Raw genomic sequence first — 56,826 nt, 5'->3', positions numbered from 1 at the left:
GGCCTGGAGGGCCTCCTTGATCTCGTCGAGGCGGTGGGGCTTGACGACGGCGGTGATGAGCTTCATGCGTCCACCTTCTTGCTCTGCGTGGCGGCCAGGGCGGAGGCGGCGAGGGAGCCGATGACTCCGCCGCCCGCGCCGCTGAAGTCGTACGCGGTCTCGGCGTGCTCGGCCTGGTCGATGCCGGAGATCTCCTCGTCCTCGGTGACGCGCATCCCGATCGTGCGGTCCAGCAGGAAGGCGAGGACCGCGGAGACGACCAGGGAGTAGGCGAGGACGGCGAAGACGCCGGCGCACTGCTTCCAGAACTGGTCCAGGCCGCCGCCGTAGAAGAGGCCCTTGACGTCGGACTGGCCCTTGCCGCTGGCGAAGAAGCCGATCAGCAGGGAGCCGAGGACACCGCCGACCATGTGGACGCCGACCACGTCGAGGGAGTCGTCGAAGCCGAAGCGGTACTTCAGGCCGACCGCCATGGCGCACAGGACACCGGCGATGGCGCCGACCGCGATGGCGCCGAGCGGGGAGACCGCGCCGCCGGAGGGGGTGATGGCGACCAGTCCGGCGACCGCGCCGGAGGCCGCGCCCAGCGTGGTGAACGCGCCGTGGCGGATCTTCTCGTAGGCGAGCCAGGCGAGCATGGCGGCGCCGGTGGCGACCTGGGTGTTGACGAACATCAGCGGGCCGACGCCGTCGTCGTTGCCGAGCCAGGAGCCGGCGTTGAAGCCGAACCAGCCGAACCACAGCAGGCCCGCGCCGAGCATGACCAGCGGGAGGCTGTGCGGGCGCATGGGGTCCTTCTTGAAGCCGACGCGCCTGCCGATGACGAGGATGACACCGAGAGCCGCCGCACCGGCGTTGATGTGGACCGCGGTGCCGCCGGCGAAGTCGATCACCCCGAGCTTGAAGGCCCAGCCGCCGGCGCCCCAGACCCAGTGGGCGACCGGGAAGTACACGATCGTGACCCACAGCACCAGGAACAGCGACCAGGCGCTGAACTTCACGCGGTCGGCGAGCGCGCCGCTGATCAGGGCGGGGGTGATGATCGCGAACATCAGCTGGAAGACGGCGAAGACGAAGACCGGGATGGTGTATCCGGGCCAGAGTTCCGTCTTGCCGATCCCGCTGAAGCCGACGTAGTCGGAGGTCCAGCCGATGATCGAGCCCTTGTCCGAGCCGAAGGCCATCGAGAAGCCGTACAGCACCCACAGGATGGTGACGATCCCGAGGCTGATGAAGCTCATCATCAGCATGTTCAGCGTGCTCTTGACGCGGACCATGCCTCCGTAGAAGAAGGCCAGGCCCGGGGTCATGAGCATCACCAGGGCGGAACAGATGAGCATGAAGCCTGTGTTGGCGGACGACAGCCTGGGTGCGTCCGCCGCAAGCATGATGGCTGGTGCCATCGGCGTCTCCTCGTCGGTTGGTACGGCCCCGTGCGGGCGAAGCCTGAGCGGTCCGGCGGGTGAGGGCTGGGCCGGTTATGCGCCACGAGACTGGCGCAGCGCGGTTTCGGTGGAAGCCCCTCGTTGTTTCGCCGGGGTGACGAAGGCGCCGAGCGTGTTACGCGTGGATGAACTGGGCGCGGGAACGAGGCCGGCCGCGGGCGGCCTTCCGATGACCTGGCATGGGGGAGCCGAGTCGGGCAGTTCGGGAAGGCCGGCCGCGGCCGGGGTTCAGGGAGCCGCGCGCCGGGCGCGGACTGTGGGAGGTCGTGCCTGCTGTCGGTGTCAGACCGCCTCGGCGGTCTCGGGGAGTTCGGCGGCGAGCTGTTCGGTGAGGTCGGCGACCTCGCCGAGGTCGCCGAAGTCGCGTACGGCGCTGTCGACGGTCTTTCGGATACGGGTGTTCACGCGCTCGGAGCGGACCTTCTTGGCCACCTGCATGGCACGCGCGGCGTACCGCGTGCTCTGGCCGGGCTCGCGCTGGAGGAGGTGGACGGTGGCCATGCCGATGAGGTTGAGCGCGTACGACCGCTGGTGCTCCTGGTCCTCGGCGAACAGCCGGACGGCCTTCTCCATCAGCGGTTCGGCGAGCGAGGCGTAGGCGGGGCTGCGGCCGGCGACGTAGGCGAGGTCGCGGAAGGAGTGGCTGTTCTCGCCGTACAGCTCGGCCTCGGAGAAGAAGCGGATCCAGTCGGGGTCGGGCTCGTCCCAGTCGTCGGCGTCGGCGAAGGTGTCCTCGGCCATGCGGACCGCGCGCTTGCACTTGCCGGGCTGGCCCATGTTGGCGTAGGCGCGGGCCTCCATCGCATACAGCATGGACTGGGTGCGCGGGCCGGCGCAGTCGCGGCTGCCGTACTGGGCGAGGTGGATGAGCTCCAGGGCGTCCTCGGGGCGGCCGAGGTGGATCATCTGGCGGCTCATGCTGGACAGCACGTAGGAGCCGAGGGGCTTGTCGCCGGCCTCCTTGGCCGCGTGCAGGGCGAGGACGAAGTACTTCTGGGCGGTGGGCTGGAGCCCGACGTCGTAGCTCATCCAGCCGGCCAGTTCGGCCAGTTCGGCGGCGACCTTGAACAGGCGGCGGGCGGTGGGGGCCGGCTGGGCCTCCTGGAGCAGATCCGTGACCTCGTGGAGCTGGCCGACGACCGCCTTGCGGCGCAGGCCGCCCCCGCACTGGGCGTCCCACTTGCGGAACATGCGGGTGGTGGTCTCCAGCAGCTCCAGCTCGGGCGGGGAGAGCCGGCCCGGGCGGCGGGTGGCCGCGGCCGGCTCGGGCTCCGGGAGCGGGGCGGGGGGCGCGGGCACCAGCCAGCGCTGGAGCGGCTCGATGAGGGACGGGCCCGCGGACAGCACCAGCGAGGTCCCGAGGAAACCGCGCCGCGCCAGCATGAGGTCGCTGCGCGAGAACTCGCTGAGCAGGGCCACCGTCTGCGGGGCCGTCCAGGGCAGGTCGACGCCGGTGGTGGAGGGCGTCGGGCGGGCCGTGCGCAGCCCCAGGTCCTCGACGGAGACGACACAGCCGAAGCGCTCGGAGAACAGCTCCGACAGGATCCTGGGGATCGGCTCGCGCGGGTTCTCCCCGTCCAGCCAGCGGCGCACGCGTGAGGTGTCCGTGGAGATGTGGTTGGCACCGAGCTGGCGGGCGCGGCGGTTGACCTGGCGGGCGAGCTCGCCCTTGGACCAGCCGCTGCGCACGAACCACGACGCGAGCAGTTCGTTCGGGCGCTTGTCCGCGCCGCCCGCGCTCGTCGCGCTCGTCCCGCCACCGCCGTTGCCGCTCACTGGAACGCCCCCATTCCTGAGACCACTTGTCGCTGAGTGCGCCAAGCCCTATCAGCATGCCGGTCAACAGGCCTTCCGTCCGCCGCTTCTCACCCGTCGAACGGAAAGGCGACTTGCCCCCGGCATACCCACGAGCGCATGTGCCCCCAGGACTCGCACACTGACAGTAATCCTACGATCACCCGTCCAGCCATGGGGATCCCTGAAACGCCACCATTCGCCACCCCATCGAATGAACTCTCGGTGGCGTTGGCGCGATTCACTTGACATAGGACAACCGCGAGCGGGCGGAGCGGTGTACGCGACGGCGCGCACCGTCGAGCGCACCACCCGGGGCGCTTCCGGGCGCCGCCTGGATCGGGCGGAGCCGGGGAGGGAGTGGGAACGGAGAGTCACGAGTCGGATCCGCCTCGTAACCATCGGGGCGGCGGACCCGTTGGAGGGGGCATGGGCTTCACGATCGGCGGTATGCGCGAGATCCGCTCCGGCACGCGGCGGCGCGGCCGGTCGTACCGCGCGTCGGAGTGCACGGCGGTGGCCGAGTACACCGGGCTGTGGGGCTGGGACGTGCTGCGGGGCGCGCGGGCCGTCGGCGGCGCCTGCTCCTGCGGCCGCGCCGACTGCCCCGCGCCGGGCGCCCACCCCCTGGACTTCGCGCCCGTCATCCCGGCCGGCGCCACGCTCGACGAGGTGACCCGGGCGTGGACCGAGCTGCCGGGGGCCGCGGTGATGCTGGCCGTGGGGCGCGCCTTCGACGTCATCGAGGTCGCCGAGGCGGCCGGGCGGCGCGCGCTGGCCCGGCTGGAGCGGATGGGCCTCCCTCTCGGCCCCGTGACCGCCACCCCGGACGGCCGCGCCCACTTCTTCGTCGCCCCCGGCGCGGCCGACACGCTGCCCGCCCTGCTCTACCGCATGGGCTGGGACGACCCCGGCTCCCTGGACCTGCGCGGCCTCGGCCCCGGCACCGCGATCACGGCCCCGCCCTCCGACCGCGCCGGCCTCGGCCCGGTCCGCTGGCTCCGCCCCCCGGCCCTGGACCCCACCCGCCCCCCGGAGGCCCGCCTCCTCCTGGGCACCCTGGCTTACGTGGCCCACCGCTCACGGGCGTAGGCAGCACGGGCAGGCACGGGCGGCACGCGAGGGCCCACGGGGCCGGACGCGGGGCCCCCGCGGGGCCGGTCGCGAGTCCTACGGGGGCGGCCGGGCGCGGGCAGCGCGTCCTGAACGCGGGCAGCACAGGCCGGACGCCAGGTCCCACACGGCTGGACGCGGGCAGCACGCTCTGAACGCGGGCAGCACAGGCCCGGACAGAGGTCCCACAAGCCCGGACGCGGGGTCCCACAGGGGCGGCCGGGCGCGGGCCCGAGCAGCGCGCGCCCCCGGCAAGCGCGATGCGCGGCCTCGGCCGGACACCCCCGGACCCGATCCGGAGGCGGGTCCTCCTCAAGCGACGGGCACCGGCGGCACGTACCGGCGTGGCGACGACCGAGCAGCGCCGAGCCATCGGCCGAGCACGCCCGGGCGCGGGCGCCACGAGATCGGCACCGCGCGCGGGCGCCAGGCACGAGTGCGGCGTCGGCCGGGCCGGGTCCGGACCCGGCCCGGAGGTGGGACCTCCCCGAGCGACGGACGTCGGCGCCACGAACACGACCACGCCTTCCGACCGGGTCCGGCCGCGCGGCCCAGGACCGGTCCGCCTCGGAAGGCCGCCCCCTTCGCCGCACCCTCGCCTGCGCACCCCCCGCTCCCGCGCGTAGCCACGCCCCGGCGGCCGAGTACCGCGCGGGCCGAGCACCGCGCGGCCCAAGCACCGCGCCCCGGCAGGCGCGAGCGCGCCCCCGGTCGGTCGGGCTCCAGCCGGGAGGGCGCACACGGATGCGCCGGTCCCGCACCGCTCGCCGGTGCGGGCGCGAGCGGCGTCACTGCCCGGCGTAGGGCCCCGTCCCCCGGCACAACGCCGGAGCCCCGCCCCCACTGGATCAGGGGGCGGGGCTCCGGTGTGGCGTGCGGCCGGCGGTCAGTCGCCGATGAGGGCGTCGACGAAGGCTCCCGGTTCGAAGGGGGCCAGGTCGTCCGCGCCCTCGCCGAGGCCGACCAGCTTGACCGGTACGCCCAGCTCGCGCTGGACCGCGACGACGATGCCGCCCTTGGCGGTGCCGTCCAGCTTGGTCAGCACGATGCCGCTGATGTCGACGACCTCGGCGAACACGCGGGCCTGGACCAGGCCGTTCTGCCCGGTGGTGGCGTCGAGCACGAGCAGCACCTCGTCGAGCGGGGCGTGCTTCTCGACGACGCGCTTGACCTTGCCGAGCTCGTCCATGAGGCCGGTCTTGGTGTGCAGCCGGCCGGCGGTGTCGATGAGCACCACGTCGGCGCCCATCTCCTTGCCCTCCTTCACCGCGTCGAAGGCGACGGAGGCGGGGTCGCCGCCCTCCGGCCCGCGCACGGTGTAGGCGCCGACCCGCTCGCCCCAGGTCTGCAGCTGGTCGGCGGCGGCGGCGCGGAAGGTGTCGGCGGCGCCGAGGACCACGCTGCGGCCGTCGGCCACCAGGACCCGGGCCAGCTTGCCGGTGGTGGTGGTCTTGCCGGTGCCGTTGACGCCGACGACCATGACGATGCCCGGTTTGCTGGTCTCCGGCTCGGTCCTGACCTTGCGGTCGAGGTCGGGGCCGACCAGCGTCAGGAGCTCCTCGCGCAGCAGGCCGCGCAGTTCCTCGGGGGTACGGGTGCCGAGCACGCGGACGCGTTCGCGCAGCCGCTCGACCAGTTCCTGGGTGGGCTGCACGCCGACGTCGGCGGTCAGCAGGATGTCCTCGATCTCCTCCCACGTGTCCTCGTCGAGGTGCTCGCGGGAGAGCAGGGTGAGCAGGCCCTTGCCCAGCGCGTTCTGCGAACGCGACAGGCGGGCGCGCAGCCGGACCAGCCGGCCCTCGGTGGGCTCGGGCACCTCGATCGCGGGCGCCGGGAGCTCCTCGGCGACGGGCGGCTCCTCCACCACGACGGGGGATGAGCCGTCGGGCAGGTCCACCTCCTCGATCGTCCGCCGCGACTCCTCCCGCGGCGTCTCGGCCTCCTCGCCGACGTGCGGCTCGGCCGGGGGGGCGGTGATGTCGGGCGCGGACGGTGGCGGCGGGGGCAGCGGCTTCCTGCGCCGGCTGCCGACGACGAGCCCGCCGAGTGCGCCGAGCACGACCACGGCGATGACTACAGCAAGGATGATGGTTTCCATAACGCGTCCAGTATCGGCCATGGGTTGTGGCGTGGACCCGCTCGCGTCGCGCGGCTAGAGACAAACGCCACATTCGGGCGTTAGTGGGATCAAAGTACGATGGTCGGAGTTCCAGCCACTTCCCCCCACGAACGAGGCACGGACCTTCTTCATGCGCAAGACCGCCGAGACCGAAGGCGCCCTGGAGACCCGCGGCATCGAGCAGGTGCCCGACCACGAGCGCACCGCCCGGACCCGCGAGCTCTTCCCCACCTGGGTCGGCGCCAACATCAGCGTGCTGCTGCTGACGATGGGCGCGAGCCTCGTCGTGGCGTACCACCTCGACCTGTGGCAGGCCCTGATCGTCGCGATCGCGGCGCCCGTCGTGTCGTACGGCCTGGTCGGGCTGATCGGGATCGCCGGCAAGCGCGGCGGCGCCCCGGGCATGGCGCTGTCCCGCGCGGTCTTCGGGCAGCGCGGCAACCTGCTGCCCGGCTCGCTGATCTGGGTCGCCCGCTGGGGCTGGGAGACGATCAACGCGGTGACCGGCGCCTACGCGGTGCTCACCATCCTGAAGGTGCTGTTCGGGGTGCGGGCGGGCGCCGTGCTGGACATGGTGATGCTGCTGGCGTTCGTGGCGGCGACCTTCGCGATCTCCGGGCTCGGCATCAACGCCGTGCAGGAGTGCAACAAGTACGCGACCTTCCTCTTCGGCGCCTTCTCGGTGCTGGTGCTGGGCTACCTGGTCGTGGACACCGACTGGTCCAAGGTGTTCGACCGTCCCGCGGGCACCACGGCCGCGGTGATCACCGGCATCGGCATGATCGCGGCGGGCGGCGTCAGCTGGATCCCGTCGGCGCCCGACTTCACCCGCTACCTGCCGCGTACGGCCTCCTCGAAGGCGATCGTCGGCACGTCCGTCGGCGGCGCCGGCATCGTGGTGCTGCCGATGGTGCTGATGGGCGCGGTGATGGCGGTCGCCACGCCGGACCTCGCCTCCGCCTCCGACCCGGTGTCCTTCCTCGGCGAGATCCTGCCGACCTGGATCGCGGTGCCGTACCTGCTGATCGCCCTGATCGGCATGCTGCTGATCAACGCCATGTCGATGTACTCGGCCGGCTTCACCGCGCAAACCCTGGGCTTCAAGGTGCCGCGCCACTGGGCGGTGTCGGTCAACGCCGTGATCTCGCTGGCCTTCGGCGGTGTGCTGATGCTGGCGGCGACCAGCTTCATGGGCTCGTTCATCGCCTTCCTGTCGCTGCTGGCCGTCGCTTTCTCGGCCTGGGTCGGCGTCTTCGGCGCGGACATGCTGCGGCGCCGGGAGTACGACGGCGCCGCCATGGCCGACACCTCGCGCACCAGCGCCTACTGGTACCGGGGCGGCTTCTCCCCCGCCGCGGTGGCCTCCTGGGCGATCGGCCTCGGCTCGGGCCTGATGTTCACCACGTCCGACTGGTTCACCGGCCCGCTGGCCCGGGGCAACGTCATCGGCGAGTACGGGCTCGGCTGGGTGGCCACCGTGGTGATCTCCGGACTGCTCTACGTGGTGCTGCCCAAGCCGCCGGTGGCGACGCCGGCCCCCGCCCAGGACCCGGCCGGCGCACTGCCCGGACAGCGGAACGCCGCGCCCGAGAGCCTGGCCGTCTGACGCACCGTCAGCTAACGTCCCCCTGCACACCCGCCCGGTGAAGGGGGACGCAGCCATGCCCGTCACGGTCGTCCGTTTCAACCTCGTCGAACCCGGCGCCACCCCGGCCTCGCTGGGCGACCGCTACCGGGCGGCCCTGGAGATGGCCCGCTACGCCGACGACCGCGGCATCACCACCGTGCAGACCGAGGAGCACCACGGCGTGGCCGACGGCTGGCTGCCGTCGCCGTTCGCCTTCGCGGGGGCCGTCCTCGGCGCCACGCGGCACCTCGCGGTCACGGTGTCGGCGGCGATCGGCCCGCTGTACGACCCGCTGCGGCTGGCCGAGGACATCGCCGTACTGGACCTGCTCGGCGGCGGCCGCCTGGTGACCGTGGCCGGGATCGGCTACCGGCCCGAGGAGTACGCCCACTTCGACGTGGAGTGGAAGCGGCGGGGCGCCCTCCAGGACGAGCTGCTGGAGACCCTGCTGAAGGCGTGGACGGGCGAGCCGTTCACGTTCCGGGGCCGTACGGTACGGGTCACCCCGCGCCCGTACTCCCGGCCCCACCCGCTGCTGCTGGTCGGCGGCTCCTCCCGGGCGGCCGCCCGCCGGGCCGCCCGGCTGGGGCTGCCGTTCTTCCCGAGCGCCCACCTGCCCCGGCTGCAGGCGTACTACGAGGAGCGGCTGGCGGAGTACGGCACCGAGGGCTGGACCCTGGTGCCCGCGGCCGAGACCCCGATGCTGCACGTCGCGGAGGACCCCGACCGCGTCTGGGCGCTCCACGGCGAGCACCTGCTGCACGAGGCGCGGACCTACGCCTCCTGGCAGACCGGGGGCATCCGCTCGGCGGTGCGGTCGGCGGCGCACGACGCGGCCGCGCTGCGCGACGAGGGCGTGTACCGCGTCGTCACACCGGACCAGTGCGTGGCGCTGGACCTGGACCACCTGGTGCTGCACCCGCTGGCCGGCGGGATGCCCGTGGAGGAGGGCTGGCGCAGCCTGCACCTGTTCTGCGGACGCGTACTGCCCCGGCTCACGTGAGCCGGGGCAGTACGCGCCTTGCGGGGTTCGAGGAGAGAGACAGCGGGGACTTGGACCCTCTCCTCGGCTCCGGGGGCTTCCGCTTCCCGCGGGTCAGCCCATCTCCTCCAGCGCCTTGCCCTTGGTCTCCCGGACGAACTTCAGGACGAACGGGATGGAGAGCGCGGCGAAGAACGTGTAGATCACGTAGGTGGCGGACAGGTTCCAGTCGGCCAGCGACGGGAAGCTCGCGGTGATCGCCCAGTTGGCGATCCACTGCGCGGCGGCGGCCACGCCCAGGGCGGCGGCGCGGATCTTGTTCGGGAACATCTCGCCGAGCAGGACCCACACGACCACGCCCCAGGACAGGGCGAAGAAGAGGACGAAGAGGTGGGCGGCGATCAGGGCGACCCAGCCCTGCGTGGCGGGCAGCTTGCCGCCGACCAGGTCGTAGGAGAAGGCCCAGGCCTCGAGGGCGAGGCCGACGGCCATGCCGACCGAGCCGATCAGCGCGAGCGGCTTGCGGCCGATGCGGTCGACGAAGATCATCGCGATCACGGTGCCGACGATGTTGATGATCGACGTGGTGAACGAGTAGAGGAACGAGGCCGTCGGGTCGACGCCGACCGACTGCCACAGCGTCGCGGAGTAGTAGAACGCCACGTTGATGCCGACGAACTGCTGGAAGACCGACAGGCCGATGCCGATCCAGACGATCCGCTTGAAGAAGAAGCTGCCGCCGAGCAGGTCGCGGAAGCTGGACTTCTCCTCGCGCTTCATCGCGTGCTCGATCTCGGCGACGCGGGCGTCGAGGTCGGCGTCCTTGTCCTCGACCTCGGCGAGGACCTCGCGGGCGCGGTCGCGACGGCCCACGGAGAGCAGGAAGCGGGGGGACTCGGGGATGGCGAAGGAGAGCAGGCCGTAGAGGACGGCCGGGATCACCATGACGCCGAGCATGACCTGCCAGGCCTCAAGGCCCATCAGCTGTCCGCGCTGATTGCCGCCGGCGGCGTTGAGCAGACCGTAGTTGACCAGCTGCGAGATGGCGATGCCGACGACGATCGCGGCCTGCTGGAAGGAGCCGAGCCGGCCGCGGTAGGCGGGCGGGGCCACCTCGGCGATGTAGGCGGGGCCGATGACCGAGGCCATGCCGATGGCGAAGCCGCCGACGATGCGCCAGAAGGCGAGGTCCCAGAGCGCGAAGGGCAGCGCCGAGCCGACGGCGCTGATGGTGAACAGCACGGCGGCGATCTGCATGCACCGGATGCGGCCGATGCGGTCGGCTATGCGGCCGGCGGTCGCGGCGCCGATGGCGCAGCCGATCAGGGCGATGGCGATGACCTGGGCCAGCGTGGCGGGGCCGATGTCGTAACGGCTGCGGATGGCCTCGACGGCGCCGTTGATCACGGAGCTGTCGTAGCCGAAGAGGAAGCCGCCCATGGCGGCCGCCGCGGCGATGAAGATGACGTGCCCGAGATGATCGGGGTGAGTGGCGGCTCCCGGCCTGGGTGCCTGCGCTGTGCTGGTCACGTGTTCTCCTCGGGCACCCGGCAGCGCTGCCGGGTTGGGGGTCAGCCCTTCCAGGTCGTGGGACCTGAAGGTAAAAGCAACGTTGCAGAGACTATGCCTTCAAGTTTCGAAGTCAATAGCCTCCTTGCTGTGAGCTTTGACCTCAGACGTGGAGGGATTGTGTTCAAGTGTTGTAGTCAATCACTGCACACCCTTCGACTACCCCGAAGCCGCGCGAACACGCGGGCGATGGGAGAACGGGCGGCGGACCGCACGGCGAGGAGGCCGAGGACGGAAAATCGCTGTCCGATCGCCGGAACGCGGTGATAGAGATCCGGGGTGACGACGACACTCGGGTTCCCCGCTCTGCTGCGACTGATCGACGAACGGTCGGCTGCCTTCCGCGCCGCGGTCGCCTCCGCGCCCAGCCTCGACGCGCAGGTGCCGACCTGCCCCGAGTGGACGCTGTTCGATCTGGCGCGGCACATCGGCGAGGGGCGCCGGGACTGGGCCGTGACCGTCGCCGCGGGGCCCGCCGCGGCCAAGTCCGCGGCACAGGGCGCCCCGGCCGCGCCCCGGGAGCGCGAGGCCCTGCTGGCCTGGCTGGCGGAGTCCACGCGGCAACTGGTGGACGCGTTGCGCAAGGCCGGCCCGGATCGCGGCTGCTGGACGTGGTGGGGGACGTCGCAGTCGCCGCAGACCTCCGGTGCCGTGGCCCGGCACCAGCTCCAGCAGCTGGCGGTGCACACGTACGACGCCCAGATCACCGTAGGCGCCCCGCAGCCGCTGCCGGAGGAGGTGGCGCTCGACGGTGTGGAGGAGTTCCTGTTCACCTGCGTCGCGACGACGAGTGCCTGGCCGCACGAGCCCGCTGCCATCGACTTCCACGCCGTCGAGGGCCGCTCCTGGCGCCTGACGCTCTCCGCCGACGGCGCACGGACAGCCCGCCTCCCCGGGCCCGGCACCGCACCGGCCACCGCCGCCGGCCAGGACCCGGACGCGGCCGCCGCCTACGCCTCCGCTCGGGGCACGGCCGGCGAACTGGTCCTCATCCTGTACGACCGCATCCCGTTCGACTCCCTGAGGCTCGACGGCGACCGGCGTCTCTTCGACCGGCTCAGCGCCTGGGACCCGGACGAGTAGGAGGTGACAGTCCCGGCGGACGCCGGTGCCGGGACTCCACCGGCAGGCCCGGCCAGCACCTCCAGGGTCTTTCGTCTGGATCAGGCCGGATCAGGGAGCGGGGTCTGGTGCCGTGCATCGCAAGGCGGAGGAGGGCGTCATGGCGGAGCCATGGCAACCGACGACAACGCCGCGAGGCGCGGTGCCAGGGCCCGCGAGCCCGGCCTGATCCAGACGAGAGACCCTAGCGCAGGCGCTGGCTGATGACCTTGGACACGCCGTCGCCCTGCATGGAGACGCCGTACAGCGCGTCGGCGACCTCCATGGTGCGCTTCTGGTGCGTGATCACGATCAGCTGCGAGGACTCCTGGAGCTCCTGCATGATCCGGATCAGCCGCTGGAGGTTGGTGTCGTCGAGGGCCGCCTCGACCTCGTCCATGACGTAGAAGGGGCTGGGCCGGGCCTTGAAGATCGACACGAGCAGCGCGACGGCCGTCAGCGACCGCTCGCCGCCGGAGAGCAGGGACAGCCGCTTGACCTTCTTGCCCGGCGGGCGCGCCTCGACGTCCACGCCCGTGGTGAGCATGTTGTCCGGGTCGGTCAGGACCAGACGCCCCTCGCCGCCGGGGAAGAGCCGCGAGAAGACGCCCTCGAACTCGCGCGCGGTGTCCCGGTAGGCCTCGGTGAAGACCTGCTCGACGCGCTCGTCGACCTCCTTGACGACCTGGAGCAGGTCGGCTCGGGTCTTCTTGAGGTCCTCCAGCTGCTCGCTGAGGAACTTGTGCCGCTCCTCCAGCGCCGCGAACTCCTCCAGGGCCAGCGGGTTGACCTTGCCGAGCTGCTGGTAGGCGCGCTCGGCGGCCTTGAGCCGCTTTTCCTGCTCGGCGCGCACGAAGGGGCGGGGCAGGTTGCGCGGGTGCTCCGGGTCCTCGGGCAGCTGCTCGCCCTCGGCGGGCAGGGAGGGCGGGACCAGCTGGTGCGGCCCGTACTCCGACACCAGGCCCGCGGGCTCCACGCCGAGCTCCTCCAGCGCCCTGGTCTCCAGCTGTTCGATGCGCAGCCGCTTCTCGGCGCCGAGCACCTCGCCCCGGTGCACCGAGTCGGTCAGCTTGTCGAGCTCGGCCTTGAGGTCGCGGCCGGCGGCACGGGCCGCGGTCAGCTCCTGCTCCCTCTGTGCCTTGGCCGCCTCCGCCGCGGCGCGCTCCCGCTCCGCGCGGCCCAGGGAGACCTCGACGTGGGCGAGCAGCTGGCGCGCGCCGGCGGCGACGGCCCGTGCCACGGCGGCCTCGTGGCGCAGCCGCGCGCGCCGCTGCTCGGCACGCGCGCGTGCCTCGCGTTCGGCGCGGGCGGCCCGGTCGAGCGAGTCGGCGCGGCCGGCCAGTGCCTTGACCCGTTCCTCGTGCGTACGGACCTGGAGGCGGGCCTCCATCTCGGTCTGGCGGGCGTTGGCGCCGTCGGCGGCGAGCCGGTCGCGGGCGTGGGTGTCGGGCTCCTCCTCGACCGGCATCTCCTCGGCGACGGCGAGCCGCTCGGCCAGCTCCTCGACCTCCCCAAGCGCCTTGTCGAGGGCCTCCTGGGCACGGGCGGCGGCCGCGGCGGAGCGCTCGGCCTCCCCGGCGGCGCCCCGCGCCTGCCCGGCGAGCCGGCCGAGCTGCTGGGCCACGGCCGACTTCTCGCGGTCGGCGGCCCGGCGCCGCTCCCCCAGCTCCTCGACCAGCGCGGCGCACTCCCGGCGGCGCTGGCCCGCCCGCTGCTGGGCCTCGGTCAGCTGCTCGCACCGCACGGCGAGCTCCTCGAGCTCGGCCGCGGCCTCGTCCACGGATGCCTGCACTTCGAGCAGGCTCGGCGCACCGGCCGACCCGCCCTGCGCGAGGTGCGCGCCGAGCAGGTCGCCCTCGGCGGTGACCGCGGTGAGGTGGGGGTGCGCGTGGACCAGGTCCTCGGCGTCCTCCAGCGTGCCCACCACGACGATCCCGGCCAGCAGCCGCCGTACGGCGGGCATGAGTTCGGCGGGGCCCTGCACGAGGCCGGCGGCGAAGGGCGGCAGGCCGGGGGCGGGGGCGGCGGCGGGTTCCTCGGGGGCCGAGGCGAGCAGGAGGGTGGCGCGGCCGGCGTCCTGCTTGCGCAGGAGGCGGATGGCGTCGGCGGCCGCGGACGGGGTGGCGGCGGCCAGGGCGTCGGCGGCCGTGCCGAAGGCGGCGGCGAGGGCGGCCTCGTGGCCGGGGGCGACCGTGAGCAGTCCGGCCGCCGGGCCCAGCAGGCCGGTCAGTCGGTCCCGGGCGTCGAGCAGGGCGCCGGTGCCGTCCTTGCGGCGCAGGCCGAGGGCGAGGGTGTCGTGGCGGGCCTGGGTGGCCGCGCGCCTGCGCTCGGTGGCGGTGGCCGCCTCACGGGCGGCGCTCAGGGCGCTCTCCGCCTCGGCGAGGGCCGCCTTGGCCGCCTCGTGCCGCTCGGCGAGTTCGTGGTCGCCGGCGTCGAGGCCGTCCACCTCGGCCTTGAGGGTCTCGTACTCCTCCTGCGCGGCCGCGGCCCGCTCCTGGGCCTCGTCGCGGGCGGCGGCCAGCCGCTCGATCTCGGCCTGGGCGGAGGCGGCGCGGGAACGGGCGGCGCCCACCTGGCCGCTGAGCCGCGCCAGGTGCTCGCGGCGGTCGGCGATGGCGCGCGCGGCGTCCTTCAGGCGGCGCTCCTCGACGGCGAGTTCGCGTTCGAGTTCGGCGCGGTGGGCGACCGTGTCGTCCAGGGCGCGCTGGGCCGCCTCCAGGGCCGCCTCCAGCTCGGCCTCCTGTTCGCGCACGCGCGCGGCCTCGCGTTCGAGGTCCTCCGGGTCGCGGCCGCGGCGCTCGTCGACCGGCACGGAGGTGGCGCTCTGCACGCGCGCGTCGGCGAGCGAGATCGTGCCGCGTACGCGTTCGGCGAGCTGGGACAGCTCGTACCAGGTCTGCTGGGCCCCGGTCAGGCGCGGGGTGAGGCGGCGCACCTCGTCCTCGAGCAGGGCCTCGCGCTGGAGTGCCTTGCGCAGCTCCTCCTCGGCGGCCTCCTTGCGTTCCTTCAGGGCGGCCTCGTCGGCGATCTCGGCCTTCAGCGCGTCCCGCAGGCGTACGAGGTCGTCCGCGAGCAGGCGCAGGCGGGTGTCGCGCAGGTCGGCCTGGATGACGGCCGCCCGGCGTGCCACCGCGGCCTGCCGGCCGAGCGGCTTGAGCTGGCGGCGCAGTTCGTCGGTGAGGTCCTGGACGCGGGCCAGGTTGGCCTGCATGGCGTCCAGTTTCCGAAGCGCCTTCTCCTTGCGCTTGCGGTGCTTGAGGACGCCCGCGGCCTCCTCGATGAAGGCGCGGCGGCCCGTGGGGTCGGCGTGGAGGACGGAGTCGAGCTGGCCCTGGCCGACGATGACGTGCATCTCGCGGCCGATGCCGGAGTCGGACAGCAGTTCCTGGATGTCGAGGAGACGGCAGGTGTCGCCGTTGATCTGGTATTCGCTGCCGCCGTTGCGGAACATGATCCGCGTGATGGTGACCTCGGCGTACTCGATGGGCAGGGCCCCGTCGGAGTTGTCGATGGTCAGGGAGACCTCGGCGCGGCCGAGCGGCGGCCGCCCGGTGGTGCCGGCGAAGATGACGTCCTCCATCTTGCCGCCGCGCAGCGACTTGGCGCCCTGCTCGCCCATGACCCAGCTGAGCGCGTCCACGACGTTGGACTTGCCCGAGCCGTTCGGTCCGACGACGCACGTGATCCCCGGTTCGAACCGGAGCGTGGTCGCCGATGCGAACGACTTGAACCCGCGGAGGGTCAGGGCCTTGAGGTGCACGCCGCCGGACTCTACCCGGCCCCGGCATCTCACTCCATGAACCCTCGAGGCCGTCCGGTTTCACACATGAACATGACGGGCAGACCAAACGTTGAAGAAGGTGAAAGGATGCGCGGGGGAAGGAAAAGGCGGGGCGGAAGGCGCGCGGCCCGGGAATCGGCCGGGAAGGGCCAAGAAAGAAGGGACGCCGAAGCGTCCCTTGCAACTTCTGACAACTGAGCGGTTGATACGGGCTGCCCAACCACTGTGTCGTTGTGCGATGCAGTGATCAGGTGAGCGCAGGCTCCGCCTGGTGTGCGTCGACGCGCTCCATGATCCTGTCGTGAGAAGCGGCAGCCGTCAGCGCGTCGTTCTCGGCCTGGATCCGTCCGAGCTCGGATTCAAGATCCTGGACACGCTGCTGGAGCCGTCGCATCTCGGCGAGGAGTCGAGGGTCGGAGCCACCGACGTAACCGAGAAGCGCCTTTGCCATGATGGATGGTCCTCCACACTGAGTGACCGACCGATGCGGTGTGGGTCGTGAGGGATTCGCACCCGTGGTGCTTGGCACTGTTGAGTTTGTGCTGCCGTTCATCCATGCCAAACAGCTAAGGTGCGCGGGCTTTCAGCGTCTCACCAAAAAGTTTGACGGTCAACACGATCACACCCCGTATCCAGGGTGTCCCGGGGGCGCGCGACCGGGAAACGGTGGCGCTGCGGCTCCAGCGGGCCCCTCGGGGCGTGGCGATCACTCTGCCGTGCGGAGCCTCCCACGACAAGGGGTATCTGGCAATCACCTGCCGCTTTTCCCTCCCGGCGGGGCCCGATGACAGGTTTCGCGGCTTCCGTCCGGGCCGTGCGGCGCGGCCCGATCAGCGGATCGCGAAGCCGTCGTAGCCCCCGCGCGGTGTGTCCCAGATCTCCGTGACACCATCCACGCGTCCGGGCGTGTCGCCGCCCTGGAGCCAGTCGAGCAGCTTCTGGCACGCCTCCCGCCGCCCCTCGGCGACCACTTGTACGCGTCCGTCGCCCAGATTGAGAGCAAAACCACTCAGGCCGCCGATCTCCAGCGCCCTGGCCCGCGTGAACCAGCGGAAACCCACTCCCTGGACCTGTCCGCGCACCCAGGCGACCAGTCGCACATCCTCGCTCATGGGTGCAACCTAACCGGCCAATGTCTCTCCGGGCACTTCCTCCCCTCGCGCCATGCGGTACCGTCCCGACCCAATGAATCTCATATGAAACTCACTCAATCGAGTGATCTTGGTTGACCGCGACGGCTCAGGGCGCGCGTCGGCCGCAGGGATGAGGAAGGCCAGGACATGGGACGCCACCGACGCTCGGACGCCGGCCGCGCCGCCACGGGCCGCGCCACGGGGGTCACACAAGCGCACGGCACGTACGCGCAGGGCCGCGACCCGGGGGACTCGTACGCGGACGACCGCATGGGCATCGCGCCCTACCTGAACCCGGAGATGTACGCCGACGCCTACGCCAAGGCGCAGGAGTACCTCTACGCCACGGACGACGACTACGCCCGGGCGACGGCGGCCGACACCGTGGCCTTCCCGTCCGACGGCTTCAGCCCCTCCGACGGCCCGCGCCGCCCCGGCCGCCGCAAGAAGAAGAAGGCGGCGACGCCGGTGCGCACCGGCCTGCTCGGCGTCTCGGCCGCGGTCGCCCTCGGCACGGTCGCGGTGGCCACGGGTGCGGTGCCGGGCCTGCAGAACTACAAGCTGGGCGGCGGTACGTCGAGCGGCGCGGACAAGGTGCAGGCGGCGGGCTCGCCGACCAACAGCGCGAGCCAGCAGGGCGGCACGTCGGGCAGCGCCGAGGCGGGCGACCGCTCGGGCGGCTCCGGCACCAGCCGTGACTCCGGCCGCCCGGCCGCCCCCGCGCAGTCGGCCTCCGCCTCCGGCTCCTCCTCGCCCACGGCGTCCGCCTCCGCCTCCGAGGCGCCGTCCGCCTCGCCCACGAAGCCGGCCGCCACCGAGCCGACGGCCGCGCCGGCCCCGACGAAGGAGCCGAAGACCACTCCGAGCACGCCGGCCCCCAAGGCGCCCCCGAAGACCGAGGCCCCGGCCACGCTCTCGCAGGAGGCCGCGGCCGAGGCCGAGGTGCTCAAGCTCGTCAACGAGGAGCGGGCGAAGGTCGGCTGCAGCCCGGTCGCGGCCAACAGCGCCCTCACCGGCCTCGCCGAGTCCTTCAGCAAGGCCATGGCCGACGAGAACTTCTTCGACCACACCGACCCGAGCGGCGCCTCGCCGTGGGACCGCGCGGCCAAGCGGGGCATCACCGGCCTGGGCGGCGAGAACATAGCCCGCGGCCAGGCCGACGCGGCGGCCGTGATGGACGCCTGGATGAACAGCCCCGGCCACCGCGCCAACATCCTGAACTGCGACTTCAAGACCCTCGGCGTCGGCGTCCACTTCGGCGCGGGCGGCCCTTGGTGGACGCAGGACTTCGGCTACTGACGTAGCCGCAGGCCGGAGACCGCGACGAGGACCAGCGCCGGCGATCACCGGCAGCCGAGTCGTGGGTGGCCGACGCCGCCGCACTCCGTGCGGTCAGGCCGCCGCGCTCCCCCTGCGGAAGGTGCGGGCGGTCTCGGTGATGCGGCGGCCCAGGTGTTCGGCGGTGGCGATGTCGGCCTTGTGGACGGCCTCGGGGCCCTCGTCGACGTTGGTCTGGGCGGCCGCGCCCGCGAAGAAGCCGAGGCGGTTGAGGTCGTGCTCGGAGGCGGAGCTGCTGTTCCAGCCCGGGTGCAGGCCGAGGTTGACCCAGTGCATGCCGTGCTGCCCGGCGAGGATCTGGAAGAACTGGAGCGTGTGCAGCTTGTCGCCGCTCTTGGAGCCGGAGTTGGTGAAGCCCGCGGCCAGCTTGTCCCGCCAGTCCTGGCCGAACCAGCGCTTGGACGACGCCTCGGCGAAGGCGTGGAAGGCGCCGGAGGCGGTGCCCATGTAGGTCGGCGAGCCGAAGACGATCGCGTCGGAGGCGTCGAGCGCCGCCCACTGCTCGTCGGTGATCTCGTCCACCTTGATCAGGTGCACCTCGGCGCCCGCCTCCACGGCGCCCGCACGGACGGCCTCGGCGAGGACGGCGGTGTGGCCGTGGCCGGAGTGGTAGGCGATGGAGACAACAGGGGTGGTCACGGTCGGCTCTCCTTGTGAGCTCGGCAGAAGACAGCGGGCCGTCGGGCGGAGCGGCGCACGGCAGCTCATCGACGGTGAGGAAAGGAAAGCACTAACCACGAGTTAGTGCAACCTGTCGGGTAGCGCTGAGTTCGCGTACGCTGGAGGCATGAGCATCACGCAGGAGCGCGCGGAGGAGCAGAACCTCCCGTACAACGTGTTCGCCAAGGCCTGCCCCTCGCGCGGCACGCTGGAGCACGTCACGGGGCGCTGGGGCGCGCTGACGCTCGGCGCGCTGCGGGAGGGCTCGCTGCGCTTCAACGAGCTGCGCCGCCGGGTGGACGGCGTGAGCGAGAAGATGCTGTCCCAGACCCTTCAGGCGCTGGAGCGCGACGGACTGGTGCACCGCGAGGCCCAGCCGACCAACCCTCCGCGCGTGGACTACGAGCTCACGCCGCTCGGCCGCCAGGTCGCCGGGCATCTGCTGGCCCTCATCCACTGCGTGGAGGACCGCATGGACGACGTCCTCGCGGCGCGCGAGGAGTACGACAGCCGCCAGGGGGGCTGAGCTCCGTCAGGGCCTGACGGCCCGGGGAGCGGCCGGCGGGCGCTGGCACTTGGGGCAGAAGTAGCTGGAGCGGTTCATCCAGGGGCGGCGGCGCATCGCGGTGGCGCAGCGGCGGCAGGGCAGGCCCTCGCGGCCGTAGGCGTCCAGGGAGCGGTCGAAGTAGCCGGACTCGCCGTTGACGTTGACGTAGAGGCTGTCGAAGCTGGTGCCGCCCACGGCGAGGGCCGCGTTCATCACGTCCCTGACGTGGGTGAGGAGTTCGGCCGTGCGCGGCCGGGTCAGGGTGGCGGTCGGGCGGTCGTAGTGCAGCCGGGCCCGCCACAGCGCCTCGTCCGCGTAGATGTTGCCGACCCCGCTGATCAGCGACTGGTCGAGCAGGGCCCGCTTGATGGTGGTGCGCTTGCGGCGCAGCGCCCGGTGGAAGGCCTCGTCGTCGAACAGCGGGTCGAGGGGGTCGCGGGCGATGTGCGCGATGACGTCGGGCAGCCCGTCCGTGCCGGTCTCGTGCAGCGAGAGGCCGCCGAAGGTGCGCTGGTCGACGAAGCGCAGCTCGGTGCCGAGGGCGTCCGCGAAGCCGACACGGATGCGCAGGTGCTTCTCGGCGGGCGCCTCGTGCGGCTGGACCAGCAGCTGTCCGCTCATGCCCAGGTGGGCGAGGATCGCCTGACCGCTGTCCTCCAGGGGCAGCCACAGGTACTTGCCGCGGCGGCTCGGCGTGCCGACGCGGTGGCCCTTGAGCCGGTGCGCGAAGTCGTCCGCGCCGGCGAGGTGACGGCGTATCGCGCGCGGGTGCAGCACCTCGACGTCGGCGACGCTGCGGTGGGCGACCCACCGCTCCAGGCCCCGCCGTACGACCTCGACCTCGGGCAACTCGGGCATGGCGCTCTCCCCGTATCCTCCGCGGCCCCGGGGGGCCGGTCTCCGGGCCGGCTCGGGCCCGGGTGCGCGGCGGCCTGTCGGGACGGCGGGTCCCGGCGGGCCGCTCGCATGGGCCGAGCGCCCGCCCCGGGCGGGGCGGGCGCTCGGTTCGTGCTGTGCGGGTCAGGCGGAGGCCGAGGCCTCGTCGGCGTTCCCGGCGCCGCCCGCCGCGGCGGCTCCGGCGGCGTCGGAAGCCCCGGCGGCCTCGGCCGCCTGCGCTTCTTCGGCCGCCTTGGCGCGCTCGTCCGACGCGGCGCGGATGGCGCGCCAGGCGGACTCGGCGGCCTGCTGCTCCGCCTCCTTCTTGCTGCGGCCGGTGCCGGTGCCGTACGAGACGCCTCCGACGCGGGCGGCAGCAGTGAAGGTCTTCTCGTGGTCGGGGCCGGTCTCCGTGACCAGGTACTCGGGGACGCCGAGTCCTTCGGTCGCGGTGAGCTCCTGGAGGGACGTCTTCCAGTCCAGGCCGGCTCCGAGGTTGGAGGACTTCTCGATCAGCGGGTCGAACAGGCGGTGCACCAGTTCGGAGGCCGCGTCGAGGCCCTGGTCGAGATAGACCGCGCCGATCACCGCTTCGAGGGTGTCGGCGAGGATGGACGCCTTGTCCCGGCCGCCCGTGCCCTCTTCACCGCGGCCGAGCCGGATGAAGGAACCCAGGTCGAGTCCGCGTCCCACTTCGGCCAGTGCGCGCGAGTTGACCACCGCGGCCCGCAGTTTGGCCAGCTGGCCCTCGGGCAGGTCGGGGTGGGTGCGGTACAGCGTGTCCGTGACGACGAGGCCGAGGACGGAGTCACCGAGGAACTCCAGCCGCTCGTTCGTCGGCAGGCCGCCGTTCTCGTACGCGTAGGAACGGTGGGTCAGCGCACGCACCAGAAGGGCGGACTCGAGCCGGTAGCCGAGCCGCCCTTCCAGAAGCGTGTGGGACGAGGCCGTGTTGTCCGACTTCTTCCTGGCGGACTGTTCCGCCTTGGCGTCAGCCGCCTTCTTGGCAGTGGACACGGTGCCTCTCACCAGCCGCTCAGACCTCGAGGACCTGGCGCTTGTTGTAAGTGCCGCAAGACGGGCACGCGATGTGCTGCTGCTTGGGCTCGTGGCAGCGCTCGCACGCAACCAGGGTGGGGACCGCAGCCTTCCACTGCGACCGGCGGTGGCGCGTGTTGCTGCGCGACATCTTCCGCTTCGGAACAGCCACGGCTACTTCTCCTGCTTCTCGTCGACGCCCGCTTCGGCGCCGCCCATCTCGTCCTTCTCGCCGTCCGACATGGTGCCGGCGAGTCCCTGCAAAGCCGCCCAACGGATGTCGACGGCGTCGTGGTGGTGGTCCGGGTCGTCCGCGAGCCGCGCTCCGCACTCGGAGCACAGACCCGGGCAGTCTTCCTGGCACACCGGCTGCATCGGCAGTGCGAGCACCACCGCGTCGCGCAGCACGGGTTCGAGGCCGATGAGACCGTCCTCGACAAAGAGCCTGTCCTCGTCGTCCTCGGCGTCGTCGCCCGGTTCCGCGATCACGCGGCCCCGGTCGTCGGCGTCAGGGTACGAGAACATCTCCTGGAAGTCCGCTTCGACCTCGAGGCCGAGCGGCTCCAGACACCTTACGCACTCCCCCTCGGCCTGTGCACGGGCGGTGCCTGTGACGAGCACACCTTCCATGACCGACTCGAGCCGGAGGTCGAGTTCGACCGGGGCGCCCTCGGGCACTCCGATCACTCCCTTGATGCCGAAGTCGCGGGGAGCGGGGACCGTGCGGGTCAGGCGCTGCAGCGCGCCCGGACGCCGCCCCAGCTCGTGCGTGTCGAACACGAACGGGTCGCGGTGGTCGAGGCGGGCGTTGTGAGCCATTCCTGCTTTCGGTTTCCGAACTCGTGGGGGACGCTCCCCGGTGGTGTTCCCGGGCAGCGTTGATCGCGGACGTACGCGCGACCGAAGAGCCAGGATACTGGACCTTTCGCTCTCGGCCCAATCCGGCCTCCGGCGCCCGCCGCGCGGCCCGCCTCCGGCGCCGGTCGCTACAGGCCGCGGCCCTGTTCGTACGCCCTGAGCTGCTCGGCGCTGATCATGCCGGTGTCGAAGAGGCTGGTCTCGTCCAGGGCGTGCGCCTGCGGCTGCTGGGCGTAGCCCTGCTGGGCCTGGTGCTGCTGTGCCTCGTGCTGTTGTACCTGGTGCTGCTGGCCCTGCGCCTGCGCCGGGTCGTACGCCTGCTGCTGGGCGTCGTAGCCCTGGTAGGCGTACGGGTCGGCCTGCTGGTAGCCGTACGGGTCCTGGGCGTATCCCTGCTGGTAGCCGCCGTAGGGGTCGGGCTGCGCCGGCTGCTGGGCGTAGCCGTAGGCGGCGGGCTGCGGTTCGTAGGCGGGCTGGGCCGGGGGCTCGGCGGGGGCGGCCTGGGCCGGGACCGAGGGGGTCTCGGCGAGGGCCGCGAGGTCGGCGAGGTAGTCGGCGTCGCTGGAGTGCTGAAGGGTGGTGGTGTCGTCGGCGAGGGCGCCGAGGTCGTCGGTGGCGATCCGGCCGTGCAGCTTCTGGCGGCCGCGGCCCACGGCCTCCAGGGTCTTGGCGAGCACCGCCTCGAAGGCGCCGAGCTTGGCGTCGACGTAGGCGTCGGCGTCGCGGCGCAGGGTCTCCGGGTCGTGGCTGCGCTCGGGGGCGTCCTCGTCCTCGTAGCCCTGCTCGTCCAGGCCGGGTCCGGTGCCGAGCAGTTTCTCGCGGCCGCGGCCGACCGAGCCGAGGGTCTTGGTGAGGACGACCTCGAAGTTGGCGAGCTTGGAGTCGACGTAGTCGTCGGCCTCGGCGCGGACCTCCTCGGCCTCCTGGCGGGCCTCGGCGAGGATCCGGTCGGCCTCGGCCTGGGAGCGGCGGGCGACCTCGGTGTCGGAGATCAGCGAGCCGCGCTCGGCGTGCGCCGCGCCGATGATCCGCTCGGCCTCGCGGCGGGCCTCCTCGACCATCTGCTCGCGGTCGCCGATCAGCTCCTGGGCCTGCGCGAGCGAGCCGGGCAGCGCCTGGCGGACCTCCTCGATCAGCGCGAGCAGCTGGGCGCGGTTGACCACGCAGGAGGCCGACATGGGCATGGACCGGGCGCTGGAGACCGCGGCCACGATCTCGTCGAGCTTCTTCTGCACGTCCACGGTGTGCTCGCCACTCTCTACCGGTGTGTTGGAGACGGACGGGACGACTGTACGACCCTGGTGCGGCCGCCGGACACCGGGTGACGGGTTGTCAGGAGGTCAGTCCTTCTTCAGGCGCCGGGACAGGGCGTCGAAGACCGCCGGCGGCACCAGGTGGGAGACGTCGCCGCCCCAGGTCGCGACCTCCTTGACCAGGGAGGAGGACAGGAAGCTGTTCGTGGGGCTGGTGGGCACGAACAGCGTCTCGACGCCGGTGAGCCCGTTGTTCATGTGGGCCATCTGCAGTTCGTAGTCGAAGTCGCTGACCGCGCGCAGGCCCTTGACGATGGCGGGGATGTCGCGCTGCTTGCAGAAGTCCACGAGGAGGCCGTGGAAGGCCTCGACCCGGACGTTGGCGTAGTCGGCGGTGACCTCGCGGATCAGCTCGATCCGCTCCTCGATCTCGAACAGCCCCTTCTTGGACTGGTTGATCATCACCGCGACGTAGACCTCGTCGTACAGGCGGGAGGCGCGGGCAATGATGTCGAGATGTCCGTTGTGGATTGGGTCGAACGACCCGGGACAGACGGCGCGGCGCACTAGTGATCCCTCGCTCTCCGGTCCGGTCATCGTGCGTCTTCGCACGTAGAGGCGGCGCGACCGTACCAAAACGTTCCCTCGCCGTAGCGGCGGGCCCGGATCGCGTCGAAACCGTGCGGCCACCCGAATGCGCCGCCCCTGGTGCTGCGCTCCACGGTGACGATCGCCCCCGGCGCGAGCCAGCCTCCCGAGCGGAGTGTGAGGAGAATCTCCCGAAGATCGTGATCCGTGACGGCGTACGGGGGGTCGAGGAAGGCGATGTCGTACGGCTCGGCGGGCGCCGGGGTCCGGATGATCTGTTCGGCTTTGCCCGCTCGCACCTCGGCGCCGGGGAGGCCGAGGTTCCTGACGTTCTCCCGGATGACGCGGGCGGCGCGGGCGTCGGCCTCGACGAGGAGGGTGTGGCCGGCGCCGCGGGAGAGGGCCTCCAGGCCGACCGCGCCCGAGCCGGCGTAGAGGTCGAGGACCCGTTCGCCGTCCAGGGGGCCGCCGAGGAGGGACTGCCAGGTGGAGAGGAGGCCCTCGCGTGCGCGGTCGGAGGTGGGACGGGTTCCCGTGCCGGGCGGCACGGCGAGTCGACGTCCGCCGGCCGTGCCGGCGATCACGCGGGTCATCTTCGGTCCTTGGTCGTGGACGGCTTCGGGTTCAGTCTGCCTCACCCCTTTTCCAGGTACTGCTCCCTCTCCTCGTCCAGGAGCGCGTCCAGGGCCGTGCGCAGGCCGGGCAGGTGCTCCAGCTCGGGGTCGGCGGCGACCACGGCGGCGGCCTCCTCGCGGGCCTCGGCGATGATCTCCTCGTCCTCGATGACGGCGAGGACCCGCAGGCTGGAGCGGGCGCCGGACTGGGCCTGGCCGAGGACGTCGCCCTCGCGGCGCTGTTCGAGGTCGATGCGGGAGAGCTCGAAGCCGTCGAGGGTGGCCGCCACCGCGTTCAGCCGGCCGCGGGCCGGGCTCGCCTCGGGCATCTCGGTGACCAGCAGGCACAGGCCGGGCGCGGAGCCGCGGCCCACGCGGCCGCGCAGCTGGTGCAGCTGGGAGACGCCGAAGCGGTCGGCGTCCATGATGACCATGACGGTGGCGTTGGGGACGTTGACGCCGACCTCGATGACCGTGGTGGCGACGAGCACGTCGGCGTCGCCGGCGGCGAAGCGGCGCATGACGGCGTCCTTGTCGTCGGGCTGCATGCGGCCGTGCAGCACCTCCACCCGCAGGCCGCTCAGGGGGCCGCGGGCGAGCTGGTCGGCGACCTCCAGGACGGCGAGCGGCGGGCGCCGGTCGGCCTCCTCGCCCGCGCCCGCGCCGCCGGAGGCCTTGCCGCCGGAGGCCTTGCCGGAGGCGCCCTTCCCCGGGTCGTCCTCCTCGTCCCCGATGCGGGGGCAGACGACGTACGCCTGGTGGCCCTTGGCGACCTCCTCGCGCACCCGCTCCCAGGCGCGGGCCAGGAAGTGGGGCTTGTCGGCGGCCGGGACGACATGGCTGGCGATGGGCGAGCGCCCGGCGGGGAGCTGGTCCAGGACGGAGGTCTCCAGGTCGCCGAAGACCGTCATCGCGACCGTGCGCGGAATCGGCGTGGCGGTCATGACGAGCAGGTGCGGGGGCTGCTTGCCCTTGCCGCGCAGGGCGTCGCGCTGCTCGACGCCGAAGCGGTGCTGCTCGTCGACGACGACCAGTCCGAGGTCGTGGAACTGGACCTTGTCCTCGATCAGCGCGTGGGTGCCGATGACGAGGCCGGCCTCGCCGGTGGCCAGGTCGAGCAGGGCCTGGCGGCGGGCGGCGGCGCCCATGGAGCCGGTGAGCAGGACCACCTTGGTGGCGTGCTCCGCCCCGCCGAGCATGCCGCCCTCCCGTCGCCCGCCACCGCCCTTCTGCGGAGGCGCTTCGCGCCACAGCCCCCAACTGGCGAGCTCGCCCATCATCTCGGTGATCGACCGGTGGTGCTGCTGGGCCAGGACCTCGGTGGGCGCGAGCATCGCGGCCTGCCCGCCCGCGTCGACGACGGCGAGCATGGCGCGCAGCGCGACGAGGGTCTTGCCGCTGCCGACCTCGCCCTGGAGCAGCCGGTGCATCGGGTGCTCGGCCGCCAGGTCGTCGAAGATCTCGCGGGACACCTTGCGCTGGCCCTCGGTGAGGGTGAAGGGCAGGCGGTCGTCGAAGTCCGCGAGGAGGCCCCGCGGGCCGGCCTTGCGGGGTACGGCGGGCAGCTGGGCGTCGGCGTGGCGGCGGCGGGCGAGGGCGACCTGGAGGACGAAGGCCTCGTCCCACTTCAGGCGGGCGCGGGCGTCCTCGATGTCGGCCTTGGTCTGCGGGCGGTGGATCTTGAGCAGGGCCTCGGGGAGGGGGACCAGGCCCCGGCCCTCGCGCAGGGCGCCGGGCAGCGGGTCGAGGGCCTCCTGGGCGCTGGGCAGGGCCGTCTGGACCGCCTTGCCGATCTTCCAGGACTCCAGCTTGGCGGTGGCGGGGTAGAGCGGGATGAGGGCGCCGGCCCAGGACTCGACGGTCTCCTCGGTGTCGCCCTTCAGCAACTCGTATGCCGGATGGGCCAGTTGAAGTCTGCGGTTGAAGACGGAGACCTTGCCCGCGAACATCGCGCGGGTGCCCGGCAGGAGTTCCTTGTGGGGCTTGTGCACGCCGTTGCCGAAGAAGACCAGCTGGAGCCGGCCGCTGCCGTCGGTGATCGTCACCTCCAGGCGCTGGCCCTTGCCGCGCGGCGCGCGGGCGGAGGCGAAGGTGTGCAGGCGGGCGTCGGCGACCTGGGCGACCACGGTGACGTGCTCGTCCATGGGCAGGTCGGCGAGGTGGGTGAGCTGGCCGCGCTCCTCGTATCTGCGCGGGTAGTGGTGGAGGAGGTCGCCGACGGTGTGCAGGCCGAGGTGCTCGGCCATCACCTTCGCGGTGGCGGGGCCGAGCACCTTTTTGAGTGGTTCTTCCAGTGCGGGCACGAGATCCATTGCACACCACGCCACCGACAATGCCGTATACGTGCCGGGAAACCCCTGGTCAGCCGGGTCGTCCGGGCTCTAGGATGACGCGCTCCGGCCTCCCTTCCGCGGTCACCGCCCCACCAGGGACCGCCCGACCCCGCGCCGTCACCGGCGGCTTCTGTTCCCTCAGGAGCCTCCTGGTCCCCCCAACGGCGCCGTGACGATGGACTCCCAGACCTCACCGGCATCACCCCAGGCATCCCCGTCCGCCCACACGTTCCAGGTCGACCTGCGCGGTCTGGTGGACCTGCTCTCGCACCACCTGTACTCCAGTCCCCGGGTCTATCTGCGCGAGCTGCTGCAGAACGCCGTGGACGCCATCACCGCCCGCCGCGCCGGCGACCCGGACGCGCCCGCCCGGGTGCGGCTGTCCGCCGACGGCGCCACGCTGCGCGTGGAGGACACCGGCATCGGCCTCACCGAGTCCGACGTACACGAGCTGCTGGCGACCATCGGGCGCAGCTCCAAGCGCGCCGAGGGGCTCCAGGCGGCCCGCTCGGAGTTCCTCGGCCAGTTCGGCATCGGCCTGCTGGCCTGCTTCGTGGTGGCCGAGCGGATCCGCGTGGTCAGCCGCAGCGCCCGTACGCCCGGCGCGCCGCCGGTGGAGTGGACGGCGTGCGACGACGGCTCGTACACCGTGCGTACCCTGCCCGACTCGGCCCGCCCGGAACCCGGCACCACCGTGCACCTGCGGGCGCGGGCCGGGGCGGGCGAGTGGCTGACCGGGGAGCGGGTGCTGGCGCTGGCCCGGGACTTCGGGTCGCTGCTGCCCTACGACGTCCGGGTGGGCGAGGAGGCGGTCACCGACCTGCCCGCGCCCTGGGACCGTGCGTACCCCTCCCCCGCCAACCGCCGGGTCGCGCTCGCCCGGCACTGCCACGAGCTGTTCGGCTTCACCCCGCTGGACACCATCGACCTGGACGTGCCGCTGGCCGGGATCCGCGGTGTGGCGTACGTGCTGCCGTCGGCGGTCAGCCCCGCCCAGCGGGCCGGCCACCGGGTGCACCTGAAGGGCATGCTGCTGACCGAGCGGGCCGAACAGCTGCTGCCCGACTGGGCGTTCTTCGTGCGCTGCGTGCTCGACACCGACAGCCTGCGGCCGACCGCCTCGCGCGAGTCGCTGTACGAGGACGAGACGCTGGCCGGGGTCCGTGAGGCGCTGGGCGAGCGGATCAGGTCCTGGCTGACCTCCCTGGCGGCCGGGGACCCGGAGCGGCTGGCCGCGTTCCTGTCCGTGCACCACCTGGGCGTGAAGTCGCTGGCGCGGCACGACGCGGAGATGCTGCGCACCATGCTGCCGTGGCTGCCGTTCGAGACGACCGACGGGCGGCTGTCCCTGGAGGAGTTCGCGCAGCGGCACCCGGTGGTGCACTTCACGCGGACGGTGGAGGAGTACCGGCAGGTCGCGCCGATCGCCTCGGCGCAGGGCATCGGCGTCGTCAACGGCGGCTACACCTACGACAGCGAGCTGGTCGAGGCGCTGCCGTCGGTGCGGCCGGGCACGGCGGTCGCCGAGTTGGACGCGGACACCGTGACCGCGCACCTGGACTCCGTCGAGCCGGCCGAGGAGCTGGCCCTGTCGGACTTCCTGGCGGCCGCGCGGGCCAGGCTGGACCCGCTGGGCTGCGACGTCGTGCTGCGCGCCTTCCACCCGCTGTCCGTGCCCGCGCTGCACCTGGACGACCGGGCGGCCCGGCACGAGCAGGCGCGCGCCGAGGCCGAGGCGCAGGCCGACGACCTGTGGGCGGGCATCCTCGGCTCGCTGCGCGGCGGCACGCCACGCGCGCGTCTGGTGCTCAACCATCTCAACCCGCTGATCCGCAGGATCAGTTCACTCGGTGACCCGGAGCTGATCGGCACCGCGACCGAGTCGCTGTACGGGCAGGCGCTGCTGATGGCGCAGCGCCCGCTGCGGCCGGCCGACTCGGCGCTGCTGAACCGGGCGTTCATCGGCCTGCTGGAGTGGGCCACTCACGGGGAGGACCGCCGCCGGTGACCGGCATCACGGACTTCGACTCGCTGCGCCGGGCGATCGCCGAGAACGGCGAGCGCCCCGAGGGCCCGGCCCGCAACGCGCGCGCGGAGCAACTGCTCGCCGAGGCCGAGCGGCTGGACATCCCGCTCGCCGTCATCGAGGCGCTCGGGCACCAGCTGAAGGTCTACAACTACAGCTCCGAGAAAGCGAAGATGTTCGTGCCCTTCGCGCGGCTGCTGCGCATGTGGGACGAACACCCCGAGGACTTCGACGAGTACGAGACCCACACGCTCCACTGGGTCTTCAAGTGGATGACGGCCGGGATGCTGGACCAGCCGCACATCCCGCTGGCGTCCATAGAGAAGTGGCTCGGCGAGATGGAGCACCGCTACCGGCTCGCCGGGCACAGTGAACGGGCCGTGCGCAGCGCCGAGTTCAGCGTCGCCGCGCACATCGGGGACGTGGCCCGCGCGGAGCGGGCGTACGCGGCGTGGCTGGCCGCGGACCGCGACCGCATGGCGGACTGCCACGCGTGCGAGCTGCACGGGCAGGGCTGGTGGCAGGCCGAGCGGGGCCGGGACCCGGAGGCGGTCGAACTGTGGCGCCCGGTGCTGGAGGGCGAGTTCGGCTGCGCGCACGAGCCGCACACCGCGCTCGCCTCCTCCCTGCTGCCGCTGCTGCGGCTGGGCCGCGTGGACGAGGCGCGCGCCCACCATCTGCGGGGCTTCCGGCTGGTGCGGCCGATGGAGAGCATGCGCGCCGCCTACGCCGACCACGTGGAGTTCTGCGCGCTGAGCGGCAACGAGGCACGCGCGCTGGAGCTGCTGGCCGAGCGGCCCGCGTACTTCACCGACGACGGGCAGCCGCGCAGCAAGATGGACTTCCTGGCCGTGGTGACGCTGCTGATGGACCGGCTGACCGAACTGGGCCTGGGAACGCGGGTGGTGCCGGGTCCGGCGGGGCGCACCTGGACGGCCGCGGAACTCGCCGTGCACGCGCGCGGGGAGGCCGAGGCGCTGGCCGCGCGGTTCGACGCGCGCAACGGCACCTCCTGGGTCGGTGAGCAGACGCGCGCGCGTATGGCGCGGCGTCCGCTGGTGGACCGGCTGCCGCTCGGGGTGCGCACCGCGCCGGCGGCCGCCGCGCCCGCGGCGCCCCGGGTGCGGCCCGCCGCCGCACCGCAGGAGCCGGAGGCGGCCGGCCTGCCCGCGCTGCTCGCGAGGGCGCGGCGGCTGTCGGACGGGCTCCAGCCGCACGCCGTGGAGGCCTGGGCGGCCGTCGCGCGGGCCGCGGAGGGCGCCGGGCTGGACGCCCGGGACCGGGCCGAGATCGCCGACCACGAGGCCATGGGGCTGGGCCCCGAGGGCGCCGAGCTGTTCGAGCGGGCCGCGGAGCTGTACGCCGAGGCGGGCGATCCCGGGGAGGCGCTGGCGGCACGCGCGCGTGCGGCCTACGTACGGGCGCTGGCGGGAGACGTGGAGGGGGCGCTCACGGCCGTCGGGGAGCCGTACGAACGCGTCCTCGCGCTGTACGCCGAGGAGGGCACCGGCGTGCGGCAGACGGCGTCCGTGGTGATCGCGCGGGCGCGGATCCTGATGCGGCCGGTGCAGGAGGCGCAGGGGCCGGTGCCCGCGCGGGTGCTGTCCGCCGCCGAGGAGGCCGCGCGGGAGGTGCTCGCGCTCGTCGAGGGGCGTACGGACGAGGACGTACGGCTCGCGGCCCGGGACGCCGAGGCGCGGGCCATGCTCGCGCAGGTCGCCGCCCGCGCCGGGGACCTGGAGGCTGCCGAGGAGCTGTTCGGGCGGGCGGTGGACGGGTACGTCGGCGCGGGGCTGCCCTGGTTCGCGGTCGAGTACGGGGCCCGGCTGGCCTCCCTCGCGCACCACCGGGGCGACGCGGCCGCAGCCGAACGGGCGCTGCGGGGCGCCCTGGAGCACGGCGGGGACCACCTGGAGGCGCCCGGGCGGGCCCGGCTGCACCTCCAGCTCGCCGAGGTGCTCGGCGGCCTGGGCCGCGCCGAGGAGGCGGCCGACCACGCCCTGCGGGCGGCGCACTGGGCCGACGAGGCGGGCGAGAGCGCCACCCTCGGCGCCTGGGCGCGGCAGATGCTGGGCGGGCTGCTGCTGCGGCTCGGGAAGTGGGCCGAGGCCGCCGAGGTGCTGGAGTCCGCGCTGCTCGACCTGTCGGCCGAGGGCCACGGCGACGGGGCGGTCGTGCAGGCCAAGTGGTGGCTCGGCGACTGCCTGAGCGAGCTCGGGGAGCACCGGGAGGCCGCCGAACGGCGCCTGGAGGCCGCGGAGATCGCCCGGCACTGGCCGGAGCAGCAGGATCACGCCACGCTCGCGCACCTGGCGGCCGAGTCGCTGAGCCACGCGGGGCTGCTCGCCGAGGCGGACGCCGCCTACGCGCGCGCGGGCGACCTGTGGCGCTCGCTGGACGCCCCGCACGGGCTGGTGCGCTCGCTGCGCGCCCGCGCGTGGCTCGCGCTGCGGTCCGGGGCGGGCGTGGACGGGGCGCGGGAGCTGATGGCGGCCGCGTTGACGGAGTGCCGGGCGGCGCCGACCACGGCGGCCGACGCCGGGACGCGGGCCCGCCTCACCGGTGAACTCGGCGGCACCCACCGCCAGTTCGGCGACCTCCTCGCCCGCGCGGCCGGACGGGACGCGCAGGACACGGCGCTGCTCGAGGAGGCCCTGGCCCAGCTGGACGAGGCGGTGGCCGTCTTCACCCGGCTCGGCCCCGAGGCCCTGCACGAGCGCGCGGACGCCGAACTCGCCGCCGCCTGGCTGGAGACCGACCTCTCCCGCCCCACCGCGGCGGCGACCCGCGCCCACCGTGTCCTGGCGGCCTACGCCGACGCCCCCGAGGCCGACGGAGAGCCCAACCCCCACCGCGAGGAGGCCGAACGCCTCCTACGCCTCACAGAGAAGAACTGACCCGGGCCGGACCCCTGGGGCGCCCCCAGCGCACCGCACGACCATCGCGGAGCGGGGGCGCCACAGGACGGGAGGGCCGCCGGGGGTACCCCCGGCCCGCCGACCACCGCATGGTTCGACCCCCGCAGGGCCGGGGGCACCGCAGGGCGGGGACGCCCGCAGACCGGAGGCCGCCGCTGACCCAGCAACCCGCGGGCCGGGCGACCGCCGCAGGCCTGGCGGCCATCACGGGCCTGGCGACCACCGCAGGGCGGAAAGGCGCACCGCAGGGTGGGGGCGCCGCAGAGAGAAGGCCGCCGCAAGGCAGGGCCCCGCACGATCCGAGGCCGCCATGCCGCCGCTGACCCAGCACCCCACGCGGGCCGGGCGACCGCCGCAGGCCTGGCGACCGCCGCAGGGCGGGGGGCACCCCAGAGCGAGGGACCCCACAGAGCGAGGGACACCGCAAGGCAGGGCCCCGCACGACCCGAGGCCGCCATGCCGCCGCTGACCAGCACCCCACGCGGGCCGGGCGACCGCCGCAGGCCTGGCGACCACCGCGGGCGGAAAGGCACCGCAGAGCCAGGGGTGCCGTGGGTGGGAGGTCCTCGCGGGACGGGGCTTCGTAATGAGGTTTCGTGTTGTGCGGGGTGGGGGTGTGGTCGGGGTGGGGTGTCATTCCACGCCGATGAGGAGGAGGGTGCCCTGGCGGCCGCCCCTGTAGGTGACCGTGTCCACGGCCAGGTAGGACTCGCGGACGCGGGCCTGGAGGCGGTCGGCGACGGAGTCGGGGGCCTCGTCGCCGAGGACCAGGGTGACCAGTTCGCCGCCCGCCGCCAGCATGCGGTCGAGGACGGTCTCGGCGGTGGCCGTGACGTCGGAGCCGATCACGGCCACGTCGCCGTCGATGAGCCCGAGGACGTCACCGGCCTGGCAGATGCCGGCCGTGGTCCACGAGCGGTGCTCGGCGACGGTGACCTCCGCGTGGCGGGTGGCGCCCGCCGCAGAGGTCATCGCGACGACGTCCTCGTCGAAGCGGCGCCCCGGTTCGTGCACGGCGAGCGCGGCGATGCCCTGGACCGCCGAGCGGGTCGGGATGACCGCCACCCGCACCCCCTCACCGCGCGCCTGCTCGGCCGCCGCGGCGGCGGTGTCGCGCAGTTCGGCGTCGTTGGGCAGCAGCACCACCTCGCGCGCGTGGGCCCGCCGTACCGCCTCGACGAGCTCGCCGCTCGCGGGCGGCTCCCCGGGACGGGCGAGCACCGTCGTCGCCCCGGCCGCGCCGCACAGGGCCGCCAGGCCCTCCCCGGGCACGACCGCGACCACGGCGCGCTGGGCCCGCTCCCGGGGCGGCCGGCCGGCACCGCCGGTGTGCACGTCGCCGGCGCCGAAGTGGGTGATCCGGATCCGGTGCGGGCGGCCCGCCTCGACGCCCGCCTCCACGGCGGCGCCGGCGTCGTCGACGTGCACGTGCACGTTCCACAGCCCGTCGCCGCCGACCACCACGAGGGAGTCGCCGAGCGCGTCGAGCCGCTCGCGCAGCCGGTCCACGGCCGCGTCCTGCGCCTCCAGGAGGTAGATCACCTCGTAGGCGGGGCCGGGCTCGGACGGGGCGCAGGCCCCCGGGCCGTCCCTTTCCACGTCCTGGCCCTCGACGTGCGCGGCCGGGGGCACCGCGGCCGGCGCCTGTCCGGTGAAGGTCTCCACCAGGGCGGCGAGCACCGCCACCAGGCCCCTCCCGCCCGCGTCGACCACTCCCGCGCGCTCCAGGACCGCCAGCTGGCCGGGGGTCGCGGCGAGGGCCGCCAGCGCCCCCTCGTGGGCGGCCCGGGCGACCGCCGCGCAGTCGCCCTCCGTGCCGGTGGCCGCGTCGGCGGCGGCCGAGGCGACCGACAGGACCGTGCCCTCGACCGGGTGCGCCACGGCCCGCCGGGCGGAGTCGGCCGCGTGCCGCAGGGCCCGCCGCAGACCGTGACCGTCGGTGTGCGCGCTGTCGCCGCCGGGAGCCAGCACCTCGGCCATGCCGCGCAACAGCTGGGCGAGGATGGTCCCGGAGTTCCCCCGGGCCCCGATGAGCGCGCCGTGCGCCATCGCCCGGGCGGCGTCCCCCAGCGACGGCCCGGCGGCCCCGGCGGGCTCCGCGGGGCCGCCCCCGGCGTCACCGCCGGCACCCCCCACGCCGGGCGCCTCACGCCCCGCCTCGCCCGCCTCGCCGGCCTCGCCCGCTGCCCCGCGCGCCTCACGCCCCGCCCCGCGCGTCTCGTGGGCCGTGAACACGGCCTCCACCGCCGCGACCGCCGACTCCACCGTGAGGTACAGGTTGGTCCCGGTGTCCCCGTCGGCCACGGGATAGACGTTGATCGCGTCGATCTCCTCGCGCGCGCGTCCCAGCGCACGCAGGGCCAGACCGCACCAGGTACGTACCGCCAGCGCGTCGAACGTCTGCGGCACCTGCGCCACCTGCGCCTCCCTGAGCTGCGGCTGCTGGACTGGACGCAGCGTAGACCCAGGGGCGGTCCGGGCCCCGGGAGGGCCCGGGCGGGCCCCGGGTCCGCCATGGTAGTTTCGTTGTACGGACGCAGCCGTTGTATGCTGCTCCGGTTGCCCGATCCGATCGGGCTCTCCCCCTGGCTACGCCACTCAGATGTCAGACACTCACGAGCCTGAGATCCTGATTCCGGCACGCCGGGATCCACCGTAAGTGCATCTGAAGTCTTTGGAGTGACCCGTGGCTGCCAACTGCGACGTCTGCGGCAAGGGGCCGGGCTTCGGCAACAACATCTCGCACTCGCACCGCCGTACGTCCCGCCGCTGGAACCCGAACATCCAGCGTGTGCGTACCGTGGTCGGCGGGACGCCGAAGCGCGTGAACGCCTGCACCTCGTGCATCAAGGCCGGCAAGGTCTCGCGCTGACGCACAGCAACAGCTAAGCGCGCGGCCACCGCTGGTTCGCTGCACTGAGCCGGTCCACCTCGGTGGACCGGCTTTTTGCCGTGCACCCGTACGCCCTCCTCCCACCCCCTCCTCGGGCCGGGGCTACCCGGTGCCCTCGGGGCCGCGCAGGGCCCAGGCGTGGTCCACGGGGCCGATGCCGGCGCCGAGCGCGAAGCCGGCCGCGATCGCCCCGGTGACGTAGCTCTTGGCGGCCGCGGCCGCCTCGGGCACGGACCGGCCCTTGGCGAGCTCCGCGGCGATCGCGGAGGCGAGGGTGCATCCGGTGCCGTGGGTGTGCCGGTTGCCGTGCCGCGGCGCACGCAGCCAGTGCTCCTCGGTGCCGTCGGTCAGCAGATCGACCGCCCGGGCCCGGCCGCCGCGCCCGTCCTCCCCCTCTGGCCCCCCGCCCAGAGGCAGGTGGCCGCCCTTGATCAGCACCCACTTCGGCCCGTACGCCAGCACGGCCCCCGCGGCCTCGCGCATGCCGGCCTCCGACTCGACGCGCACGCCGGTCAGTTGCGCCACCTCGTCCAGGTTCGGGGTGGCGACGGTCGCCGCGGGCAGCAGCCGGGTGCGTACCGAGTCCAGGGCGGAGGCGGCCAGCAGCGGGTCGCCGTGCTTGGAGACGCCGACCGGGTCGACGACCGCCGGCGCGTCGGTCCCGGCGATCAACTCGGCGACCGCCTCGACCAGTTCCGCGGAGGCGAGCATCCCGGTCTTGACCGCCTGGACGCCGATGTCGTCCACGACGCTGCGGTACTGGGCCACCACCGCCGCCACCGGCATCTCCCAGGCGCCCTGGACGCCCAGGGAGTTCTGCGCGGTCACGGCGGTGATCACGCTCATGCCGTGCACGCCGAGCGCGAGCATCGTCTTCAGGTCGGCCTGGACGCCCGCGCCGCCGCCGGAGTCGGAGCCGGCGACCGTGAGGACCCTCGGCGGGATCACGACTCGATGTCCCCGAAGTGCTCCCAGCCGCCCTTGCTGGTCCAGGGCGCCCCGTCGACCGTGACCTGGGGCAGCGCGGAGGGGTTGAGCACCTCGCCGATGACCTTCCAGCGGGCCGGCAGCTTCACGTCCGGCGGGAAGGTCGCCACGATCGCGTGGTCCTCTCCCCCGGTCAGCACCCACTGGAGCGGGTCGACGCCGACGGCCTGCCCGATGTCGTTCATCTGCGAGGGGATGTCTATCGCGCCCGAGCGCACGTCGATGCGGACCTTGCTGGCCTCCGCGATGTGCCCGAGGTCGGCGATCAGCCCGTCGCTGACGTCGCACATCGCGGTGGCGCCGAGCCCGGCGGCCGCGGGGCCCGCGTGGTACGGCGGCTCGGGGCGGCGGTGGGCCTCGACGAAGGCGCGCGGGGAGCGGAAGCCGCGGGAGAGCACCGCGTACCCGGCCGCGGACCAGCCCAGCCAGCCGGTCACCGCGACGAGGTCGCCGGGCCGGGCGCCCGCGCGGGTCACCGGCTCGTGGTTGCGCAGGTCGCCCAGGGCGGTGATCGACACCATGATCGTGTCGCCGCGCACCACGTCGCCGCCGACCACCGAGGCGCCCGCGACCTGGCACTCGTCGCGCAGCCCGTCCATGAGCTCGGTGGGCCAGGTGACCGGCAGTTCGGCGGGGACGACCAGGCCGAGCAGCAGCGCGGTGGGCACCGCGCCCATGGCGGCGATGTCCGCGAGGTTCTGGGCGGCCGCCTTGCGGCCCACGTCGTACGCCGTGGACCAGTCCCGGCGGAAGTGCCGCCCCTCCAGGAGTATGTCGGTGCTCGCCACGACCCTGCGGTCCGGGGCGGCGACCACCGCGGCGTCGTCGCCGGGGCCGACCCGGACCGCCGGGGTGGTGGTGAGACGGGAGGTGAGCTCCCTGATGAGCCCGAACTCCCCGAGCTCACCAACAGTGCCCTTCATTGCCCTTTCGCCCCTTCTGTCCCTGTACGGTCCTGGTGCTCCCGGCCGTTCTCCCGGCCGTGTCGATGATCGAGTTCCTGATCGAGTTTTCGGCCGGGTTCCCGGCCGGATTCCCGGTCGCGCGTCCCCGCGGTCCTCGTTACGGTCGAGGTGGCCGTCAACTTCTGTCCTACCTGCACCCCGGCGCGCGCGTCGCGCCCTTCGCGGGTCTCCCCGCGGCGCGCGGCGACGCGATACCGTGGCGTTCCTTTTCCCCACATGATCCTCGTGGCCGCCCTGGAGGTTCCGTGGTACAGGCGTACATCCTGATCCAGACGGAGGTCGGCAAGGCGTCGACCGTCGCCGAGACGATCAGCAAGATCCCTGGAGTCATCCAGGCCGAGGACGTGACAGGACCGTACGACGTCATCGTGCGGGCCCAGGCCGACACCGTCGACGACCTGGGCCGGATGGTGGTGGCGAAGGTCCAGCAAGTGGACGGCATCACGCGCACCCTGACCTGCCCGGTCGTGCATCTGTAGCCCCCGTCTACCCTTGGCCGGTGAGCTCTTTCCGTCACCGGCTTCTCGGCCTGCCCGTCCTCGTCGCCCTGTGCGCCGCGGCGGGCTGCTCCTCGGGCGACGACAGCGCCACCGCCGCGGTTCCCAGCCCGGACGCGGCGGTGGCGAAACTGTGCCGGAACCTGGACGGGGCGCTGCCGAAGACGGTGGACGGGCTGGGCCGCGAGGACCCCCGGCCCGCCTCGGCGCTGACCGCGGGCTGGGGAAGCCCGGCGATCATACTGCGCTGCGGTGTCGCGCGGCCCGCCGAGATGAACGATCCGGAGGCCGACGGCGCCGAGGTGGACGGGGTCGGCTGGCTGCTGCAGAAGCGGGACGACGGATCGTTCCGCTTCACCACCACCCTGCGGCTGGCCTATGTGGAGGTCACCATCCCCAAGAGCCGCACCGGGCACGGGGTGGCACCGCTGGCCGTCCTGGCCCCCGCCATCAAGAAGGCGATCCCCGAGGGGATCGCCGACTGAGCGCGGAAAGGGGCGCCGAAGGGGTCTTTTACGGACCTCAGCGCAGTCCGGTGGGCCTGCGCAGGGCCGCCTGGATGAGGCGGTCCACCAGCTCGCCGTAGCCGATGCCGCTGGCCTGCCACATCTGCGGGTACATCGAGATGGGCGTGAAGCCGGGCATGGTGTTGATCTCGTTGATCACGAACTCGCCGTCCTCGGTGAGGAAGAAGTCCGCGCGCACCAGGCCCTCGCACGAGGCCGCCTCGAAGGCCCGCACCGCGAGTTCGCGCACCTCGTCGGTCTCCTCGGACGTCAGCGGGGCGGGCACGATGCCGGGGGTGGAGTCGATGTACTTGGCCTCGAAGTCGTAGTACGCGTGCGTCTCGGGCGGCGGGATCTCGGCCGGGACGGAGGCGCGCGGGCCGTCCTCGAACTCCAGCACCCCGCACTCGATCTCGCGGCCGCGCAGCGCGGCCTCCACGATGATCTTCGGGTCGTGGCGCTGGGCCTCCGCGACGGCCTCGTCGAGGCCCGCGAGGTCGTCGACCTTGGTGATGCCGATCGAGGAGCCCGCGCGGGCGGGCTTCACGAACAGCGGCCAGCCGTGCTCGCCGGCGAAGTCGACGATCTTCTTGCGGGCGGTGGACTCGTCCCGCTGCCACTCGCGGGGCCGGATCACCACGTACGGGCCGACCTTGAGCCCGAAGGAGGTGAACACCCGCTTCATGTACTCCTTGTCCTGGCCGACGGCGGAGGCGAGGACGCCCGCGCCGACGTAGGGGACGCCGGAGAGCTCCAGCAGGCCCTGGAGGGTGCCGTCCTCGCCGTAGGGGCCGTGCAGCACCGGGAAGACGACGTCGACCTCGCCGAGCGCCTTGGGCACGGAGCCGGGCTCGGTGTAGACGACCTCGCGGTTGGCGGGGTCGACGGGGAGCACCACGCCGCCCTCGGCCGACTCGGCGAGCTCCTCGACGCTGGGCGTGCGGCGGTCGGTGATGGCCATGCGCTCGGGGGCGTCGGCGGTGAGCGCCCAACGGCCGTCCCGGGTGATGCCGATGGGCAGGACCTCGTACTTGGTCCGGTCGATGGCCCGCAGGACGGCGCCGGCGGTGACCACGGAGATCCCGTGTTCGGAGCTGCGGCCTCCGAACACGACGGCCACGCGCGGCTTGCGGGACGGCTGCTCAGGGCTCTGGGGGAGGTTCTCGGTGCTCATATCGCGATGAGAGTACCCGTTGGTAGTGCCCCGAGACAGCGTCCGCGGGCCTGCGTCGCTCAGCGTCGTTCGGGCTTCGCGCTGCGCGACATGAGCTCCTTGAGGGCGACCACCGGGGGCTTGCCCTCGTGCACGATGCCGACGACGGTCTCCGTGATGGGCATGTCGACGCCGTGCCGGCGGGCCAGATCCAGCACCGACTCACAGGACTTGACGCCCTCCGCGGTCTGCCTGGTGACCGCGATGGTCTCCTGGAGGGTCATGCCCTTGCCGAGGTTGGTGCCGAAGGTGTGGTTGCGCGACAGCGGCGAGGAACAGGTGGCCACCAGGTCCCCGAGGCCGGCGAGTCCGGAGAAGGTCAGCGGGTCGGCGCCGAGCGCCATGCCGAGGCGGGTGGTCTCGGCGAGCCCGCGCGTGATGAGCGAGCCCTTGGCGTTGTCGCCCAGCCCCATGCCGTCCGCGATGCCGACGGCCAGCCCGATCACGTTCTTCACCGCGCCGCCCAGTTCGCAGCCGACGACGTCGGTGTTGGTGTACGGCCGGAAGTACGGGGTGTGGCAGGCGGCCTGGAGCCGCCGGGCGACGGCCTCGTCGGTGCACGCGACCACGGCGGCGGCGGGCATGCGGGCGGCGATCTCGCGGGCGAGGTTGGGCCCGGTGACCACGGCGATGCGGTCGGCTCCGACCTTGGCGACGTCCTCGATCACCTCGCTCATCCGCATCGCGGAGCCGAGTTCGACGCCCTTCATCAGGGAGACGAGGACGGTGTCCGGCGCGAGCAGGGGCAGCCACTCGGCGAGGTTGCCGCGCATGGTCTGCGAGGGGATGGCGAGGACGGTGAAGTCCGCGTCGCGGGCGGCCTCGGCGGGGTCCGCGGTGGCCGTCAGGCCCTCCGGGAGTTCGACGCCGGGCAGGTAGTCGGGGTTGGTCCGGGTGGAGTTGACCGCGTCGGCGAGTTCGGCGCGGCGGGCCCAGAGGGTGACCTCGCAGCCGGCGTCGACGAGGACCATGCCGAAGGCGGTTCCCCACGATCCGGTGCCGAAGACGGCCGCCTTGACCGGCTTGCTCACGTGCCCTGCCCCTCTTCCCTTACGGCAGGCGCGCTCCCGCCCTCTTCCTGTACGGCCGCCGCCAGCCCGCCCTGGTCCTGTGCCGCCGCCGTGCCGCCCTGGGCGCGGGCGCGGTTCTGGGCCTCGGTCCTGCGGCGCTGCTCGATCCGCTCGCGGCGCGGGTCGTAGGGCACGGCGGGCGCCTTCTCGCCGCGGATCTGCTCCAGCTGGCGCGTGATGGCCGCCATGATGACCTCGGTGGCCTCCTTGAGCAGCTCCGGGGTCATCTCCCGGTCGTAGAAGCGGGAGAGGTCCACCGGCGGGCCCGCGAGCACGTGGTGGGTCTTGCGCGGGAAGAGCCTGGGCTTCTTCGCGTACGGCGGCAGCAGCTCGTTGGCGCCCCACTGGGCGACCGGGATCACCGGGCACTTGGTCTGGAGCGCGACCCGCGCGGCGCCCGTCTTGCCGGTCATCGGCCAGCCGTCGGGGTCGCGGGTGAGGGTGCCCTCGGGGTAGAACGCGACGCACTCGCCGCGCTCCACGGCGTCGATGGCGGCGCGGAAGGCGCTCAGCGCGTCCGTGCTCTCCCGGTAGACGGGGATCTGCCCGGTGCCGCGCATCGCGGCGCCCACGAAGCCCTGCTTGAAAAGCCCGCTCTTCGCGAGGAATCGCGGCACGCGGCCGGTGTTGTACTGATAGTGCGCGTATGCGAAGGGGTCGACGTGGGAATTGTGGTTCACCGCGGTGATAAATCCACCGTCGGCCGGAATGTTCTCCATTCCGCGCCAGTCCCGCTTGATCAGAACCACCAGCGGCGGTTTGCAGATCACCGCTGCGAAGCGGTACCAGAAGCCGATTCTGCGGCGGGGCACGCGGACACCTTCCTCTAGGGCTGCCCCCGGGGCCGGGGGCCGCACAAGTGTCGCCCCATGCCGCCGGTCTGTCGAGAACACCGTACGCCCCGACCTCGGCGGCGCCCGATGGGCCGGGGAGAATGTCCGGGACGAGAGAGGGACGGGACGCGCGTGCAGTGGACCTTGGTCATCCCCCTGAAGCCCCTGAGCCGGGCCAAGAGCAGGCTCTCGGACACCGCGGGGGACGGGGTGCGGCCGGCCCTCGCCCTCGCCTTCGCCCAGGACACCGTGGCGGCCGCGCTGGCCTGCCCGGCGGTCGGGGATGTGGCGGTCGTCACCAACGACGCGCTGGCCGGAAAGGAGCTGGCGGCGCTGGGCGCCCGGATCGTCGCGGACGAGCCGCGCGCGGGCCTGAACGCCGCCCTCGCGCACGGCGCCGCGCACGCCGGGGCGTCGCGTCCCGAAAGTCCCGTGGCGACGCTGAACGCCGATCTCCCCGCGCTGCGGTCCGTGGAATTGGCGAGAGTTCTCCGGGCGGCCGCGCAATTCCCGCGCGCTTTTCTCGCGGATGCGGCGGGAACGGGTACGACCCTGCTGGCCGCGGCCGCGGGCGGTGAATTGCGCCCGGCGTTCGGTAGGGGTTCCCGGGCCCGCCACCGGGCCTCGGGCGCGGTGGAACTGCGCCTGGCCGGGGTGGATTCGGTACGCCAGGACGTGGACACCGGGGAGGATCTGCGGGCCGCACTGGCCCTCGGGGTGGGGCCGCGCACGGCGGCCGCGGCCGCTCGGCTGCTGATCCCCGGGCAGTAGGCTGCGTTCATGCAGGCGACCGCGTACACGTACGACCCCGTCAGCCGCAGCGGGCAGGTGCTGCTCGACGACGGCACCCCGGTGCCCTTCGACGCCCCGGCGTTCGACGCGGGCGGTCTGCGGCTGCTGCGGCCCGGGCAGCGGGTGCGGATCGAGACCGAGGGCTCGGGGGACGGCCTGCGGGTCACGCTGGTGACGCTGCAGACCTTCTGAAGCCGGCGGGCGGTCCCTCGAGGCCCCCGGACACACCGCGGGCCGGGCTCCCTGGGGAGTCCGGCCCGGCGCGTGAGTACCCCTGCGTGAGCTCCGCCTACTTGCCGGCGCGCGCGGTGGTCTTCTTGGCGGTGGTCTTGCGGGCGGCCGACTTCTTGGCCGGGGCCTTCTTGGCGGTCGCCTTCTTCGCCGGGGCCTTCTTGGCCGCGGTCTTCTTGGCGGTCGTCTTGGTGGCCGTGGTCTTCTTGGCGGCGGCCGTGGTCTTCTTCGCCGGCGCCGTCTTCTTGGCGGTGGTCTTCCTCGCCGTGGTGGTCTTCTTCGCGGCCGTCTTCTTCGCCGCCGCGGTCGTCTTCTTGGCTGCGGCCTTCTTGCCGACGGCCTTGGCGATCGTGGCGGGCGGGCCGGACAGGCTGCCCTTGGGGGCCTTCTTGACCGCGATGTCGTTCTTGGGGAGCTTCTTCGAGCCGCTCACCAGGTCCTTGAAGCCCTGGCCGGCGCGGAAGCGGGGAACGGAGGTCTTCTTGACCCGCACCCGCTCGCCCGTCTGCGGGTTGCGGGCGTAGCGGGCGGGGCGGTCCACCTTCTCGAAGGACCCGAAGCCGGTGACCGAGACCCGGTCTCCTCCGACGACCGCGCGGACGATGGCGTCCAGGACGGCGTCGACGGCATCGGCGGCCTGCTGGCGGCCGCCCATCTTGTCGGCAATCGCTTCTACGAGCTGCGCCTTGTTCACGTCTTCCCCTTCGGAGACCTCGCCGGAACGAAAGTGTTCAGGCTTTTTCGCACGTTAGGCAGATATATACCGCAAATCAAACACGAAACGGGCTAATCACCCTTGTGCCGCAACGGACTCGACGGTCTCGGGCTGTTCAGCCTTCCTCGCCGGGGATTCGACCCTCGTCGAGGTCTGCCGTGAACCGCTCCAGACGCCTTGTCGCACCGGCGAGATCGTGCTTGGCCGCGGCCGTAATGACCAGCAGCTTCCGGGTCAGCGCCATCCGTACGCCCTCCGGGACTTGCAGTGCGCGCACTCTTGCGTGCGCTTCCTTCAGTTGGGCCGCGACCGCCGTATAGAGCTCGAGTTGGCCGTCGTTGTCCATGCACAGATTGTGCCATCTGGGGCGAGTTGTCGCCTGCGCAGGGGGCAACTGCCGCCGTGGACCGCCTTCCTGAGACATCCGCCGACCGGCGTCCAAGGACGCGTGTGCCCCGGCAACAACCTTCCTAACCTGGGCAGTTGGCCGCGCGCACGGCGGCGCACCCGAGTTTCGGAGCCGAAAAAACGCCGTACCCCCGATCGGGGTGATCGGGGGTACGGCGGCGCTGTCGGGTGGCTGAAACTCGTCTGCCTCAGGCCTGCAGGGTGCGGGGCTTGAAGGAGGGGCGCTCCGCCTCGTACGCGGCGATGTCGGCCTCGTTCTGGAGGGTGATGGAGATGTCGTCCAGGCCGTTCAGCAGCCGCCAGCGGGAGTTCTCGTCCAGCTCGAAGGAGGCGGTGATGCCCTCGGCGCGCACCTCGCGGGCCTCGAGGTCGACGGTCACCTCGGCCTGCGGGTCCCTCTCGGTGAGCTCCCACAGCTCGTCCACGATCTTCTGGTCGAGGACCACCGTGAGCAGGCCGTTCTTCAGCGAGTTGCCCCGGAAGATGTCCGCGAAGCGCGCGGAGATCACGGCCTTGAAGCCGTAGTTCTGCAGCGCCCAGACGGCGTGCTCGCGGGAGGAGCCGGTGCCGAAGTCGGGGCCGGCCACCAGGACCGTGGCGCCCTGCCTCTCCGGGCGGTTGAGCACGAACTCGGGGTCCTTGCGCCAGGCCTCGAACAGCCCGTCCTCGAACCCGTCGCGCGTGACCTTCTTGAGCCAGTGGGCGGGGATGATCTGGTCGGTGTCGACGTTGCTGCGGCGCAGCGGGACGGCCCGGCCGGTGTGGGTGGTGAAGGCTTCCATGATCTCTCAGACTCCAGCGGGCGTGGGGGCGTCGGCGGCGGACAGGTCGGCCGGGGAGGCCAGGTGACCGAGGACCGCCGTGGCGGCGGCGACCTGCGGCGACACCAGGTGGGTGCGGCCGCCCTTGCCCTGCCTGCCCTCGAAGTTGCGGTTGGAGGTGGAGGCGGAGCGCTCGCCGGGGGCCAGCTGGTCGGGGTTCATGCCCAGGCACATCGAGCAGCCCGCGTGCCGCCATTCGGCGCCGGCCTCCTTGAAGACCACGTCCAGGCCCTCGGAGACGGCCTGGAGGCCCACCCGCGCGGAGCCCGGCACGACCAGCATCCGTACGCCGTCGGCGACTTTGCGGCCCCGCAGCAGGTCCGCGGCGGCGCGCAGGTCCTCGATGCGGCCGTTGGTGCAGGAGCCTACGAAGACGGTGTCGACCCGGATGGAGCGCAGCGGCTGGCCGGCCTCCAACCCCATGTACTCCAGGGCCTTTTCGGCGGCGAGGCGCTCCGAAGCGTCTTCGTACGAAGCAGGGTCGGGGACGGACGCCGAAAGCGGCGCGCCCTGGCCGGGGTTGGTGCCCCAGGTGACGAACGGGGCCAGCGCGGCGGCGTCGATGACGACCTCGGCGTCGAACTCGGCGTCGTCGTCGGTACGCAGCGTCCTCCAGTACGCGACCGCCGCGTCCCAGTCCTCGCCCTCGGGGGCGTGCGGGCGGCCCTTGAGGTAGGCGAAGGTGGTCTCGTCGGGGGCGATCATGCCCGCGCGGGCGCCGGCCTCGATCGACATGTTGCAGATGGTCATGCGGGCCTCCATCGAGAGCTTCTCGATGGCGGAGCCGCGGTACTCCAGGACGTAGCCCTGGCCGCCGCCGGTGCCGATCCGGGCGATGATCGCCAGGATGAGGTCCTTGGCGGTGACGCCCTCGGGCAGCTCGCCGTCGACCGTGATCGCCATGGTCTTCGGGCGGCCCATCGGCAGCGTCTGGGTGGCCAGCACGTGCTCGACCTGGGAGGTGCCGATGCCGAACGCCAGCGCGCCGAAGGCGCCGTGCGTGGAGGTGTGCGAGTCGCCGCAGACGACGGTGGTGCCGGGCTGGGTCAGGCCCAGCTGGGGGCCGACCACGTGCACGACGCCCTGCTCGACGTCGCCCAGCGGGTGCAGCCGGACGCCGAAGTCCGCGCAGTTCTTGCGCAGCGTCTCCAGCTGGACGCGGGAGACCGGGTCCGCGATGGGCTTGTCGATGTCGAGGGTCGGGGTGTTGTGATCCTCGGTGGCGATGGTCAGGTCGAGCCGGCGCACACCGCGCCCGCTCTTGCGGAGGCCGTCGAAGGCCTGGGGGCTGGTCACCTCGTGCAGCAGGTGCAGATCGATGAAGAGGAGGTCGGGCTCGCCCTCGGCGCGCCGGACGACGTGGTCGTCCCAGACCTTCTCCGCGAGTGTCCTACCCATCGCTTTCCCTCCGGCCGAACGCGACAGCGCGCCGGCCCAACTAGAGATCTTGAGGAGCGGCGCCCGAACCCCCCAGCCGGGCAGCCACCGCCGGCCCGCCGGTCCACGGGCCGTTGTGTGTTCAAGGGTGGCGCGTTCCACGGAAAATTGAACTTGCGTTTCACAGAGTGAGACGCAAGTATCGTTTCATGGACAACAGTAGCGGCGTCGGCGTCCTGGACAAGGCAGCCCTTGTCCTGAGCGCCCTGGAGTCCGGTCCGGCCACCCTCGCGGGTCTGGTCGCGGCCACCGGACTGGCACGACCCACGGCCCACCGGCTGGCCGTGGCCCTGGAGCACCACCGCATGGTCGCGCGCGACATGCAGGGCCGGTTCATTCTCGGCCCGCGCCTGGCGGAACTGGCCGCGGCCGCGGGCGAGGACCGCCTGCTCGCCACCGCCGGCCCGGTGCTCACCCACCTCCGCGACGTCACGGGCGAGAGCGCGCAGCTCTACCGCCGCCAGGGCGACATGCGCATCTGCGTGGCCGCGGCGGAGCGCCTGTCCGGCCTGCGGGACACGGTCCCGGTGGGCTCCACGCTGACCATGAAGGCGGGCTCCTCGGCCCAGGTCCTGATGGCCTGGGAGGAGCCGGAGCGCCTGCACCGCGGCCTCCAGGGCGCCCGTTTCACGGCGACGGCGCTGTCGGGCGTGCGCCGGCGCGGCTGGGCCCAGTCGATCGGCGAGCGCGAGCCGGGCGTCGCGTCCGTCTCCGCGCCCGTGCGCGGCCCCTCCAACCGCGTGGTGGCCGCCGTCTCCGTCTCCGGCCCCATCGAGCGCCTGACGCGCCACCCCGGCCGGATGCACGCCCAGGCGGTCATCGACGCCGCCGCCCGCCTCTCCGAGGCACTGCGCCGCTCGGGCTGACCGGGCACACGTCACCGGGGAGGGCCCGCCTCAACGCCGCGGCAGACCCTCCCCGCTCCCCCCGGCTCCGGGGTCAGTTGGCTTCCTGCGCCGCCTTCGCCGACCGGTGCGCGAAGCGGTCCCTGGCGGTCCGCCCCCGGCGCTCGACCGGCACCTGTCCGTGGGCCGCCGCGAGACCGAAGGCCGGCATGTCGACGTAGATCGACTCGTACGATCCCTCGGGCACCACGTACGCCTCGTGCCACAGGCCCACGTGGCCGCGCGCCCTGCCCTCCCGCTCCCTGCGGTTGATCAGGGCCCAGACCCGGTGGTGGAACATGTCGGGCGAGGCCGCGTAGGCGTAGAGCTGCTCCTTGGACTCCCAGTACTGGACGACGTAGTACGTCCGTGGCGAGGCCGTCAGCAGGACGTGGCCCAGCAGGCCGCGCCCGCGGTCGCGCGCGAGCTCCCTCAGCATGCGGGGCATCGCCATCATGACCGGCAGCCACCGGTGCACCGCCCAGAAGTGGTTGATCCGCATCCCGATCAGCAGGACCACCACATCGCCCTCGGCGTCGGCGGTCGTACGGCCCCGTACCGGCTTCGCGAACACGACGACCCCCTGGCGGCATGTCGGATAGCGGCGCTATCCATTCGGCTGATGGTTGGATAGTGTCACTTCCCAAGGAGAGGCGCAAGAGATGCGGCTGGCCGAGTTGAGCGAGCGCAGCGGTGTGTCCACCGCGACGATCAAGTACTACCTGCGGGAAGGGCTGTTGGCGCCCGGCAGGCAGGTCAACGCGACCACCGCCGACTACGACGAGGAGCATCTGCGCCGGCTGCGGCTGGTGCGCGCGCTGATCCAGGTGGGGCGGCTGCCGGTGGCGACGGTCCGGGAGGTGCTCGGGCACGTCGACGACGAGTCCCTGGGCCGTACGATCCGGATGGGCGCGGCCCTGTGGGCGCTGCCGCAGATCCGGGAGCCGGACGCGGAGGACGCCTACGTGCGGGCCGCCCGGGACGAGGTGGATCAACTCCTGGACACCCTGGGCTGGTCGAACGCGAAGGCCCTGGTGACCATCTCCCCGGCCTACCGCTCGCTGGTGGTGGCGGTCGCGGCGTTCCGGCGGCTCGGGCACGGCTGGGGCGCCGAACGGATGGAGCCGTACGCGCGGCTGATGCACGAGGCCGCGGTGCTGGACCTGGACTTCGTGGAGACGTACCCCACCGAGGCGGAGCGGGTGGAGATCGCCGTGCTGGGGACGGTGCTGGGCGAGCCGATGCTGCTGGCGCTGCGCCGGCTGGCCCAGGAGGAGGAGTCGGCCCGGCGGTACGGCTTCGAGTGAGCACGCCGAAGGGCCCTCCCTGGGGAAGGCCCTTCGATGTCGTACCCCCGACCGGATTCGAACCGGCGCTACCGCCTTGAGAGGGCGGCGTGCTAGGCCGCTACACAACGGGGGCGAGGACACTGCGTTTCCGCAGGTCCGAGCTGGTCTACCTGGACTCGAACCAAGACTAACTGAACCAGAATCAGTCGTGCTGCCAATTACACCATAGACCAATGATGGTTTAGACCAGTCAGTACCCCCGACCGGATTCGAACCGGCGCTACCGCCTTGAGAGGGCGGCGTGCTAGGCCGCTACACAACGGGGGCCTTGATCCCTGGATCGCTCCTGGAATCCGTACCCCCGACCGGATTCGAACCGGCGCTACTGCCTTGAGAGGGCAGCGTGCTAGGCCGCTACACAACGGGGGCTTGCGGATGTGATCCGCGGTGCAGATGAGCTCTGCGAGCTGGCCTACCTGGACTCGAACCAAGACTAACTGAACCAGAATCAGTCGTGCTGCCAATTACACCATAGGCCACTGGAACGCAAGCCCCTGAGGGGTTCTTGTTCTAGCACTGCGCCTGTCGGGTTTCCGGCCTTCCGGCCCGCTCCCCGGCGGCGCAGGAAGAACATTACCCGAAGGTGGACGGGGCTCCAAAACGGGTATCGGCGCCGAGGAGCGCGGGGAGTTCGGCGAGGGAGGCGATCCGGTGCGGGGCGGCGCCCGCCTCGGGGGCGGTGTGGACGCCGTCGCGGTCGATCCACACCGACAGCAGCCCGGCCTCGGCGGCGCCCCGCCCGTCGATGTCCGGGTGGTCGCCGACGTACGCGACCTGGTGCGGGGGCAGCTCCAGGGCGTCGCAGGCGGCGTGGAACGCCCGCGCCTCGGGCTTGGACACCCCCAGCTCGGCGGCGCACAGCAGCGCCTCGAAGCGGTCCCGCACGCCGAGCGCGCGCAGCTTGCGCTCCTGGACGGTGACGCTGGAGTTGGACAGCACCGCGTGCCGGTGGCTGACGGCCAGGGCGTCCAGCACGGGCAGCACGTCCGGGAAGAGCGCCCAGGCGGCCTCGTAGTGACCGAGATAACGGTCGAACCAGGCGTCGGCCTCGCCGTCGGTCAGCTCCGGCCGGTCCAGGAAGACCCGCACCCGGTCCCGCCGCTGCTCCTCGAAGGTCGCCTCGCCGGCCGAGAACCGCGCCCACTGCGCGTCGGTGATCCGCCGCCAGTGCGCCAGCGCCTCCTCGGCGGTGCCGTACCTGTCCAGCAGCCGCTCGGCCAGCAGATGAGCCCGCATCCCCGCCCGGTCGGCCGAGGTGTAGTCGAACAGCGTGTCGTCGACGTCCCACAGGACGGCCCGGATCCCCATGCCACCGACAGTACCGCCGGACGACCGGCGACGCGGGGCGCCCGCCTGATCGACGAGGCCGACGCGCGGTAAGCAGGACGACAGGGGCGGCCCCGGGGGTTCCGGGGCCACGCCTGTCGTAGGTGCGCGCGGGTCAGGCGGCGAGCCTGGCCAGGGCCGCGTCGATCCTGGCGAGGGTCTTCTCCTTGCCCAGGACTTCCAGGGACTCGAAGAGGGGGAGGCCGACCGTGCGGCCGGTGACGGCCACGCGGACGGGGGCCTGGGCCTTGCCGAGCTTGAGGCCGTGGGCCTCGCCGGCGGCCAGGACGGCCTCCTTGAGGGAGTCCGCGGAGGTCCAGTCGGCCGACTCGAGCTTCTCGCGGGCGGTGCGCAGCAGGGCGTCGCTGCCCTCCTTCATCGCCTTGGTCCAGGACGCCTCGTCGAAGACCGGCTCGGCGAGGAAGAGAAAGTCGACGTTGTCCGTGATCTCGGACAGGACCTTCAGGCGGGTCTGGGCGTACGGGGCGATCGCCTGCCACTTGGACTCGTCGAAGTCCTCCGGCGCCCAGGGCGCGATGGGCGGCTTCAGCCAGGGCGCGCAGCGCTCCGTGAAGTCCTTCACGTCCAGCATCCGGATGTGGTCGGCGTTGATCGCCTCGCACTTCTTCAGGTCGAAGCGGGCCGGGTTGGGGTTCACGTCCCCGATGTCGAAGGCCGCGACCATCTCCTCGACGGAGAAGATGTCCTGGTCGGCCGAGAGCGACCAGCCGAGCAGGGACAGGTAGTTGAGCAGCCCCTCGGGCAGGAATCCGCGCTCGCGGTAGAGGTTCAGCGAGGACTGCGGGTCGCGCTTGGAGAGCTTCTTGTTGCCCTCCCCCATCACGTACGGCAGGTGGCCGAACTCGGGGGTCCGCTTGGCGACGCCCAGTTCGGTCAGCGCCTTGTAGAGGGCGATCTGGCGCGGGGTGGAGGAGAGCAGGTCCTCGCCGCGCAGGACGTGGGTGATCTCCATCAGGGCGTCGTCGACCGGGTTGACCAGCGTGTAGAGCGGGGCTCCGTTGGCGCGGACGATGCCGTAGTCCGGGACGTTTTCCGGGAGGTAGGTGATCTCGCCGCGGACCAGGTCCGTGAAGGTGATCGTCTCGTCGGGCATGCGGAAGCGGACGATCGGGGCGCGGCCCTGGGCCTCGTACTCCTCGACCTGGGCGGCGCTGAGGTCGCGGCAGTGACCGTCGTACCCGGAGGGGCGGCCGGCGGCGCGGGCGGCCTCGCGGCGGCTGTCCAGCTCCTCCTGGGAGCAGTAGCAGTGGTAGGCGTGGCCGGCGTCGAGCAGCTTTCGCGCGACGTCCTTGTAGATGTCCATGCGCTGCGACTGGCGGTACGGCGCGTGCGGGCCGCCGACCTCGGGGCCCTCGTCCCAGTCGAAGCCCAGCCAGCGCATCGCGTCGAGCAGTTGGTTGTAGGACTCCTCGGAGTCTCGGGCCGCGTCGGTGTCCTCGATGCGGAAGACCAGGGTGCCCTGGTGGTGCCGGGCGAACGCCCAGTTGAACAGGGCGGTGCGGACCAGGCCCACGTGGGGGTTACCGGTGGGCGAGGGACAGAAACGGACGCGTACGGAGGAGCCGGATGCGCTAGCCACGCTTGACAACCTTGTTGGTGAGAGTGCCGATGCCTTCGATGGTGACGGCGACCTCGTCGCCGACGTTGAGGGGGCCGACCCCTGCCGGGGTGCCCGTGAGGATCACGTCGCCGGGGAGCAGCGTCATGGCCTCGGAGATGTTGACGATGAGGTCCTCGATGGGGTGGACCATCTCGCTGGTGCGGCCCAGCTGCCGTTGCTCGCCGTTGACGGTGAGCTGGACGGTCAGGTCGGACGCGGCGGCCAGGTCGATGTCCGTCTCCACCCAGGGGCCCAGCGGGCAGGAGGTGTCGAAGCCCTTGGCCCGCGCCCACTGCTTCTCGCGCCGCTGCACGTCCCGGGCGGTGACGTCGTTGGCGCAGGTGTAGCCGAAGACGACGTCCTTGACGCGGTCGCGCGGGACCTCGCGGCACATCCGCCCGATCACCACGGCCAGCTCGGCCTCGTGGTGCAGCTCCTCGGAGAAGGAGGGGTAGCGGATCTCGTCGCCGGGGCCGATCACCGAGGTGGACGGCTTGAAGAAGGCGAAGGGGACGTCGGGCACCTCGTTGCCCAGCTCGCGGGCGTGCTCGGCGTAGTTGCGGCCGAAGGCCACGACCTTGTTGGGGAGCACCGGCGGCAGCAGCCGTACCTTGGCGAGCGGCACCTTGGTGCCGGAGAGCTCGAAGTCCGCGAACGGGATGCCCTTGATGATGTCGAGGACGAGCTCGTCCGGCTTGTCGCCCTCGACCGCGCCGAAGGCTACGTTCCCGTCGATGGAGAACCTGGCGATGCGCACGGGTTGCTTGGCCCCTTGACTGAACTGGCTGGAGTCTGACGCTCCAGGCTAACGCGGCGGGCGCCCGGGACCTCGCGCATTACGGGGTGGACGGCGCGCATCGCCGATCCGGACCGCGCGCGTCGCGGCCCGCGCGACCGCGCGCATCGTCGCCCGCGCGACCGCGCGCACCGCGGCCCGGGCGACGAGAAGGGGCGCCCCGGCCGGCGGGGCGCCCCTTGTCTTCTTCGTCTCTTCTTTCGTTTCTTCGTACGCCTCGTGCCCACTGTGAGCATCCGGCGTCCGGCGTGCGTACTACTCCGCGACGGAGGCCGCGACCGGGGCCTCCATGAGGACGGTGCGCCGGGGGTTGGCGGTCTGGGTGGGGAGGATGACGGAGTGTTCCGGCTGCTGCGGCGTCTGCAGCGCTTCGGCGTCCTCGAGGTGGGCGAGCGTCGTGCGCCGGGGGTTGGCTATGTTGCGGAACATCATCGTCGTCTTCACGGTTGTACGAGACCTCGTCGTGTACGGGCGCCGCGAGGGCCGCTGGAGCCCCGCGCGGGCGCGGGTTGCCGGATTTGCCATCTCTGTAAAGCGTCAGGCTAAACATTCAATTCCCGGCCGAAGGCGTGAAGAGCCCGTGATCTCCGTGTGAGTTTGCTCACGGCCGCATTGACAAAGCGGACATTTATCAGGGGCGTTCCGTGGCGACGAATCAGGACATTAACCCCCTGAAGCCTTCATTCCGCTCCTGATCATGGCGACTGGGACACCCGCGGGACACCTCAGAGGACCCAATGGATCGCAGTCATATGTCCTTTATGGGAGAGATCCCTTTCCACATCCCGTAACCCGTCACTCACGGCGTGTCACGGAGGTCACAGCATGGCCCACATGCCTTGTTGGAGATCCGGCACTGTGCTGGAATGCCACGGACCGCCGCAGGATCGACCCGGCGCGCAGGGGGCGCAACGCAGCGCCGAGTGGCGGCGAGAAGGGGGAGCCAGCGCCGGTCACTCACGACCACCACGGGAAGTGTGTTCAGGACGCTTCCCACGACGCCGACACCGTCCTTCCGCTCGCGCGGAGGGGCGCCTGGTCCAGAGGTTGCGACGCTAGTGCAGGGACGTTTCAAGAGGGATGGCAGCGCTTCGGCGGAGCCGGAGCCGCACGGCGGGACCGACCGCGGTTCCTCGCCCCAGCACGCCCAGAACCAGGGCCCCGGCCCCTCCGGTGACGGCGGTGAGCGCGCCGGCCGCCCCGGCGTGTCCGGCCCGTCCGGTACGCAGGCGTCGCCGAGCCCCGCTCCGGCGGTGAAACCGCCCAAGGCCCAGGGCCCCGCGGGCCCTGGCTCGCGCCTGGCGCTGCGCAACTGGCGCATCTCCACGCGCCTGGTGTCGCTGCTCGCGCTCCCCGTGGTCGCGGCGACCTCGCTCGGCGCGCTGCGCATCAGCCAGAACATGGACGACATCCAGCAGCTCGACAACATGAAGCTGCTGACGGACATGACCAAGCAGGCCACCGAGCTGGCGGCCGCGCTCCAGGAGGAGCGCGACCAGTCGGCCGGCCCGCTGGCGCACCCCTCCAGCGCGAGCGCCATCACCGTCAAGGGCTTCCAGGACAAGACGGACCGCGCGCGGGACAACTTCCTGTCGGCCTCCGAGGAGATCGACAGCGCCAGCAAGAACGGCAACCTCCAGGGTGTCCGCGACACCCTGGTCGGCCTGGCCAGCGAACTCAACGGCCTGAGCAAGATCCGCAAGAACGCGTACCAGGCCAAGGACAACTCGACGCAGACCGTCGAGGCCTACCACCACCTCATCACCGAGTTGCTCGCCCTCTCCCAGGACATGGCCGAGGCGACCAGCAACCCGCAGATGATCCAGCGCACCCGCGCCCTGGCGGCCTTCTCCTCCGCCAAGGAGTACGCGTCCGTGCAGCGCGCCGTGATCGCCGCGGCCCTGCCCGCCAACAACACCGAGCCGGGCCACCTCTCCGACAACGACCGCCTCTACGCGGACTCGGCGCTGGAGAGCCAGACCTCCGAGCTCAGCAGCTTCCGCAACATCTACGGCGACGGCGCCGAGGAGCTCATCAAGCCCATCGAGGAGGGCAACCCGACCATCCTGTCCGCGGACACGTACGCCAAGCGCGTCCTGGACAGCAAGGACGGTCTGGCCTCGCTCGACAAGCGGTCCTACCGCGACTGGGTCGATGACAGCTCGACCAAGATCGAGCAGATGAAGAAGATCGAGCACACGCTGCTCGAGGAGATGGAGCAGAAGGCCCGCGAGCTGCGCAGCGCCACCGAGCGCGACGCCATCATCTCCGGTGCCCTGATCCTCCTCGTCCTCGGCGTGTCGCTGGTCGGCGCCTTCGTCGTGGCCCGCTCCATGATCCGCTCGCTGCGCCGCCTGCAGGAGACCGCCACCAAGGTCGCCCAGGACCGCCTGCCCGAGCTGGTCAAGCAGCTGTCCGAGTCCGACCCGCAGGACGTCGACACGTCCGTGGAGTCGGTCGGTGTGCACTCCCGGGACGAGATCGGCCAGGTGGCCGCGGCCTTCGACGACGTGCACCGCGAGGCGGTCCGCCTCGCCGCCGAGCAGGCCCTGCTGCGGGGCAACGTCAACGCGATGTTCACCAACCTCTCGCGCCGCTCCCAGGGTCTGATCCAGCGCCAGCTGTCGCTGATCTCCGAGCTGGAGTCCCGCGAGGCCGACCCGGACCAGCTGTCCTCGCTGTTCAAGCTGGACCACCTCGCGACCCGTATGCGCCGTAACGGCGAGAACCTCCTCGTCCTCGCCGGTGAGGAGCCCGGCCGCCGGTGGACCCGCCCGGTCCCGCTGGTCGACGTGCTCCGCGCCGCCGCCTCCGAGGTGGAGCAGTACGAGCGCATCGAACTGGCCGCGGTGCCGACCACCGAGGTCGCCGGCCGCGTCGTCAACGACCTCGTGCACCTGCTCGCCGAGCTGCTAGAGAACGCGACCTCCTTCTCCTCCCCGCAGACCAAGGTCAAGGTCACCGGTCACGCGCTGCCCGACGGCCGCGTGCTGATCGAGATCCACGACACCGGCATCGGCCTCTCCCCCGAGGACCTGGCGGCGATCAACGAGCGGCTCGCCTCGCCGCCCACCGTGGACGTCTCCGTCTCCCGCCGCATGGGCCTGTTCGTGGTCGGCCGCCTCTCGCAGCGGCACGGCATCCGCATCCAGCTGCGCCCGTCGGACTCCGGCGGCACCACGGCCCTCGTCATGCTGCCGGTGGACGTCGCCCAGGGCGGCAAGAAGCCGGCCGGCGGCAAGCCCGGCGCCCCCTCCACGGGCGGTCCGGCGGCCGCGCAGGCCGCCGCAGGCGCCGCCGCGGCACGCCGGCAGAGCGGCCAGGCGGGCGGTGGCGCGCTCGGCGCGGGCGCCGCGCAGGGCGGTGCGGGCCGGCTCGGCACCGGTGCCGCTCCGCGCGGGCAGGTCGGCTCGGGCCAGGGCCCGCGGGCCGCGCTGCCCGGCAACGGCGGCCGCCAGAACGGCCCCGGTGCGCGCGGGCTCGGCGGCCAGGCGCCGCAGTCCGGCGGTGCGGGCGCCCCGCAGGGCTTCAACGACGGTCAGCGTCCGGCCCCGCAGCAGAACTTCGGCGACACCCGCCGCCAGGACACCTTCGGCGGCGCCCGCGGCGCCGTGCCCCCGCAGCGCGCGGGCGGCGGCGACCAGGGCCGCCAGCTGCCGCCGCGCGGCGGAGCCCGGGCGGAGCTGCCCGGCGCCAACGGCCCGTCCCGCACCGCGAGCTGGGCCGACGACAACGCCCAGGGCCGTGCCCAGATGGACGCCCCGCGCGGCCACGACGAGCAGGACCCGGCGCAGACCTCGCGCATGCCGCGGATCGACGACCGCCAGGGCCCCGGCGCCACGGCGGAGATGCCGGCGATACCCGGCCCCGGCTACGACGCCCAGCGCGGCGGCGGCCAGAACACCGGCCAGTACCCGGCGCCCGGCGCGCAGAACACCGGTCAGTACCCGGCACCCGGCGCGCAGAACTCGGGCCCGTACGTCCGCTCCGACGTGTTCGGCGCGGCCTCGCAGAACCCGGCGGCCACCGGCCAGTACCCCACCGGTCAGGCGTACGACGCCTCCTCCACCGGCCAGTTCCCCGCGGTGCAGGCCCCGCAGGCCTACGACAACGGCTCCACGGGCCAGTACGCCCAGCCCGGCTACGACCCGAGCTCCACCGGCCGGCACGCCCTGCCGGGCCGTCAGGACCCGTCGTCCACCGGTCAGTTCGAGAGGCCGCAGCCCGGCGGTCCCGCCGACTTCGGTGCCCAGCGGCCGCCGGCCGCGCAGCGCCCGGCCCGTCAGGAGCCCGAGGCGCTTCCCCCGGCCACGGGTCCCGGCGACGGACGGACGCCGCTGTACGACACCCTGGAGACCAATTGGTTCCGCGGCGGTGGCCGTCAGCAGCAGCCGAGCGCCCCGGCCCCCCAGCAGCAGGCTCCTGCTGCCCCGCAGACCCCCACCGGTCCCCAGCGGACCGCCGCCTCCGCCGCGTGGCGCAGCTCGCCGAACGACGACCTCGTCCGGCAGGCCGAGCGCGTACGGCAGCCCGCCGCGGGCGGAGTCACCACCTCCGGCCTGCCGCGCCGGGTGCCCCGGGCGAACCTCGTCCCGGGCACGGCTCAGCAGCAACAGCACCAGAGCGGTCCGCAGGTCTCGCGTGCGCCTGACGACGTACGCGGACGGCTGACCAATCTCCGCAGGGGCATCGCACAGGGCCGTCAGGCCGGCAACGGTCAGACGGGCGGCTTCCCGAGCCCCACTCACCAGCAGGAGCGTTAGTTGAGCCCGATGAGCCAGGCGGCACAGAACCTCAACTGGTTGATCACCAACTTCGTGGACAACACCCCCGGGGTGTCCCACACCGTCGTTGTGTCCGCCGACGGACTCCTTCTGGCGATGTCCGAAGGCTTCCCCCGCGACCGGGCAGACCAGCTCGCGGCCGTCGCGTCCGGCCTCACCTCGCTGACCGCCGGGGCTTCCCGGATCTTCGAGGGCGGCAACGTGGCGCAGACGGTCGTCGAGATGGAGCGCGGTTTTCTCTTCCTCATGTCCGTCTCGGACGGCTCGTCCCTGGCCGTGCTCGCGCACCCGGAGTGCGACATCGGCCTCGTCGGCTACGAGATGGCGCTGCTCGTCGACCGCGCGGGCGCGGTCCTCACGCCCGACCTGCGCGCCGAACTACAGGGCAGTCTGCTCCACTGACAGGCCCCGGTACCACCCGTCTCACCAAATCACCGTCCGGCCGCCACAATCCCCCCACCGGCCCCGTCAGACGGCTAGCCCGAACGACTTGCTGTCCCGCCCGGAGGATTCATGACCCCGCCCACCGCCTCTCATGATCCGTACGCCGAGCCGTACGGGGACGAGGGCGACCAGCCGCTGGTCCGTCCGTACGCGATGACCGGCGGCCGGACCCGGCCGCGCTACCAGCTCGCCATCGAGGCGCTGATCAGCACGACGGCCGACCCGGCAGCGCTGATGGGACTGCTCCCGGAGCACCAGCGGATCTGCCATCTGTGCCGCGAGGTGAAGTCGGTCGCCGAGGTCTCGGCGCTGCTCGCCATGCCGCTCGGTGTGGCGCGGATCCTCGTCGCGGACCTCGCCGAGGCCGGCCTGGTGGCCATCCACCAGCCGGGCGGCGACGAGAACAACGGCGGCGCGCCTGATGTGACGCTGCTCGAAAGGGTGCTCAGTGGACTTCGCAAGCTCTGACGGAAGCCGGGCGACCACTTCCGCGAAGATCGTGGTGGCGGGCGGCTTCGGCGTGGGCAAGACCACGTTCGTC

At 72.7% G+C, this 56,826-nt stretch carries 50 protein-coding genes, 5 tRNA genes and 1 pseudogene (1 of these 56 only partly in view); 19 read left to right on the top strand and 37 right to left on the bottom strand.

Translation table 11 applies throughout. From position 1 onward, the window contains the following. The 3 genes from IE217_RS28590 to nsdA form a co-directional block, all read right to left on the bottom strand. A protein-coding gene (locus IE217_RS28590) for a P-II family nitrogen regulator (RefSeq protein WP_190180844.1) crosses the window boundary here: on the bottom strand, window positions 1–66 show its 5' end (the start). 273 nt of this gene lie to the left of the window's left edge; 66 of the gene's 339 nt are visible here — the first part of the coding sequence; the start codon lies at window positions 64–66; its stop codon lies off the left edge, out of view. Beyond that, window positions 63–1,403, bottom strand: coding sequence for an ammonium transporter (locus IE217_RS28585; protein WP_190180843.1), 1,341 nt, complete (start codon window positions 1,401–1,403; stop codon window positions 63–65). Before IE217_RS28585 ends, IE217_RS28590 begins: the two co-directional genes overlap by 4 nt. A 324-nt stretch (window positions 1,404–1,727) precedes the next feature. Next, window positions 1,728–3,221, bottom strand: a complete 1,494-nt coding sequence (gene nsdA, locus IE217_RS28580) for a transcriptional repressor NsdA (RefSeq protein WP_190180842.1) — start codon at window positions 3,219–3,221, stop codon at window positions 1,728–1,730. Between the two features lie 447 nt (window positions 3,222–3,668). On the opposite strand from nsdA, the gene IE217_RS28575 reads away from it, so the two are divergent. Continuing rightward, a complete protein-coding gene (locus tag IE217_RS28575; protein WP_190180841.1) occupies window positions 3,669–4,331 on the top strand; it encodes a bifunctional DNA primase/polymerase in 663 nt (220 codons plus the stop codon). 907 nt (window positions 4,332–5,238) lie between these two features. On the opposite strand, the gene ftsY is transcribed toward IE217_RS28575, so the two are convergent. Next, a complete protein-coding gene (gene ftsY, locus IE217_RS28570) occupies window positions 5,239–6,450 on the bottom strand; it encodes a signal recognition particle-docking protein FtsY (RefSeq protein ID WP_190180840.1) in 1,212 nt (403 codons plus the stop codon). A 151-nt stretch (window positions 6,451–6,601) separates the two neighbouring features. On the opposite strand from ftsY, the gene IE217_RS28565 reads away from it, so the two are divergent. Next, the gene (locus tag IE217_RS28565; protein ID WP_190180839.1) at window positions 6,602–8,077 is read left to right on the top strand and encodes a cytosine permease; all 1,476 of its coding nucleotides are present in this window, start codon (window positions 6,602–6,604) and stop codon (window positions 8,075–8,077) included. 55 nt (window positions 8,078–8,132) lie between these two features. Continuing rightward, window positions 8,133–9,101, top strand: coding sequence for an LLM class flavin-dependent oxidoreductase (locus IE217_RS28560; RefSeq protein WP_190180838.1), 969 nt, complete (start codon window positions 8,133–8,135; stop codon window positions 9,099–9,101). Between the two features lie 93 nt (window positions 9,102–9,194). Here IE217_RS28560 and IE217_RS28555 read toward each other — a convergent pair whose 3' ends face one another. Further along, entirely contained in the window at window positions 9,195–10,610 is a 1,416-nt protein-coding gene (locus IE217_RS28555) for a sugar porter family MFS transporter (RefSeq protein ID WP_190180837.1), read from the bottom strand. A 318-nt stretch (window positions 10,611–10,928) separates the two neighbouring features. Between IE217_RS28555 and IE217_RS28550 the strand changes: the two genes are divergently transcribed. Then, window positions 10,929–11,732, top strand: coding sequence for a maleylpyruvate isomerase N-terminal domain-containing protein (locus IE217_RS28550; RefSeq protein ID WP_190180836.1), 804 nt, complete (start codon window positions 10,929–10,931; stop codon window positions 11,730–11,732). Window positions 11,733–11,955: 223 nt separating this feature from the next. Here the strand turns inward: IE217_RS28550 and smc are convergent, their stop codons facing one another. The 3 genes from smc to IE217_RS28535 form a co-directional block, all read right to left on the bottom strand. Continuing rightward, a complete protein-coding gene (gene smc, locus IE217_RS28545) occupies window positions 11,956–15,510 on the bottom strand; it encodes a chromosome segregation protein SMC (RefSeq protein ID WP_190180835.1) in 3,555 nt (1,184 codons plus the stop codon). 268 nt (window positions 15,511–15,778) lie between these two features. Beyond that, window positions 15,779–15,982 (bottom strand): hypothetical protein, encoded by a 204-nt coding sequence (locus tag IE217_RS28540; protein WP_190180834.1) that lies wholly within the window; start codon window positions 15,980–15,982, stop codon window positions 15,779–15,781. Window positions 15,983–16,361: 379 nt separating this feature from the next. Next, window positions 16,362–16,643, bottom strand: coding sequence for an acylphosphatase (locus IE217_RS28535; protein WP_190180833.1), 282 nt, complete (start codon window positions 16,641–16,643; stop codon window positions 16,362–16,364). Between the two features lie 168 nt (window positions 16,644–16,811). Here IE217_RS28535 and IE217_RS28530 point away from each other — a divergent pair, with 168 nt between their 5' ends. Further along, complete coding sequence (locus tag IE217_RS28530) at window positions 16,812–17,963, top strand: CAP domain-containing protein (protein WP_190180832.1); 1,152 nt, start codon at window positions 16,812–16,814, stop codon at window positions 17,961–17,963. A gap of 93 nt (window positions 17,964–18,056) precedes the next feature. On the opposite strand, the gene IE217_RS28525 is transcribed toward IE217_RS28530, so the two are convergent. Continuing rightward, window positions 18,057–18,641, bottom strand: a complete 585-nt coding sequence (locus IE217_RS28525; RefSeq protein ID WP_190180831.1) for a flavodoxin family protein — start codon at window positions 18,639–18,641, stop codon at window positions 18,057–18,059. 148 nt (window positions 18,642–18,789) lie between these two features. Between IE217_RS28525 and IE217_RS28520 the strand changes: the two genes are divergently transcribed. Beyond that, window positions 18,790–19,188: a winged helix-turn-helix transcriptional regulator gene (locus IE217_RS28520; protein ID WP_190180830.1), complete on the top strand. Its 399-nt coding sequence runs from the start codon at window positions 18,790–18,792 to the stop codon at window positions 19,186–19,188. Window positions 19,189–19,194: 6 nt separating this feature from the next. Here IE217_RS28520 and mutM read toward each other — a convergent pair whose 3' ends face one another. The 8 genes from mutM to recG form a co-directional block, all read right to left on the bottom strand. Continuing rightward, entirely contained in the window at window positions 19,195–20,067 is an 873-nt protein-coding gene (gene mutM / locus IE217_RS28515; RefSeq protein WP_190180829.1) for a bifunctional DNA-formamidopyrimidine glycosylase/DNA-(apurinic or apyrimidinic site) lyase, read from the bottom strand. Between the two features lie 162 nt (window positions 20,068–20,229). Continuing rightward, the gene (gene rnc, locus IE217_RS28510; RefSeq protein WP_190180828.1) at window positions 20,230–21,114 is read right to left on the bottom strand and encodes a ribonuclease III; all 885 of its coding nucleotides are present in this window, start codon (window positions 21,112–21,114) and stop codon (window positions 20,230–20,232) included. A gap of 7 nt (window positions 21,115–21,121) precedes the next feature. Beyond that, the gene (gene rpmF, locus IE217_RS28505; protein WP_003951102.1) at window positions 21,122–21,295 is read right to left on the bottom strand and encodes a 50S ribosomal protein L32; all 174 of its coding nucleotides are present in this window, start codon (window positions 21,293–21,295) and stop codon (window positions 21,122–21,124) included. 2 nt (window positions 21,296–21,297) lie between these two features. Further along, complete coding sequence (locus IE217_RS28500) at window positions 21,298–21,942, bottom strand: YceD family protein (RefSeq protein WP_190180827.1); 645 nt, start codon at window positions 21,940–21,942, stop codon at window positions 21,298–21,300. A 167-nt stretch (window positions 21,943–22,109) separates the two neighbouring features. Further along, window positions 22,110–23,222 (bottom strand): ATP synthase subunit B family protein, encoded by a 1,113-nt coding sequence (locus IE217_RS28495; protein WP_190180826.1) that lies wholly within the window; start codon window positions 23,220–23,222, stop codon window positions 22,110–22,112. 99 nt (window positions 23,223–23,321) lie between these two features. Then, on the bottom strand, window positions 23,322–23,801 hold the full coding sequence (gene coaD / locus IE217_RS28490) for a pantetheine-phosphate adenylyltransferase (RefSeq protein ID WP_190180825.1): 480 nt from the start codon (window positions 23,799–23,801) through the stop codon (window positions 23,322–23,324). Window positions 23,802–23,827: 26 nt separating this feature from the next. Then, on the bottom strand, window positions 23,828–24,415 hold the full coding sequence (rsmD, locus tag IE217_RS28485; RefSeq protein ID WP_190180824.1) for a 16S rRNA (guanine(966)-N(2))-methyltransferase RsmD: 588 nt from the start codon (window positions 24,413–24,415) through the stop codon (window positions 23,828–23,830). Between the two features lie 41 nt (window positions 24,416–24,456). Next, window positions 24,457–26,748, bottom strand: coding sequence for an ATP-dependent DNA helicase RecG (gene recG, locus IE217_RS28480; RefSeq protein ID WP_190180823.1), 2,292 nt, complete (start codon window positions 26,746–26,748; stop codon window positions 24,457–24,459). A gap of 196 nt (window positions 26,749–26,944) precedes the next feature. Here recG and IE217_RS28475 point away from each other — a divergent pair, with 196 nt between their 5' ends. Both IE217_RS28475 and IE217_RS28470 read left to right on the top strand, forming a co-directional pair. Next, entirely contained in the window at window positions 26,945–28,777 is a 1,833-nt protein-coding gene (locus IE217_RS28475; protein WP_190180822.1) for an HSP90 family protein, read from the top strand. Continuing rightward, the gene (locus IE217_RS28470; RefSeq protein WP_190180821.1) at window positions 28,774–31,692 is read left to right on the top strand and encodes a tetratricopeptide repeat protein; all 2,919 of its coding nucleotides are present in this window, start codon (window positions 28,774–28,776) and stop codon (window positions 31,690–31,692) included. The genes IE217_RS28475 and IE217_RS28470 overlap by 4 nt, the downstream gene beginning before the upstream one ends. A 654-nt stretch (window positions 31,693–32,346) precedes the next feature. On the opposite strand, the gene IE217_RS28465 is transcribed toward IE217_RS28470, so the two are convergent. Further along, window positions 32,347–34,131 (bottom strand): DAK2 domain-containing protein, encoded by a 1,785-nt coding sequence (locus tag IE217_RS28465; RefSeq protein WP_190180820.1) that lies wholly within the window; start codon window positions 34,129–34,131, stop codon window positions 32,347–32,349. A 268-nt stretch (window positions 34,132–34,399) separates the two neighbouring features. Here IE217_RS28465 and rpmB point away from each other — a divergent pair, with 268 nt between their 5' ends. After that, the gene (gene rpmB, locus IE217_RS28460; protein WP_003993230.1) at window positions 34,400–34,585 is read left to right on the top strand and encodes a 50S ribosomal protein L28; all 186 of its coding nucleotides are present in this window, start codon (window positions 34,400–34,402) and stop codon (window positions 34,583–34,585) included. 123 nt (window positions 34,586–34,708) lie between these two features. Here rpmB and thiD read toward each other — a convergent pair whose 3' ends face one another. Together thiD and IE217_RS28450 are read right to left on the bottom strand one after the other, a co-directional pair. Continuing rightward, window positions 34,709–35,554, bottom strand: a complete 846-nt coding sequence (thiD, locus tag IE217_RS28455) for a bifunctional hydroxymethylpyrimidine kinase/phosphomethylpyrimidine kinase (RefSeq protein ID WP_373298150.1) — start codon at window positions 35,552–35,554, stop codon at window positions 34,709–34,711. Then, window positions 35,551–36,516, bottom strand: a complete 966-nt coding sequence (locus IE217_RS28450) for a thiamine-phosphate kinase (RefSeq protein WP_190180819.1) — start codon at window positions 36,514–36,516, stop codon at window positions 35,551–35,553. The genes thiD and IE217_RS28450 overlap by 4 nt, the downstream gene beginning before the upstream one ends. 287 nt (window positions 36,517–36,803) lie before the next feature. Here IE217_RS28450 and IE217_RS28445 point away from each other — a divergent pair, with 287 nt between their 5' ends. Both IE217_RS28445 and IE217_RS28440 read left to right on the top strand, forming a co-directional pair. After that, on the top strand, window positions 36,804–37,037 hold the full coding sequence (locus IE217_RS28445; RefSeq protein ID WP_003997603.1) for an Lrp/AsnC family transcriptional regulator: 234 nt from the start codon (window positions 36,804–36,806) through the stop codon (window positions 37,035–37,037). Between the two features lie 20 nt (window positions 37,038–37,057). Continuing rightward, window positions 37,058–37,540: a DUF3515 domain-containing protein gene (locus IE217_RS28440; RefSeq protein ID WP_190180818.1), complete on the top strand. Its 483-nt coding sequence runs from the start codon at window positions 37,058–37,060 to the stop codon at window positions 37,538–37,540. Between the two features lie 37 nt (window positions 37,541–37,577). Here the strand turns inward: IE217_RS28440 and IE217_RS28435 are convergent, their stop codons facing one another. The 3 genes from IE217_RS28435 to IE217_RS28425 are packed head-to-tail and all read right to left on the bottom strand — an operon-like array spanning window position 37,578 to window position 40,656. Next, window positions 37,578–38,735, bottom strand: coding sequence for a D-alanine--D-alanine ligase family protein (locus IE217_RS28435; RefSeq protein WP_190180817.1), 1,158 nt, complete (start codon window positions 38,733–38,735; stop codon window positions 37,578–37,580). 59 nt (window positions 38,736–38,794) lie between these two features. Further along, window positions 38,795–39,805 carry an NAD(P)H-dependent glycerol-3-phosphate dehydrogenase gene (locus IE217_RS28430; RefSeq protein ID WP_190180816.1) on the bottom strand — a complete coding sequence of 337 codons (1,011 nt, stop codon included), beginning with the start codon at window positions 39,803–39,805 and terminating at the stop codon, window positions 38,795–38,797. Beyond that, on the bottom strand, window positions 39,802–40,656 hold the full coding sequence (locus IE217_RS28425) for a lysophospholipid acyltransferase family protein (RefSeq protein WP_229865663.1): 855 nt from the start codon (window positions 40,654–40,656) through the stop codon (window positions 39,802–39,804). Before IE217_RS28425 ends, IE217_RS28430 begins: the two co-directional genes overlap by 4 nt. A 153-nt stretch (window positions 40,657–40,809) precedes the next feature. Between IE217_RS28425 and cofC the strand changes: the two genes are divergently transcribed. Together cofC and IE217_RS28415 are read left to right on the top strand one after the other, a co-directional pair. Further along, the gene (gene cofC / locus IE217_RS28420) at window positions 40,810–41,448 is read left to right on the top strand and encodes a 2-phospho-L-lactate guanylyltransferase (protein WP_190180815.1); all 639 of its coding nucleotides are present in this window, start codon (window positions 40,810–40,812) and stop codon (window positions 41,446–41,448) included. Between the two features lie 9 nt (window positions 41,449–41,457). Then, entirely contained in the window at window positions 41,458–41,661 is a 204-nt protein-coding gene (locus IE217_RS28415) for a hypothetical protein (protein ID WP_189708994.1), read from the top strand. A gap of 97 nt (window positions 41,662–41,758) precedes the next feature. On the opposite strand, the gene IE217_RS28410 is transcribed toward IE217_RS28415, so the two are convergent. The 4 genes from IE217_RS28410 to leuC form a co-directional block, all read right to left on the bottom strand. Then, complete coding sequence (locus IE217_RS28410; protein WP_190180814.1) at window positions 41,759–42,394, bottom strand: HU family DNA-binding protein; 636 nt, start codon at window positions 42,392–42,394, stop codon at window positions 41,759–41,761. A gap of 136 nt (window positions 42,395–42,530) precedes the next feature. Next, window positions 42,531–42,761: an SCO5555 family protein gene (locus tag IE217_RS28405; protein WP_112469683.1), complete on the bottom strand. Its 231-nt coding sequence runs from the start codon at window positions 42,759–42,761 to the stop codon at window positions 42,531–42,533. A 250-nt stretch (window positions 42,762–43,011) separates the two neighbouring features. Then, the gene (leuD, locus tag IE217_RS28400; protein WP_190180813.1) at window positions 43,012–43,605 is read right to left on the bottom strand and encodes a 3-isopropylmalate dehydratase small subunit; all 594 of its coding nucleotides are present in this window, start codon (window positions 43,603–43,605) and stop codon (window positions 43,012–43,014) included. 6 nt (window positions 43,606–43,611) lie between these two features. After that, window positions 43,612–45,042 (bottom strand): 3-isopropylmalate dehydratase large subunit, encoded by a 1,431-nt coding sequence (leuC, locus tag IE217_RS28395; protein ID WP_190180812.1) that lies wholly within the window; start codon window positions 45,040–45,042, stop codon window positions 43,612–43,614. 188 nt (window positions 45,043–45,230) lie between these two features. Here leuC and ndgR point away from each other — a divergent pair, with 188 nt between their 5' ends. Beyond that, window positions 45,231–45,947 carry an IclR family transcriptional regulator NdgR gene (gene ndgR / locus IE217_RS28390; RefSeq protein WP_028425251.1) on the top strand — a complete coding sequence of 239 codons (717 nt, stop codon included), beginning with the start codon at window positions 45,231–45,233 and terminating at the stop codon, window positions 45,945–45,947. A gap of 73 nt (window positions 45,948–46,020) precedes the next feature. Here the strand turns inward: ndgR and IE217_RS28385 are convergent, their stop codons facing one another. Then, window positions 46,021–46,539, bottom strand: a complete 519-nt coding sequence (locus IE217_RS28385) for a DUF4188 domain-containing protein (protein WP_190180811.1) — start codon at window positions 46,537–46,539, stop codon at window positions 46,021–46,023. A gap of 88 nt (window positions 46,540–46,627) precedes the next feature. Here IE217_RS28385 and IE217_RS28380 point away from each other — a divergent pair, with 88 nt between their 5' ends. Beyond that, window positions 46,628–47,272: a MerR family transcriptional regulator gene (locus IE217_RS28380; RefSeq protein WP_190180810.1), complete on the top strand. Its 645-nt coding sequence runs from the start codon at window positions 46,628–46,630 to the stop codon at window positions 47,270–47,272. Window positions 47,273–47,314: 42 nt separating this feature from the next. Here the strand turns inward: IE217_RS28380 and IE217_RS28375 are convergent. The 9 genes from IE217_RS28375 to IE217_RS28335 form a co-directional block, all read right to left on the bottom strand. Beyond that, window positions 47,315–47,387: transfer RNA gene (locus tag IE217_RS28375), tRNA-Glu, on the bottom strand. A gap of 28 nt (window positions 47,388–47,415) precedes the next feature. Further along, window positions 47,416–47,487: transfer RNA gene (locus IE217_RS28370), tRNA-Gln, on the bottom strand. A gap of 21 nt (window positions 47,488–47,508) precedes the next feature. Beyond that, a tRNA-Glu gene (locus IE217_RS28365) sits at window positions 47,509–47,581 on the bottom strand. 29 nt (window positions 47,582–47,610) lie between these two features. Next, window positions 47,611–47,683 (bottom strand) — tRNA-Glu (locus IE217_RS28360). 38 nt (window positions 47,684–47,721) lie between these two features. Further along, window positions 47,722–47,793 (bottom strand) — tRNA-Gln (locus tag IE217_RS28355). 94 nt (window positions 47,794–47,887) lie between these two features. Further along, on the bottom strand, window positions 47,888–48,622 hold the full coding sequence (locus IE217_RS28350) for an HAD family hydrolase (RefSeq protein WP_190180809.1): 735 nt from the start codon (window positions 48,620–48,622) through the stop codon (window positions 47,888–47,890). 133 nt (window positions 48,623–48,755) lie between these two features. Continuing rightward, window positions 48,756–50,240: a glutamate--tRNA ligase gene (gene gltX / locus IE217_RS28345; protein ID WP_190180808.1), complete on the bottom strand. Its 1,485-nt coding sequence runs from the start codon at window positions 50,238–50,240 to the stop codon at window positions 48,756–48,758. Next, on the bottom strand, window positions 50,233–51,018 hold the full coding sequence (locus IE217_RS28340; RefSeq protein ID WP_190180807.1) for a fumarylacetoacetate hydrolase family protein: 786 nt from the start codon (window positions 51,016–51,018) through the stop codon (window positions 50,233–50,235). The genes gltX and IE217_RS28340 overlap by 8 nt, the downstream gene beginning before the upstream one ends. A gap of 294 nt (window positions 51,019–51,312) precedes the next feature. Next, window positions 51,313–51,501: a hypothetical protein gene (locus IE217_RS28335; protein WP_190180806.1), complete on the bottom strand. Its 189-nt coding sequence runs from the start codon at window positions 51,499–51,501 to the stop codon at window positions 51,313–51,315. 614 nt (window positions 51,502–52,115) lie between these two features. Between IE217_RS28335 and IE217_RS28330 the strand changes: the two genes are divergently transcribed. The 4 genes and pseudogenes from IE217_RS28330 to IE217_RS28315 form a co-directional block, all read left to right on the top strand. Continuing rightward, a complete protein-coding gene (locus tag IE217_RS28330; protein WP_190180805.1) occupies window positions 52,116–55,820 on the top strand; it encodes a sensor histidine kinase in 3,705 nt (1,234 codons plus the stop codon). 9 nt (window positions 55,821–55,829) lie between these two features. Then, window positions 55,830–56,243: a roadblock/LC7 domain-containing protein gene (locus IE217_RS28325; RefSeq protein WP_003973453.1), complete on the top strand. Its 414-nt coding sequence runs from the start codon at window positions 55,830–55,832 to the stop codon at window positions 56,241–56,243. Between the two features lie 111 nt (window positions 56,244–56,354). Then, entirely contained in the window at window positions 56,355–56,753 is a 399-nt protein-coding gene (locus tag IE217_RS28320; RefSeq protein ID WP_019058642.1) for a DUF742 domain-containing protein, read from the top strand. Continuing rightward, window positions 56,734–56,826, top strand: a pseudogene (locus IE217_RS28315) (ATP-binding protein); the annotation flags it as partial. The gene IE217_RS28320 and the pseudogene IE217_RS28315, both read left to right, overlap by 20 nt.

The organism is Streptomyces naganishii JCM 4654, from assembly GCF_014650575.1.
In the GTDB taxonomy this organism is placed as follows: Bacteria; Actinomycetota; Actinomycetes; order Streptomycetales; family Streptomycetaceae; genus Streptomyces; species Streptomyces naganishii.
Note: the sequence above shows the minus strand (reverse complement) of the source record. Positions and strands in the feature narration are given on the sequence as shown.

Coding starts and splice junctions, on each gene's coding strand:
- IE217_RS28585 (WP_190180843.1), bottom strand. CDS start 1,403: ATGGCACCAGCCATCATGCTTGCGGCGGACGCACCCAGGCTGTCGTCC.
- IE217_RS28575 (WP_190180841.1), top strand. CDS start 3,669: ATGGGCTTCACGATCGGCGGTATGCGCGAGATCCGCTCCGGCACGCGG.
- ftsY (WP_190180840.1), bottom strand. CDS start 6,450: ATGGAAACCATCATCCTTGCTGTAGTCATCGCCGTGGTCGTGCTCGGC.
- IE217_RS28565 (WP_190180839.1), top strand. CDS start 6,602: ATGCGCAAGACCGCCGAGACCGAAGGCGCCCTGGAGACCCGCGGCATC.
- IE217_RS28560 (WP_190180838.1), top strand. CDS start 8,133: ATGCCCGTCACGGTCGTCCGTTTCAACCTCGTCGAACCCGGCGCCACC.
- IE217_RS28540 (WP_190180834.1), bottom strand. CDS start 15,982: ATGGCAAAGGCGCTTCTCGGTTACGTCGGTGGCTCCGACCCTCGACTC.
- IE217_RS28535 (WP_190180833.1), bottom strand. CDS start 16,643: ATGAGCGAGGATGTGCGACTGGTCGCCTGGGTGCGCGGACAGGTCCAG.
- IE217_RS28530 (WP_190180832.1), top strand. CDS start 16,812: ATGGGACGCCACCGACGCTCGGACGCCGGCCGCGCCGCCACGGGCCGC.
- IE217_RS28520 (WP_190180830.1), top strand. CDS start 18,790: ATGAGCATCACGCAGGAGCGCGCGGAGGAGCAGAACCTCCCGTACAAC.
- mutM (WP_190180829.1), bottom strand. CDS start 20,067: ATGCCCGAGTTGCCCGAGGTCGAGGTCGTACGGCGGGGCCTGGAGCGG.
- IE217_RS28500 (WP_190180827.1), bottom strand. CDS start 21,942: ATGGCTCACAACGCCCGCCTCGACCACCGCGACCCGTTCGTGTTCGAC.
- rsmD (WP_190180824.1), bottom strand. CDS start 24,415: ATGACCCGCGTGATCGCCGGCACGGCCGGCGGACGTCGACTCGCCGTG.
- recG (WP_190180823.1), bottom strand. CDS start 26,748: ATGGATCTCGTGCCCGCACTGGAAGAACCACTCAAAAAGGTGCTCGGC.
- IE217_RS28475 (WP_190180822.1), top strand. CDS start 26,945: ATGGACTCCCAGACCTCACCGGCATCACCCCAGGCATCCCCGTCCGCC.
- IE217_RS28450 (WP_190180819.1), bottom strand. CDS start 36,516: ATGAAGGGCACTGTTGGTGAGCTCGGGGAGTTCGGGCTCATCAGGGAG.
- IE217_RS28435 (WP_190180817.1), bottom strand. CDS start 38,735: ATGAGCACCGAGAACCTCCCCCAGAGCCCTGAGCAGCCGTCCCGCAAG.
- IE217_RS28415 (WP_189708994.1), top strand. CDS start 41,458: ATGCAGGCGACCGCGTACACGTACGACCCCGTCAGCCGCAGCGGGCAG.
- IE217_RS28405 (WP_112469683.1), bottom strand. CDS start 42,761: ATGGACAACGACGGCCAACTCGAGCTCTATACGGCGGTCGCGGCCCAA.
- leuD (WP_190180813.1), bottom strand. CDS start 43,605: ATGGAAGCCTTCACCACCCACACCGGCCGGGCCGTCCCGCTGCGCCGC.
- leuC (WP_190180812.1), bottom strand. CDS start 45,042: ATGGGTAGGACACTCGCGGAGAAGGTCTGGGACGACCACGTCGTCCGG.
- ndgR (WP_028425251.1), top strand. CDS start 45,231: ATGGACAACAGTAGCGGCGTCGGCGTCCTGGACAAGGCAGCCCTTGTC.
- IE217_RS28380 (WP_190180810.1), top strand. CDS start 46,628: ATGCGGCTGGCCGAGTTGAGCGAGCGCAGCGGTGTGTCCACCGCGACG.
- IE217_RS28350 (WP_190180809.1), bottom strand. CDS start 48,622: ATGGGGATCCGGGCCGTCCTGTGGGACGTCGACGACACGCTGTTCGAC.
- IE217_RS28325 (WP_003973453.1), top strand. CDS start 55,830: ATGAGCCAGGCGGCACAGAACCTCAACTGGTTGATCACCAACTTCGTG.
- IE217_RS28320 (WP_019058642.1), top strand. CDS start 56,355: ATGACCCCGCCCACCGCCTCTCATGATCCGTACGCCGAGCCGTACGGG.